This is a genomic window from Ensifer sp. Root142, from assembly GCF_001426785.1.
GTDB lineage: Bacteria > Pseudomonadota > Alphaproteobacteria > Rhizobiales > Rhizobiaceae > Ensifer > Ensifer canadensis.
Genome location: NZ_LMFK01000047.1, coordinates 113,695 through 170,617, shown reverse-complemented (window position 1 = coordinate 170,617; position 56,923 = coordinate 113,695). Strand labels below are relative to the sequence as shown.

Annotated in this window: 53 protein-coding genes and 1 tRNA gene (1 of these 54 cut by a window edge); 24 read left to right on the top strand and 30 right to left on the bottom strand. The window is 61.0% G+C overall.

Features of this window, described 5'->3' with window-relative positions; genetic code table 11:
- The 3 genes from rnd to ASD52_RS32940 form a co-directional block, all read right to left on the bottom strand.
- Positions 1-319: the 5' end (the start) of a ribonuclease D gene (gene rnd, locus ASD52_RS32950; protein ID WP_038575996.1), read on the bottom strand. Its footprint begins 833 nt before the window's first position; the window shows 319 of its 1,152 coding nt (coding positions 1-319); the start codon lies at positions 317-319; the stop codon falls past the left edge of the window.
- Between the two features lie 78 nt (positions 320-397).
- Complete coding sequence (locus ASD52_RS32945) at positions 398-1,798, bottom strand: multicopper oxidase family protein (protein ID WP_025426503.1); 1,401 nt, start codon at positions 1,796-1,798, stop codon at positions 398-400.
- A gap of 103 nt (positions 1,799-1,901) precedes the next feature.
- A complete protein-coding gene (locus tag ASD52_RS32940; RefSeq protein WP_057226524.1) occupies positions 1,902-3,140 on the bottom strand; it encodes an MFS transporter in 1,239 nt (412 codons plus the stop codon).
- Between the two features lie 316 nt (positions 3,141-3,456).
- On the opposite strand from ASD52_RS32940, the gene aspS reads away from it, so the two are divergent.
- Complete coding sequence (gene aspS / locus ASD52_RS32935) at positions 3,457-5,244, top strand: aspartate--tRNA ligase (protein ID WP_057212547.1); 1,788 nt, start codon at positions 3,457-3,459, stop codon at positions 5,242-5,244.
- A gap of 186 nt (positions 5,245-5,430) precedes the next feature.
- Here the strand turns inward: aspS and groL are convergent, their stop codons facing one another.
- The 5 genes from groL to ASD52_RS32910 all read right to left on the bottom strand — a co-directional run bounded on the left by groL (position 5,431) and on the right by ASD52_RS32910 (position 11,712).
- Positions 5,431-7,059: a chaperonin GroEL gene (groL, locus tag ASD52_RS32930; protein WP_057211442.1), complete on the bottom strand. Its 1,629-nt coding sequence runs from the start codon at positions 7,057-7,059 to the stop codon at positions 5,431-5,433.
- Positions 7,060-7,174: 115 nt separating this feature from the next.
- On the bottom strand, positions 7,175-7,393 hold the full coding sequence (locus ASD52_RS32925) for a hypothetical protein (RefSeq protein WP_025426507.1): 219 nt from the start codon (positions 7,391-7,393) through the stop codon (positions 7,175-7,177).
- A gap of 171 nt (positions 7,394-7,564) precedes the next feature.
- The gene (locus ASD52_RS32920; RefSeq protein ID WP_025426508.1) at positions 7,565-8,572 is read right to left on the bottom strand and encodes a hypothetical protein; all 1,008 of its coding nucleotides are present in this window, start codon (positions 8,570-8,572) and stop codon (positions 7,565-7,567) included.
- Entirely contained in the window at positions 8,562-9,992 is a 1,431-nt protein-coding gene (locus ASD52_RS32915; protein ID WP_025426509.1) for a cytochrome P450, read from the bottom strand. The genes ASD52_RS32920 and ASD52_RS32915 overlap by 11 nt, the downstream gene beginning before the upstream one ends.
- A 526-nt stretch (positions 9,993-10,518) precedes the next feature.
- Positions 10,519-11,712 carry a hypothetical protein gene (locus tag ASD52_RS32910; protein ID WP_057211441.1) on the bottom strand — a complete coding sequence of 398 codons (1,194 nt, stop codon included), beginning with the start codon at positions 11,710-11,712 and terminating at the stop codon, positions 10,519-10,521.
- 451 nt (positions 11,713-12,163) lie between these two features.
- Between ASD52_RS32910 and parC the strand changes: the two genes are divergently transcribed.
- Positions 12,164-14,440, top strand: coding sequence for a DNA topoisomerase IV subunit A (gene parC, locus ASD52_RS32905; RefSeq protein WP_057226522.1), 2,277 nt, complete (start codon positions 12,164-12,166; stop codon positions 14,438-14,440).
- A 136-nt stretch (positions 14,441-14,576) separates the two neighbouring features.
- On the top strand, positions 14,577-14,915 hold the full coding sequence (locus ASD52_RS32900; protein ID WP_025426512.1) for a helix-turn-helix domain-containing protein: 339 nt from the start codon (positions 14,577-14,579) through the stop codon (positions 14,913-14,915).
- Between the two features lie 50 nt (positions 14,916-14,965).
- Here ASD52_RS32900 and ASD52_RS32895 read toward each other — a convergent pair whose 3' ends face one another.
- From ASD52_RS32895 to hemB, 4 genes are all read right to left on the bottom strand, one after another.
- Positions 14,966-15,862 (bottom strand): DMT family transporter, encoded by an 897-nt coding sequence (locus tag ASD52_RS32895; protein WP_025426513.1) that lies wholly within the window; start codon positions 15,860-15,862, stop codon positions 14,966-14,968.
- Positions 15,863-15,865: 3 nt separating this feature from the next.
- Positions 15,866-16,654, bottom strand: coding sequence for an arginyltransferase (locus ASD52_RS32890; protein WP_025426514.1), 789 nt, complete (start codon positions 16,652-16,654; stop codon positions 15,866-15,868).
- A gap of 134 nt (positions 16,655-16,788) precedes the next feature.
- On the bottom strand, positions 16,789-17,253 hold the full coding sequence (locus ASD52_RS32885) for an RDD family protein (protein ID WP_025426515.1): 465 nt from the start codon (positions 17,251-17,253) through the stop codon (positions 16,789-16,791).
- Between the two features lie 103 nt (positions 17,254-17,356).
- A complete protein-coding gene (gene hemB / locus ASD52_RS32880) occupies positions 17,357-18,373 on the bottom strand; it encodes a porphobilinogen synthase (protein WP_025426516.1) in 1,017 nt (338 codons plus the stop codon).
- Positions 18,374-18,556: 183 nt separating this feature from the next.
- Between hemB and ASD52_RS32875 the strand changes: the two genes are divergently transcribed.
- From ASD52_RS32875 to ASD52_RS32845, 7 genes are all read left to right on the top strand, one after another.
- Positions 18,557-18,994 (top strand): DUF6163 family protein, encoded by a 438-nt coding sequence (locus ASD52_RS32875; RefSeq protein WP_025426517.1) that lies wholly within the window; start codon positions 18,557-18,559, stop codon positions 18,992-18,994.
- Positions 18,995-19,124: 130 nt separating this feature from the next.
- The gene (locus tag ASD52_RS32870; RefSeq protein WP_025426518.1) at positions 19,125-19,637 is read left to right on the top strand and encodes a MarR family winged helix-turn-helix transcriptional regulator; all 513 of its coding nucleotides are present in this window, start codon (positions 19,125-19,127) and stop codon (positions 19,635-19,637) included.
- Between the two features lie 389 nt (positions 19,638-20,026).
- A complete protein-coding gene (locus ASD52_RS32865; protein ID WP_025426519.1) occupies positions 20,027-21,352 on the top strand; it encodes a murein L,D-transpeptidase in 1,326 nt (441 codons plus the stop codon).
- A gap of 183 nt (positions 21,353-21,535) precedes the next feature.
- Entirely contained in the window at positions 21,536-22,831 is a 1,296-nt protein-coding gene (gene glyA / locus ASD52_RS32860) for a serine hydroxymethyltransferase (RefSeq protein WP_025426520.1), read from the top strand.
- Positions 22,832-22,841: 10 nt separating this feature from the next.
- Positions 22,842-23,315: a transcriptional regulator NrdR gene (gene nrdR, locus ASD52_RS32855; RefSeq protein ID WP_003529310.1), complete on the top strand. Its 474-nt coding sequence runs from the start codon at positions 22,842-22,844 to the stop codon at positions 23,313-23,315.
- Between the two features lie 18 nt (positions 23,316-23,333).
- Positions 23,334-24,443, top strand: coding sequence for a bifunctional diaminohydroxyphosphoribosylaminopyrimidine deaminase/5-amino-6-(5-phosphoribosylamino)uracil reductase RibD (gene ribD, locus ASD52_RS32850; RefSeq protein ID WP_025426521.1), 1,110 nt, complete (start codon positions 23,334-23,336; stop codon positions 24,441-24,443).
- Complete coding sequence (locus ASD52_RS32845) at positions 24,443-25,063, top strand: riboflavin synthase (RefSeq protein WP_025426522.1); 621 nt, start codon at positions 24,443-24,445, stop codon at positions 25,061-25,063. Before ribD ends, ASD52_RS32845 begins: the two co-directional genes overlap by 1 nt.
- Before the next feature lie 83 nt (positions 25,064-25,146).
- On the opposite strand, the gene ASD52_RS32840 is transcribed toward ASD52_RS32845, so the two are convergent.
- The 4 genes from ASD52_RS32840 to ASD52_RS32825 form a co-directional block, all read right to left on the bottom strand.
- Positions 25,147-25,497, bottom strand: coding sequence for a hypothetical protein (locus tag ASD52_RS32840; RefSeq protein WP_025426523.1), 351 nt, complete (start codon positions 25,495-25,497; stop codon positions 25,147-25,149).
- Between the two features lie 256 nt (positions 25,498-25,753).
- The gene (locus tag ASD52_RS32835) at positions 25,754-26,332 is read right to left on the bottom strand and encodes a GNAT family N-acetyltransferase (RefSeq protein WP_025426524.1); all 579 of its coding nucleotides are present in this window, start codon (positions 26,330-26,332) and stop codon (positions 25,754-25,756) included.
- A gap of 33 nt (positions 26,333-26,365) precedes the next feature.
- A complete protein-coding gene (locus tag ASD52_RS32830; protein WP_025426525.1) occupies positions 26,366-26,866 on the bottom strand; it encodes a cupin domain-containing protein in 501 nt (166 codons plus the stop codon).
- Between the two features lie 171 nt (positions 26,867-27,037).
- On the bottom strand, positions 27,038-27,751 hold the full coding sequence (locus tag ASD52_RS32825) for an HAD family phosphatase (protein WP_057211439.1): 714 nt from the start codon (positions 27,749-27,751) through the stop codon (positions 27,038-27,040).
- Positions 27,752-28,029: 278 nt separating this feature from the next.
- Between ASD52_RS32825 and ribH the strand changes: the two genes are divergently transcribed.
- The 4 genes from ribH to ASD52_RS32805 all read left to right on the top strand — a co-directional run bounded on the left by ribH (position 28,030) and on the right by ASD52_RS32805 (position 32,542).
- Positions 28,030-28,491: a 6,7-dimethyl-8-ribityllumazine synthase gene (gene ribH, locus ASD52_RS32820; protein WP_025426527.1), complete on the top strand. Its 462-nt coding sequence runs from the start codon at positions 28,030-28,032 to the stop codon at positions 28,489-28,491.
- Positions 28,488-28,970: a transcription antitermination factor NusB gene (nusB, locus tag ASD52_RS32815; protein ID WP_025426528.1), complete on the top strand. Its 483-nt coding sequence runs from the start codon at positions 28,488-28,490 to the stop codon at positions 28,968-28,970. Before ribH ends, nusB begins: the two co-directional genes overlap by 4 nt.
- Positions 28,971-29,001: 31 nt before the next feature.
- A complete protein-coding gene (locus ASD52_RS32810) occupies positions 29,002-30,207 on the top strand; it encodes an MFS transporter (protein WP_038576864.1) in 1,206 nt (401 codons plus the stop codon).
- Between the two features lie 199 nt (positions 30,208-30,406).
- Positions 30,407-32,542, top strand: a complete 2,136-nt coding sequence (locus ASD52_RS32805) for a sodium-translocating pyrophosphatase (RefSeq protein ID WP_025426530.1) — start codon at positions 30,407-30,409, stop codon at positions 32,540-32,542.
- A gap of 70 nt (positions 32,543-32,612) precedes the next feature.
- Here ASD52_RS32805 and ASD52_RS32800 read toward each other — a convergent pair whose 3' ends face one another.
- Positions 32,613-33,119 carry an outer membrane protein assembly factor BamE gene (locus tag ASD52_RS32800; protein WP_025426531.1) on the bottom strand — a complete coding sequence of 169 codons (507 nt, stop codon included), beginning with the start codon at positions 33,117-33,119 and terminating at the stop codon, positions 32,613-32,615.
- 138 nt (positions 33,120-33,257) lie between these two features.
- On the opposite strand from ASD52_RS32800, the gene ASD52_RS32795 reads away from it, so the two are divergent.
- The 6 genes from ASD52_RS32795 to ASD52_RS32770 all read left to right on the top strand — a co-directional run bounded on the left by ASD52_RS32795 (position 33,258) and on the right by ASD52_RS32770 (position 37,790).
- The gene (locus tag ASD52_RS32795; RefSeq protein ID WP_025426532.1) at positions 33,258-33,797 is read left to right on the top strand and encodes a ubiquinol-cytochrome C chaperone family protein; all 540 of its coding nucleotides are present in this window, start codon (positions 33,258-33,260) and stop codon (positions 33,795-33,797) included.
- A 98-nt stretch (positions 33,798-33,895) separates the two neighbouring features.
- Positions 33,896-34,447: a DUF177 domain-containing protein gene (locus ASD52_RS32790; protein ID WP_025426533.1), complete on the top strand. Its 552-nt coding sequence runs from the start codon at positions 33,896-33,898 to the stop codon at positions 34,445-34,447.
- A gap of 201 nt (positions 34,448-34,648) precedes the next feature.
- Positions 34,649-35,707, top strand: coding sequence for a phosphate acyltransferase PlsX (gene plsX, locus ASD52_RS32785; RefSeq protein ID WP_025426534.1), 1,059 nt, complete (start codon positions 34,649-34,651; stop codon positions 35,705-35,707).
- 4 nt (positions 35,708-35,711) lie between these two features.
- Entirely contained in the window at positions 35,712-36,683 is a 972-nt protein-coding gene (locus tag ASD52_RS32780) for a beta-ketoacyl-ACP synthase III (RefSeq protein ID WP_057211437.1), read from the top strand.
- A gap of 92 nt (positions 36,684-36,775) precedes the next feature.
- Positions 36,776-37,114, top strand: a complete 339-nt coding sequence (locus tag ASD52_RS32775) for an integration host factor subunit alpha (RefSeq protein ID WP_025426536.1) — start codon at positions 36,776-36,778, stop codon at positions 37,112-37,114.
- 139 nt (positions 37,115-37,253) lie between these two features.
- Positions 37,254-37,790 carry a MerR family transcriptional regulator gene (locus ASD52_RS32770; protein WP_025426537.1) on the top strand — a complete coding sequence of 179 codons (537 nt, stop codon included), beginning with the start codon at positions 37,254-37,256 and terminating at the stop codon, positions 37,788-37,790.
- Between the two features lie 409 nt (positions 37,791-38,199).
- Here ASD52_RS32770 and ASD52_RS32765 read toward each other — a convergent pair whose 3' ends face one another.
- Complete coding sequence (locus ASD52_RS32765) at positions 38,200-38,433, bottom strand: hypothetical protein (RefSeq protein WP_025426538.1); 234 nt, start codon at positions 38,431-38,433, stop codon at positions 38,200-38,202.
- A 344-nt stretch (positions 38,434-38,777) separates the two neighbouring features.
- On the opposite strand from ASD52_RS32765, the gene ASD52_RS32760 reads away from it, so the two are divergent.
- Positions 38,778-38,854 (top strand) — tRNA-Pro (locus ASD52_RS32760).
- A 110-nt stretch (positions 38,855-38,964) separates the two neighbouring features.
- Here ASD52_RS32760 and ASD52_RS32755 read toward each other — a convergent pair.
- From ASD52_RS32755 to ASD52_RS32725, 7 genes are all read right to left on the bottom strand, one after another.
- On the bottom strand, positions 38,965-39,807 hold the full coding sequence (locus tag ASD52_RS32755; RefSeq protein WP_025426539.1) for a glycosyltransferase family 2 protein: 843 nt from the start codon (positions 39,805-39,807) through the stop codon (positions 38,965-38,967).
- An 11-nt stretch (positions 39,808-39,818) separates the two neighbouring features.
- Positions 39,819-40,874, bottom strand: a complete 1,056-nt coding sequence (locus tag ASD52_RS32750; protein WP_081788848.1) for a glycosyltransferase family 2 protein — start codon at positions 40,872-40,874, stop codon at positions 39,819-39,821.
- Positions 40,875-40,996: 122 nt separating this feature from the next.
- Positions 40,997-42,181: a glycosyltransferase gene (locus ASD52_RS32745; RefSeq protein ID WP_057226542.1), complete on the bottom strand. Its 1,185-nt coding sequence runs from the start codon at positions 42,179-42,181 to the stop codon at positions 40,997-40,999.
- Between the two features lie 2 nt (positions 42,182-42,183).
- Positions 42,184-43,428, bottom strand: coding sequence for an O-antigen ligase family protein (locus ASD52_RS32740; RefSeq protein ID WP_025426542.1), 1,245 nt, complete (start codon positions 43,426-43,428; stop codon positions 42,184-42,186).
- Entirely contained in the window at positions 43,425-44,987 is a 1,563-nt protein-coding gene (locus tag ASD52_RS32735) for an undecaprenyl-phosphate glucose phosphotransferase (protein ID WP_057211436.1), read from the bottom strand. Before ASD52_RS32735 ends, ASD52_RS32740 begins: the two co-directional genes overlap by 4 nt.
- 56 nt (positions 44,988-45,043) lie before the next feature.
- Positions 45,044-46,216 carry a glycosyltransferase family 4 protein gene (locus ASD52_RS32730; protein WP_025426544.1) on the bottom strand — a complete coding sequence of 391 codons (1,173 nt, stop codon included), beginning with the start codon at positions 46,214-46,216 and terminating at the stop codon, positions 45,044-45,046.
- A 5-nt stretch (positions 46,217-46,221) separates the two neighbouring features.
- Positions 46,222-46,797 (bottom strand): polysaccharide biosynthesis/export family protein, encoded by a 576-nt coding sequence (locus ASD52_RS32725; protein WP_025426545.1) that lies wholly within the window; start codon positions 46,795-46,797, stop codon positions 46,222-46,224.
- Between the two features lie 206 nt (positions 46,798-47,003).
- On the opposite strand from ASD52_RS32725, the gene ASD52_RS32720 reads away from it, so the two are divergent.
- Positions 47,004-49,196 carry an exopolysaccharide transport family protein gene (locus ASD52_RS32720; protein ID WP_057211434.1) on the top strand — a complete coding sequence of 731 codons (2,193 nt, stop codon included), beginning with the start codon at positions 47,004-47,006 and terminating at the stop codon, positions 49,194-49,196.
- Between the two features lie 24 nt (positions 49,197-49,220).
- On the opposite strand, the gene ASD52_RS32715 is transcribed toward ASD52_RS32720, so the two are convergent.
- The 3 genes from ASD52_RS32715 to ASD52_RS32705 form a co-directional block, all read right to left on the bottom strand.
- Entirely contained in the window at positions 49,221-50,393 is a 1,173-nt protein-coding gene (locus tag ASD52_RS32715) for a GNAT family N-acetyltransferase (RefSeq protein WP_225906177.1), read from the bottom strand.
- Positions 50,394-50,606: 213 nt separating this feature from the next.
- Complete coding sequence (locus ASD52_RS32710; protein WP_025426548.1) at positions 50,607-51,350, bottom strand: metallophosphoesterase family protein; 744 nt, start codon at positions 51,348-51,350, stop codon at positions 50,607-50,609.
- Positions 51,351-51,366: 16 nt separating this feature from the next.
- Positions 51,367-51,579: a DUF2842 domain-containing protein gene (locus tag ASD52_RS32705; RefSeq protein ID WP_025426549.1), complete on the bottom strand. Its 213-nt coding sequence runs from the start codon at positions 51,577-51,579 to the stop codon at positions 51,367-51,369.
- Positions 51,580-51,735: 156 nt separating this feature from the next.
- Between ASD52_RS32705 and ASD52_RS32700 the strand changes: the two genes are divergently transcribed.
- Complete coding sequence (locus ASD52_RS32700) at positions 51,736-52,839, top strand: COX15/CtaA family protein (RefSeq protein WP_025426550.1); 1,104 nt, start codon at positions 51,736-51,738, stop codon at positions 52,837-52,839.
- A 71-nt stretch (positions 52,840-52,910) separates the two neighbouring features.
- On the opposite strand, the gene argC is transcribed toward ASD52_RS32700, so the two are convergent.
- Entirely contained in the window at positions 52,911-53,843 is a 933-nt protein-coding gene (argC, locus tag ASD52_RS32695; protein WP_025426551.1) for an N-acetyl-gamma-glutamyl-phosphate reductase, read from the bottom strand.
- A 300-nt stretch (positions 53,844-54,143) separates the two neighbouring features.
- Between argC and ASD52_RS32690 the strand changes: the two genes are divergently transcribed.
- Positions 54,144-55,829 (top strand): sulfatase-like hydrolase/transferase, encoded by a 1,686-nt coding sequence (locus ASD52_RS32690; protein WP_025426552.1) that lies wholly within the window; start codon positions 54,144-54,146, stop codon positions 55,827-55,829.
- A 12-nt stretch (positions 55,830-55,841) separates the two neighbouring features.
- On the opposite strand, the gene speB is transcribed toward ASD52_RS32690, so the two are convergent.
- Positions 55,842-56,804, bottom strand: coding sequence for an agmatinase (speB, locus tag ASD52_RS32685; RefSeq protein WP_057211432.1), 963 nt, complete (start codon positions 56,802-56,804; stop codon positions 55,842-55,844).
- Between the last annotated feature and the right edge of the window lie 119 nt (positions 56,805-56,923).

Here is a 56,923-nt window from a genome sequence, read left to right as displayed (position 1 = left end):
AGACCATGGCCGCAACCTGGGTGTCGAAGATCGGATGCGGAATCAGATTGCCGAGATGGAAAATGATCTCGATATCCTGGCGCGCGGCATGGAAGACCTTGATCACGTCGGGGTTGGCCATCAACGCGAAGAACGGCGTGAGATCGATGCCCTTGGCCATCGGGTCGACGATGACGGCCATATCCGGGTTTGCCATCTGGATCAGGCAAAGCTCTGGCCAGAAGGTGGTCTCACGCAGGAATTCCGTGTCTATCGTAATATAACTTGAGCGGGCCAGCTGCTGGCAGGCGGCCTCTAGATCTGCGGTTGTTTCAATCATCGGATTTAAATCACTGTGGCAAAAATGCGGCTAGGTTTTTCGTGTAGCCCTTCATGCCATCCGTCACAATCGAAAATCTCAAACCACCTTGAAATAACCGGTCATGCCGGTCTTCTGGTGCTCGATGATGTGGCAATGGAACACCCAATCGCCAAGATTGTCGGCGACGAGCGCGATTTCCGCCTGTTCGTCGGGCAAAAGCAGGATGGTGTCCGTCGGTGGTGGCAGGAAGGTCCGCTTGTTCGAATTGAGAATTCGGAAGCTCATGCCATGCAGGTGGATCGGATGGGCATGCGGCGTCCGATTGGCGATCTGCAGGACATAGCTCTTGCCGAGCTTCATCTCCTCGATCGGCGCGATCGGATCGGGCGTGTCGCCCGGCCACGGTACCTTGTTGATTGCCCAGAAGGTGTAGCCGAGCGAGCCGCAGATCGACGGCGTCGCCTTGTGTTCTGCCGTGGCCGTCAGATCGATCGGAACGCGAGTGGCAACCGACAGGTCCGCCTCGGCGATCGGATTGGCGGGAAGGGCAGCCACATCGCGGATATCGCGCTTCAAGGATTGGCCCGTTGCGCGGAAATTGGCGATCGTCCAGGGATGCGAGCCACGCAGATTGCCGAGCTTCACCGTCGCACCTTCGTTGTCGGGCATCCTGACGACGAGGTCGATGCGCTGGCCCGGGCCGACGTCGTAGCGGTCGAGCGGGAAGGGCTTGTCGACCGGATTTGCATCTAGCGCGACGACCATGGCCTCCGCCCCCTCCAGGCCGACCGTATATATCCGCGTGACATCCGTCGCCGCGATACGGACCCGCACGAGGCCGCCGGCCGGCGCGTCGTAGCTCGGCTCCTGCTGCCAGTTTGCGGTGCGAACCGTGCCGTAGGTGCCGCCGCGCGCAGCGTCCCTCGGTTTGAACGGGTCGATGAAAACGCCGCCTTTGCCGAGCCGCCAGTCGCGCAGGTTCAAGACGATCTCGGCGTCGAATACTGGATCATCCGGGTTCTCGACGACGATGACGCCGGTCAGCCCGCTTCCCATCTGCGTCAGCGTATTGCAGTGGGGGTGATACCAGAAGGTGCCGGCATCCGGCGGCGTGAAGATGTAGTCGAAGGGATCGCCCGGATAGACATAGGGCTGGGTCATCTCGGGCACGCCGTCCATGGCATTGGGTATGCGAAGTCCGTGCCAGTGGACAGTCGTCGGTTCGTCGAGCTTGTTGATCAGTCTTGCGGCATAGGGCTCGCCCATGCGCATCCGCAAGACAGGCGGCATGCCGTTAGTGGTCGCATCGCCCAGCCCGTAGGTCATCACCTTGGGTGTCACGCCATCTGAGGCGATCTGTGCCTGCGTCAGCTGTGCCGTCAGGACCTGCGGATCCGGTGCCGCACCGGCGCGTGCCGCCATGCCGGCTCCGAATGCGAAGGCGCCTCCCAAAGCGGCAGAGCCCTGGAGGAACGTACGGCGGCTGATCAGGGACATTTTGGCAATCTCGGCAACTGGATAGGACGACTGCTCGGTTTTTAAACCTGATCGCCGCAATCAGCAATTCTTTGCCGCAGGCACATCTTGCCGCAGGTTGGTATCAGTCGTCTTTGCGGGCGTGGTTGCCGCCGGCGAGCTTGTTGAAGAACGATGAGGTCCGCAGCAGGTTGCGGAAAGGCATGACGCGCGCTTCCGCGGGAACGCCGCTGCGCGCTGTCATGCGCCTGACCGTGTAGAGCATGAAGAGGAAGAGGATCGCGGCGGTATAGATGAACAGCGCCTGCGGACCGAAAATTTCGAGCAGGAAAGAGGCAAACAGCGGGCCGATGATGGCGCCGAGCGACCAGAAGAACAGCATGCCCGCCGATACCAGCGCATGCTGACCTTCCGCCGCATGGTCGTTGGCATGGGCCGAACAGAGCGAATAGAGCGGCATGGCGAAGGCGCCGAAGAGGAAGATACCGGCGAAATTGAGCCACTCATCATTGCCGGCGCCAAACGCAAGGAAAAGTCCGGCGAGCAATGATCCGAGGGTGGCGATCAGGATGATCAGGCGCCGATCGATCTGGTCCGAGTAATGGCCGAGCGGATATTGCAGCACCACGCCGCCGATGATGCCGGCGCTCATGAAAGTGGCGATTGCCGTCACCGAGAGGCCGATCCCCTGCGCGTAGATGGGGCCTAGCGAGCGGAAGGCGGCGTTGGTGAGGCCGACGACGATGCAGCCGACGGTCGCGAGCGGCGAGATGTTCCAGAGCGCCTTGACGTCGAAGCGGTTCGCTTCCGGCGCCACCGGGCTCGACCGGTCGGCAAAGGAAATCGGCACGAGCGACAAAGTCAATGCCATCGAGATGATCGCGAAGAGTTCGAAGCCGCCGATACCGACGCCGGGAATGATATATTGGGCCGCGGTGACCGAGCCGAGATCGACCAGACGATAGACGGAAAGCGTGCGCGCGCGGTTAGTATTGGTGACGCTGGCATTCAGCCAGCTTTCGACGGTCGCAAAAAGACAGGCGAAAGCGATACCGGCGACGAGCCGCATCAGGAACCACATGAACGGATTGATGATCAGCACCATGGCGATCGCCGCCGCCGACGCGATCGCTGCCATCGCCGAGAACGTGCGGATATGGCCGATCGAGCGCAGGATGCGCGTGACATAGACGCAGCCGAGCGCGAAGCCGATGTTGTAGCCGGCGCCGATGACACCGATCAGCGAGGTCGAAAAGCCTTCTTCCAGCGCCCGCAGCGAAATGAAGGTGCCTTGTAGTCCGTTGCCACCGATGAGGATGCCTGCGGTGACGAGAAGCGGAATGAGCGGACGAATTTGCGACATGGGGCAGGCGACTTCCGAATGGTGCTCGCGAGTCGGATAAGGCGGACCCATTATGTGTAGCGGCGCATTCCCGTGGCGCACAGTCGCGAATTGTGACGATATCCGTTCTTTTCGCGCCGTTTGGGCGAATGCACTTGTCTCAAGCCCATGAATAGGGTCGAACTTGTCCCGGTTGAGCGGCGCTTCCCTCGGGGAGCGCGGAGGTCTCGGCTTGACAAAGCCGGCGCATCATGCGCTTTTCCGCCCGATTTTGATCATGTTGCCGCGCGCCGTTCCGGCGAGCCTGCGCGGCGCTTTGCAATTCCGGGATAACACCATGCACCGCTACCGCAGCCACACCTGTGCCGCCCTCCGCAAGTCGGATGTCGGCTCCACCGTTCGCCTTTCCGGCTGGGTCCACCGCGTCCGCGACCATGGCGGCCTGCTCTTCATCGACCTGCGCGATCATTACGGCATCACCCAGGTCGTCGCCGATCCCGATAGCCCTGCCTTCAAGGCCGCCGAGACCGTCCGCGGCGAATGGGTTGTCCGTATTGATGGCCTCGTCAAGGCCCGTATGGACGACACCGTCAACAAGGGCATGCCAACAGGTGAAATCGAGCTCTACGCCCAGGAGATCGAGGTTCTCTCGGCCGCCAAGGAACTGCCGCTGCCGGTGTTCGGCGAGCCGGACTATCCGGAAGACGTGCGCCTGAAGTACCGCTTCCTCGACCTGCGCCGCGACACGCTGCACAAGAACATCGTCAAGCGCACCCAGATCATCTCGTCGATGCGCCGCCACATGGGCGACGTCGGCTTCACCGAATACACGACCCCGATCCTGACGGCGTCGTCGCCGGAAGGCGCACGCGACTTCCTCGTGCCGTCGCGCATCCATCCCGGCAGCTTCTACGCGCTGCCGCAGGCGCCGCAGCAGTACAAGCAGCTGCTGATGGTCGCCGGTTTCGACCGCTACTTCCAGATCGCGCCGTGCTTCCGCGATGAAGACCCGCGCGCCGACCGCCTGCCGGGCGAATTCTACCAGCTCGACCTCGAAATGAGCTTCGTCGAGCAGGAAGACGTCTGGACGACGATGGAGCCGGTGATCCGCGACATCTTCGTCGAGTTTGCCGACGGCAAGCCGGTGACGGAAAAGTTCCCGCGCATTCCTTACGACACGGCGATCCGCAAATACGGTTCCGACAAGCCGGACCTGCGCAACCCGATCGAGATGCAGGCCGTTACCGAGCACTTTGCCGGTTCAGGCTTCAAGGTCTTCGCCAACATGATCGCCTCGAACCCGAAGGTCGAAGTCTGGGCCATCCCGGCCAAGACCGGTGGTTCGCGCGCGTTTTGCGACCGCATGAACGCCTGGGCCCAGAGCCAGGGCCAGCCGGGTCTCGGCTACATCTTCTGGCGCAAGGAAGGCGAGAAGCTCGAAGGCGCCGGTCCGCTTGCCAAGAACATCGGCGAGGAGCGCACCGATGCGATCCGCACCCAACTCGGCCTCGATGATGGCGATGCCTGCTTCTTCGTCGCCGGCGACCCGTCGAAATTCTACAAGTTTGCAGGCGAAGCCCGCACGCGGGCAGGCGAGGAACTGAACCTCGTAGACCGTGACCGCTTTGAATTCTGCTGGATCGTCGACTTTCCGTTCTACGAATGGCTGGAAGACGAAAAGAAGATCGACTTCGCCCACAACCCCTTCTCGATGCCGCAGGGTGGCCTCGAGGCGCTGAACAGCGAAGATCCGCTGTCGCTCAAGGCCTACCAGTACGACATGGTCTGCAACGGCTTCGAGATCGCGTCCGGCTCGATCCGTAACCAGCTGCCGGAAGTCATGGTCAAGGCGTTCGAGCTGACCGGCAAGTCGCAGCAGGAAGTGGAAGAGCAGTTCGGTGGTCTCTACCGAGCGTTCCAGTACGGCGCGCCTCCGCATGGTGGCATGGCCTTCGGCATCGACCGCGTCGTCATGCTGCTGGTCGGCGCCAAGAACCTGCGCGAGATCTCGATCTTCCCGATGAACCAGCAGGCTGTCGATCTGCTGATGGGCGCGCCGTCCGAGGCGACATCAGCCCAACTGCGCGAACTGGCGCTTCGCCCGATCCCGCAGAAGAAGGACTAAGGTCCGAAGCGATCAAAGAAGCAACGGACCCGGCAGCGCTCGCTGCCGGGTTTTTTCATTTCGGCAATCCAAGGGCTTACGGCTGGGCATAGAGCGCGTCGCGAACGCCCCGGGTGAACTCGGTGCCGTCCGATTCCTCGGTCTGACCCACGCCAACTCGCAGCCGATGGCGCTAGCCCGTTGATCCTAGAAATCCATTCCGGGTCCGCCCGGCAGTTGCGCGGCGCCATCCTTTTTCGGCTTTTCGGCGATCATCGCCTCGGTTGTGACCAGGAGCCCGGCGACTGACGCTGCGTCCTGCAGAGCGGCGCGCACGACCTTGGCCGGATCGATGACGCCCATTTTGAACAGATCGCCGTATTCGCCGGTCTGAGCATTCCAGCCGTAAGCGAAATCGGTTTTCTCACGCAGCTTGCCGACGATGATAGAGCCTTCGGCGCCGGCATTCTCGGCAATCTGGCGCACGGGCGTCTCGATTGCACGCCTGACGATCTCGACGCCGACGCGCTGTTCCGCATTGGCAGTCTTGATATTGTCGAGCGCGTTGACGACCCGAAGCAGGGCGACGCCGCCGCCCGGCAAGATGCCTTCCTCGACGGCCGCGCGCGTCGCATGCAGCGCGTCATCGACACGGTCCTTCTTTTCCTTCACTTCGACCTCGGTCGAGCCGCCGACGCGGATCACGGCAACACCGCCCGAGAGCTTAGCAAGCCGTTCCTGCAGCTTCTCCCGGTCGTAGTCGGAGGTACTCTCCTCGATCTGCGCCTTGAGCTGGCTGATGCGGCCACCGATGTCGGCCTTGGTGCCGGCGCCATCGACGATGGTGGTGTTTTCCTTCTCGATCATCACGCGTTTGGCGCGGCCGAGCGTTTCCAGCGTGACATTCTCAAGCTTGATGCCGACGTCGTCGGAAACCACCGTCCCGCCCGTCAGCACCGCGATATCCTCAAGGATCGCCTTGCGCCGGTCGCCGAAACCCGGTGCCTTGACGGCGGCGATCTTGAGCCCGCCACGCAGCTTGTTGACGACCAGCGTCGCCAATGCCTCGCCTTCGACGTCTTCGGCGATAATGAGCAGCGGGCGGCTCGCCTGGATGACCGATTCGAGGATCGGGATCATCGCCTGCAGGTTGGAGAGCTTCTTTTCGTGGATGAGGATGTAGGGATCTTCGAACTCGACCCGCATCTTCTCCTGGTCGGTGATGAAGTAGGGCGAAAGGTAGCCCCGGTCGAATTGCATGCCCTCTACGACTTCGAGTTCGATCTCGGCGGTCTTGGCTTCCTCAACGGTGATCACGCCTTCGTTGCCGACTTTGGCCATCGCCTCGGCGAGATATCGGCCGATCTCCGTATCGCCGTTGGCGGAGATGGTGCCGACCTGGGCGATCTCCTCATTATTGGCGATCTTGCGGGCGCGGACCTTAAGTTCGGCGACGATGGCGTCGACGGCGAGATCTATGCCGCGCTTGAGGTCCATGGGGTTCATGCCGGAGGCAATCGCCTTGACGCCTTCTTTCACGATCGCCTGCGCGAGCACGGTTGCCGTCGTTGTCCCATCGCCGGCAACATCGCTGGTGCGTGACGCCACCATGCGCAGCATTTGCGCGCCCATGTTCTCGAACTTGTCTTCGAGCTCGATCTCCTTGGCGACGGACACGCCGTCCTTGGTGATGCGCGGGGCGCCAAAGGACTTTTCGATGACGACATTTCGTCCCTTTGGCCCGAGCGTCACTTTCACGGCATTGGCAAGAATATCGACACCGCGCAGCATGCGATCGCGGGCATCGCTACTGAACTTGACTTCCTTGGCTGTCATAGTCGGCCTCCCTCAACACGAAACTCGCAGTCACGTGGCCAGCCATCACGAGATGGCTCCTGACGTCTTGGTCATTACATCTGCCTCGTCGGGCGTCTCCTCAGCGCCCCAAAGTTCATTCCTCGCCGTCATCCGGCGTCAGGATGTCGATCAAAGCCGCAACGCGCCCGGCCGGCAGATGTCGTCCTTCGCCGATCAGCGCTTCGTCGTTGTTGACCCAGGCGATCGCTTCGGCGAGTTCGGCCGCACTGGCCCCGGTAGCCAGCAGCTCTGCCATCAGCGTTTCGTCGACCGGGCCAAGAATGGCGGTGATATCCGCGTGTTTCAGTCCCATGGCGTTCTCCTTCCGTGTGATCGGTCAGGAATGCGGGATGGAGTCTTGTCTTCAGACAGATGTAGATAGGCGACTGCTCGCGGGCATCAAGCAGATACGATCATAACATGGAACGCACGCGCGCGAAAAAGCCCGGCGGAAGTCGCTATACTTGCCATGGCCCGGTTCGGGTCACTCCGGTCGGAGCGAATTGTCGAGAAAGTACCACTGGTCGAGATTTGCCCGGATAACCGGCTCGATGGCGTTGTTCAGCATCAGGATATCGTCAAGCTGGCGTGCCCCGGGGCGCTCTTCGGGCGGGAGCCGGATAGGCGCCAGCGCGCGGCATTCGAAGCGGAAACCCTCGGTGCGCAGATTGTACCACGGGCAAATGGTGGCGCCGGTCATGCGTGCCAGACGAATGGCAATGGCAAAGTTTCCTTCGAGATGCGGCTTGCGGTCGAAGAATGGTCCGCGAATGAAGCCGCCAAAACCTTCGTCGCAGAACGTGCTGACGACGCCGCCATTCTTCAGGATCTTGATCGCCGGCCGAATGCCCTCAGCGCCCGGCGGCAGGAACCGCAAGCCCGCCTTGCTGCGGACGCGCTCGGCGATCCAGGCTTTGGCGCGGCCCTTGGGCGGGAGGTAGAAGGCATGGGGGTGGACATTGATGCTCTGCAGTACAGTCGGACCAACTTCCCAGTTGCCAAGATGCATACCGACGATGATGACCGGGCCGGCCTTGGCCGCTTCGCCGATAATGTCGAGGCCGTGCAATGTCAGGCGGTCACGGTTGTTTTGCAACCGGTTCACGACGGAGAATTCGGTCATCAGCCGACCCTGTGCCCGGCAGTTCTCGCGAAAGAGCGCCGCCTGCTCGGCCTCGTTGAGATCGGGTCGCAGTGCGCGGATCGTTTCTTGCGCACGCCGTGATGCCACCTTGTGGAAACGCGGCACGGCAAACAGACCAAGGGCTGCACCAAGGTTGGAGCAGGCGTCCATCGGCAGGAGTTTCATCCCGAAATGCCCGGAGAGGTGCGCGAGGTTCCAGAGATTGTCCGTCACCCAATAGCGCCAGAAGGCGCGGAAGCCTTCGCGGCCGGAAAGGGCATCCACAAAGGAGGGCCGCCCTTCGCTGGCGAATGTCCACGCCTTTCGCTTGGCGATTCTTTCGGCCTGGCTCGGCTCTTCAGTGGTCATGGGATGCTTTCTGCCGTCGATGAAGGGTCACCGGAAGCCCGCCCTTTGGCCGCAGCGTCAGGCGGCAGATGGGCTCGACCTTGTGGCCGTCGACGACGGTCACCCGGAACTGCTGTGCAATGATCGCCAGGCACAGGATTGCTTCGGTCAGGCCGAAATGCAAGCCCGGGCACACGCGTGGTCCGCTTGCAAACGGAATGTAACTATAGGGCGTCGGGCGACGTCCGCCCATGAAGCGGTCCGGGCGGAAATGGTGCGGGTCCTCAAACAGGCTTTCCGTTCGGTGGAGAAGCCACGGGACGATCAGAACGAGCGATCCGCGTTCAGCGGCGATATCGCCGATCATTTCGGCTTGGCGCGTTTGGCGCGCGAGAATGGGGACGGGCGGATAGAGGCGAAGGGTCTCTTCAATGATGGCCTTGCACCATTCGAGTTGCGGTACGTCGTCGATCGTCGGAACGCGATCGCCGCAGACACGGCCAATCTCTTCATGGAGCGCCTTTTCCACCCATTTGGCGCGAGACAGCAGATACCAGGCCCAGGTCAGCGTGGCGGCTGTCGTTTCATGGCCCGCCATGAAGATGGTCGCCGCTTCGTTGCGCAGGGCAACCAGGTCGAGTTTCAACTCCGGGTTTCGTTGTTGTCGACGGATCAGCAGCTCAACCATCGAATTGTGATCGCCGCGACCTTCCAGGTGATCCTCGACCACCTTGTCGATGATCTGATGGATACGCTTGACCGAGCGGCGAAGCGTCGGCGTTCGCAAGATCGGTAGCCCGTCGTCGAAACCGAGGAAGTAGCCGAGGTTGATCGAATCGACCAGCGATTGGTAGCTCGTGAAGCTGTCGGTGACCGCCGCAGCACTGTCGTCGCCGAGCTGGTTTCCAAAAACGCTGCGGGCAATGATTTCGGCGGTCAGTCCGGCCATTTCGTGCAGGGCGTTGACTTGCGTGCCGTCCGGCATCCCGTTCCAGCGCTCGACCAATTCGGTGGTCGTGCGCTCCATCACCGGACCGAAGGCCGGCACTCTTTTGGCATGCACGATGTCGGCGACCAGGGGACGCCGCTGTTTCCAGGTTTCGCCGTCCGAGATGAAGAGGCCGTCGCCCAAAAGGAACTCGAGCGCCCGGCGCATCTGCGGGCTCTTGCGCTCGAAGTTCTCATGACGCTTGACGACGACCTGACGGATGAGGTCGGGCGAGTTGACCAGAATGACCTGCCGGCCGATCAGCCGGATCTGGGAAACCTTCTCGGTAAAGTCGTTGTTTCGCCAGATGGATAGGAAATCTGTTCTCGCCTGAAGCAGAAGTCTGAGGGGCTTGCCTGGTGGGCCTGCATAATATTCGGCGCGCGCAGGCTCAAATTTTTCTTCCGACAGCTCTTCCCTGAACTTTACCGGTTGATGGAACCACCCAGCCATTGACGTCCGATCTGTCGAAAAAAGAGAGATGATTACTTCTGCGTTCGGCGTTCAGTTCAGCTGGTTGTTCGCAAGAAAACGGCTCTCCAAACAGGAAATCCGCCGCTTGTATTCTTAGCTGTTCTTCCTTGGATCGAAGTCGTCAGCGTGGATTTGTTTGGCTGTCGGTATCGGTATGCGGTCGAAAAAGTCGCGCAGAAAGAGGTGTCAGGCAAAGCGCCATTCAGGTCTTACGCTTGCAAGTCATGCTGAAAAAAGATGCAGTCGCCCGCGAGAGGCGCGCCAGTAATAGTGGCTGCGCGGACATGGGGAAGCAAGGCAGGCGAAATAAAACGGCGCGCGGAAATGCGGGTTTTCAACCGAAAAGCGCGGGGCAACAGCTATTCCAGTACGCGCCGGCCGGCTTGATCGTCCGTTTAACCGGCAGCGCCGGCACCGGGCGCCGATGCTAAAACGCCGGCGACTTCGATGACAACAGTGTCTTGCGAAGTCGCCGGCGGCGATTGTCAGACTATGACTTTAGCGATCAATCGTTCGCCGTCACCTTGACGCCCAGCACCGAAGGGATGGTGTTCGGCGCGCCCATTGCCGCACCCATGATCATGGGGAACGGCACCGGCTTTTCCGGTGCGGCGCTGATCGTCAGGCTCTTCGGGCCGTCGAGATAGGTGTTGACCGCGGACGATACCTGATTCTGCAGTTCCGGCACGTTGAGCTGCGCCATCATCAATGGAACGAGGCCCTTCAGCGATTGGGCCAGCTGATCGCCGGTAACGCCCTGCTGCGAACCCGCATAGTCGAGCGCCTTCTTGGTGATGGAGGCGTCGTCGAAGCGGACCTCGGCGCTGTTGAAGGTCAACTGCTGCATCAGCCCCATCATAGCAAGGCCCATGGCCTGATTGGCCTCTTCCTTGTTCGGGTTGGCTTCTGCGGTCTTCATGGCTTCCTGGAGCGACTTCATGAAGGCAAGCGTGTAGCCCGAGATGTCGACGGCGAGGTTCAGCCGCCCGACATTCTTGAAGTCGAAGGCATATTCTTCCAGCGCGACGTTGCCGCTTTCGATTTCCCAGCTGCCCTTCATGGTCACGGCGCCATCAAGCTTGGTCAGGCCGAGCTTCTCGATGGCGTCCTTGGTCTTGGGGTCTTCGACTTCGGAAAGGTCGGCCTTGAGGCCGGCAGCCGTTGCGTCGAAGTCAAAGCCGGCATCGTTTTCCTGGCGGGCGAGGTTTGCTTCGCTGCTTTCGAGCGAGAAAACTTCCTTGCCTTTGGCGCTGACCGTGATCGGGCCGGTGCTGGCGCTCTCGTAGAGCAGGATATCGTTGATCGTGCCGCCGGCCGGGTTGGCGGGGATCGACAGACCCGAAACGAGAATATCCTTGACGGCGAAGCTGCCCGCGTCCTGCGTGACATTGACGTCGGGGAAGGAGACGGTCTCGGCATAGTAGCCGCCGCCTTCGGTTTCTTCGACGCCTTCAAAAGTGATGTCGCCGATCTTCAGCGCGTCGCCGGGCTGGCCCGCGAGTTTGACCTGGACGCCCGAGGCCGTGACGGTGTCGCCGCTGACTTCGGCCTTGTCGAAGGTGAGCGTGGTGCCGTTCGAGTTCGTCGCCGCATCGAGCTTCTTCATCATGTCCGCACCATCAAGCGCGAAGGCCGGGCCGGTCAGGGTCAGGAGTGCGGCGCTGGCCATCATCAGGCGGATCTTGCGCGTATGCATCATTGTGGAGTTCCTTCGTGAAAATATTTGATTGTTTAGCTGTGTTGAAGAAGCGGTGTCGCTAATCTGGTTCATATCGGCAAGCTGCGTCAACTGAGGTGGACAGCCGTGTCGGCCGACGAAATATGCCGTGCCTATGGCTCCATCTCCCCTCAGTTCGCGTCCCGCAATGTCCCCCTCGCAAATCATCCAAATCAACAGCAGCCGAACCTAATACGAAACAGGGCGAAATTATATTCGCTTGATGAAATCACACAGCTTCCGCGCCCGGATGCTTTCCAGGGCGTTACTGGTGGCGATCGCTCATCCATGGCATAACCGTCTAAGCGTTGCATGAACATTGCAGCGCCCGGTCTGCGCCGTTCAATAGCGCGCCGGCGGCGACTTGTGGTTCTCCACAGCGCGATCCCCTGAAATCCTTGATGTTCCGGGTTTGTTGCGCTAGCAAGAACATATGGGACAAAGCCTTACTCCCCCGTCTGGCGGGGATGATCATATTCGGCCGGTTGACCTGAAGGCGGCGCTGGAAGAGCGTTACCTCGCCTATGCCTTGTCGACCATCATGCATCGCGCGCTTCCTGATGTCCGCGACGGCTTGAAGCCGGTGCATCGACGCATCGTTCATGCCATGAGCGAGATGGGGCTCAGGCCGAACACCTCGTTCAAGAAATGCGCCCGCATCGTCGGCGACGTCATGGGTAAGTTCCACCCCCATGGCGACGCCTCGATCTACGACGCACTGGTGCGCCTGTCCCAGGAATTCGCGATCCGGTATCCGCTGGTGGACGGGCAGGGCAACTTCGGCAATATCGACGGCGATAACGCCGCTGCCATGCGTTACACCGAAGCGAAGATGACCGACGTCGCCTCGCTTCTGCTTGAGGGCATCGATCAGGACGCGGTGGATTTTCGTCCCACCTACAACGAGGAAGACCAGGAGCCGGCGGTGCTTCCCGGCGCCTTCCCGAACCTGCTTGCCAATGGTGCGACCGGCATTGCCGTCGGCATGGCGACATCGATCCCGCCGCACAACGCCCATGAACTGTGCGACGCAGCGCTGCATCTGATCCGCCATCCCGAGGCGACCGTCGAGGATCTGCTCTACGATCCTGCCAATCCGCAGCGGGGCGGGATCGAAGGGCCGGATTTCCCGACCGGCGGCATCATCGTCGAAAGCCGTGCGAGCATGGCGGAGTCCTATCGCACCGGTCGCGGTGGCTTTCGCGTGCGGGCGCGCTGGGTTTCGGAAGAGCTCGGTCGCGGCGGCTACCAGATCGTCATCACCGAGATCCCCTATCAGGTCCAGAAGTCGCGGCTGATCGAGAAGATCGCCGAACTGCTCGTTGCGCGCAAACTGCCGCTGCTGGAGGATATCCGGGACGAATCGGCGGAAGATATCCGCATTGTGCTGGTGCCGAAGAGCCGTTCCGTCGATGCCGGCATCCTGATGGAATCGCTCTTCAAGCTGACAGAGCTTGAAAGCCGCATCCCGCTCAACATGAACGTGCTGTCGATGGGACGCGTGCCGCGCGTCATGGCGCTCAACGAAGTGTTGACGGAGTGGCTTGCTCACCGCCGCGACGTCCTGCAGCGTCGTTCGCGCCACCGCCTGGCTGCGATCGAGCGGCGCCTCGAGATTCTTGGCGGTTATCTCGTCGCCTATCTCAATATCGACGAGGTTATTCGCATCATCCGCGAGGAGGATGAGCCGAAGGCCGTGATGATGGAGCGGTTTTCGCTCACCGACCTCCAGGCCGAGTCGATCCTCAACATGCGGCTGCGCTCTTTGCGCAAGCTGGAAGAATTCGAGATTCGCACGGAGTTCGACGCGTTGTCGAACGAAAAGGCCGAGATCGAGGCGCTGCTCGCTTCCGAGGAGAAGCAGTGGCAGACTGTCGCCTGGGAAATCGGCGAGGTGAAGAAAAAGTTTGCCAAGGCGACCGAGATCGGCAAGCGGCGCAGCACCTTTGCGGATGCGCCGGACGCCGACATCGAAGCCATCCAGCAGGCGATGATCGAGAAGGAACCGATCACCGTCGTCATCTCTGAAAAGGGCTGGATCAGGGCGCTGAAGGGCCACATCTCCGATACCTCGACGTTGCAATTCAAGGAGGGGGATGCGCTCAAGGTGGCGTTCCCAGCGCAGACGACCGACAAGATCCTCGTCTTCACCACGGGCGGCAAGGTTTATACGCTCGGCGGCGACAAGCTGCCCGGCGGTCGCGGTCATGGCGAACCCTTGCGCATCATCGTCGATATGGAAAATGACCAGGACGTGCTGACGGCATTCGTGCACGACCCGGCGAGAAAGCTCATCGTGGCCTCTGTTGCCGGTAACGGCTTTGTCGTGACGGAAAGCGATATCGTCGCCAATACCCGCAAGGGCAAGCAGGTGATGAATGTCGCCAACAACGATGAGGCGAAGTTGGTTGTTTCCGTCAAGGGCGACCATGTCGCCGTTGTCGGCGAAAACCGCAAGATGCTCGTTTTCCCGCTGGCGCAGATTCCGGAAATGGCGCGGGGCAAGGGCGTCCGGCTGCAGCGCTACAAGGATGGCGGCATCTCCGATATCCGCTGCTTTGCAATCGCAGACGGCCTCGTCTGGGAAGACAGCGCCGGCCGCGTCTTCACCAAGGGCAAGGACGAACTGATTGAGTGGCTGGCCGATCGCGCCTCTGCCGGTCGCGTCGTGCCCAAGGGCTTCCCGCGCAGCGGCAAGTTCAGCGGCTGATCCATCGCTGCCTGCGCGGCTTGGCTGCGCAGGCCGATACCCATCTGCTTCTAAAGCAATCTGAAATTTAGTAGAATGCCCCGTTTTCGGCGCTTGAAAGCAACGTGCGGTCGTGGATCAATAATCGTCCAACAGGATGAAGACCATGCCAAATTCTGCTGCCCTTGACGACATTCTGCTCGCACTCGCGAATCCGGTTCGCCGGCGGATATTCGAGATATTGCTCGGCGGAGAAACGCGGGTTGTCGAGGTGGCCGCCGCCGTCGCCGTGACGCCGGATGCACTCGAGCAGCACCTGCGCATCCTTGAGGAAGCCAGCCTGGTTTCGCGTCTACCTGCCCGTGATGGCGAGGCCGTGTGCGGCAATCCCGCACCTCTTGATGTCGCTGCCGCCTGGATCGACATGAACCGTGCGCTTTGGTCGATGCACAGCCAAGTGGCGTACTCTTTGGAGGGCGGTAGAACGTCAGCCTGACGAACCTTCGCTGACAATCGTTATTTCGCCGCCTTGCGGACGGCCGCTACCTATTCGGGGCAGGGCAGAGCCGCGCGGACGGGGCGGCTGCGCATCTGCCAGAGAGAGTGGCCGATAAGCGCAAGGATAAGGACGGCGCCGCCGGCAAGCGTCTGCGTCGTCGGGCTTTCGGCGAAGACAAGCCAGACCCAGATCGGTGCCAGGATGGTTTCGAGCAGATAGAACATACCCACTTCCGGTGCCGACAGGAACCGCGGCCCTGTTGCCAGACAGAAGAAGGCAAGCGGGATCATCACCAGGCCGTTGAACAGGATGTATTGCGGAGCCGCGATCGCGAAGCCGCCGGCAGGCAAGAGCAGAAGCGCGACTGCGGCCGGAAAGATGGCGGTCACCAGCGGCACCAAAGCCATGTCGCGGCCGCTTGCCCGGCTGATGGTGATGGCGCTGGCGAGCAGGAAGGCGGAACTTGCCGCCATCGCGTCGCCGAAGATATGGCCACTTTCAAGCCCGTCCTGCACGATCAGCCCCACGCCGATCACCATGGCTGCCATCGTCACGAGCGTTGCGTTGGAAGGGCGTTCCTTCAGGAAGATCCAGGAAAGCAGTGCCGCGAACATCGACGTGAAGGCAAGAATGAAGACGACGTTTGCCGTTGACGTGTTGAAGACGGCCAGCAGGAACGTGCACGAGTTGATGCCGTAAAACAGACCGACGACCAGCCCGGTCTTGCCCGGAATGAGTGAGATCTTGCGGCGAAGCAGCCGATTGAGCACGAACCATGCCAGGAGGCCGATGAAGAAAGTCGAAAGGCTGCGCACCGCGAGCAGCGACCAGACCTCGCCGCCGGCGGATCGGATGAGCGGAATGTCGAAGGAGAGAGCAAGGCCGCCAAGGCCGGTGATCGCAAGTCCGCGCCGGTGCAGCGCGGCATCAGTGGAAGGGTTCAATTTTCAATCCGTTTCCGTCGAGGGCATTTCTGAAGGAGCGTCAGGACCATCGTAGCGCTCCCAGCCGCGCGGCATAAGATGCTCCTGCGGCAAAAATTTCGTCTTGTATCCCATCTTGCGCGACCCCTTGACCCAATAGCCGAGATAGACATGCGGGAGGCCGCGCTCCTTGGCGCGCCGGATATGATCGAGAATCATGAAGGTGCCGAGCGAGCGCTCCTCATGCGCAGGGTCGAAGAAGGAATAGACCATCGAAAGCCCGTCACCCATGCGGTCGGTCAGCGCTGTCGCGATCAGCGGTCCGCGCGCTCTCTCGCTGATGCCGTCGCCTTCGGTCCTTAAGCGATACTCGATGATCTTGGTGTGCACATGGGTGTCTTCGACCATCATCGCATAGTCGAGAACCGACATGTCGGACATGCCACCCTTCTGGTGTCGTCGGTCGAGATAGCGGCGGAAGAGGTTGTACTGTTCGCTCGACGGCTCGGCCGGATATTCCGATGAGATCACGTCGCTGTTGGTCGCGAGCACGCGGCGCATCGACCGGCTCGGCGAAAATTCGTTGGCGAGAATTCGAACGGAAATGCAGGCGCGACAGGTTTCGCAGGCGGGCCGATAGGCGATGTTCTGCGAGCGGCGGAAGCCGCCCTGGGTCAGGAGGTCGTTGAGCTCCGGTGCGCGCTCGCCCACCATGTGGGTAAACACCTTTCGCTCCATCTCATTCGGCAGATAAGGGCAGGCTGCCGGTGCAGTGAGATAGAATTGCGGAGACGGTGTGGTCTGTGTGTTCATCGAGTGCGGCGGTCACTCTTCGCGCGGTTGTTCATGACAGTAGCATGGCGGAAGAATGGAAAACGTCAACTCACACGTTTGGGGCGGTCGCCCCTTGCGCGCGGATTGTTCGTCGTCGATTGCTTCGGCAGGGTTCAGTAGGTGTCGCGACGGACCGTTACGGTGCCAATCAGCAGATCGTGCAGCAGGCGGCTGCGATCTGTAAACAGTCCGATCAGCAGAATCAGCGGCGTCAACAGCGCGTTGGCGATCCAGAAGATGACGAGATGCACGATCGCCGTCAGGAAGTCCATTGGTCGTCCGTCAGTGCGCGCAATCGCCAGTCCCATCATCCGCATGCCGGGCGATGCCTGCTCGCGGCCGCCCACGGTCACGCCGAAATAGAGCATCGCTACCAGCGCAAAAAGCACGGGATAGAGCAGGAAGCCGAGGCCGAGCGTCAGGATGCCGAGGAAGAACACAACGACGGCGGCCGGGATCCACAAGAGCGCGATGATGACATAGTCGAGAATGAAGGCGAACACCCGCCGCGACAGCACACCCTGATAGGCGCGCCAGTCATTGCTCGGCAGCCGCAGTTCTTCGTTGTGCATCGTCATCTCTATAGGCCCCGCATAGTTGTAAGCTCGATATGGGTTGGCATTGCGTGCAAAACAAGGATTGCCCGCCACGCGCCGCCTGCAGTTTGCAAAGGTGAGGGCGTTACCGCCCCTTGGCCAGGATCCTTGCGACCTCGATGGCGAAGTAGCTGAGGATGCCGTCGCAGCCGGCGCGCTTGAAGGCGAGCAGCGTTTCGAGCATCACCTTCTCGCCGTCGATCCAGCCATTGGCGGCCGCCGCCTTGACTTGAGAGTATTCGCCCGACACCTGGTAGGCGAAAACCGGAAGGCCGAAGGCCTCCTTCATGCGCCAGCAGATGTCGAGGTAGGGCAGGCCGGGCTTGACCATCAGCATGTCGGCGCCTTCCTCGACGTCGAGTGCGGCGTCGCGGATCGCCTCGGTGCCGTTGGCCGGGTCGATATAATAGGTCTTCTTGTCGCCCTTGAGCAGACCGCCGGTGCCGATCGCCTCGCGATAGGGACCGTAGAAGCCGGAAGCGAATTTCGTCGCATAGGCCATGATGCCGACATTCTGGTGGCCCGCCGCGTCGAGCGCCTGGCGGATCGCACCGATGCGACCGTCCATCATGTCGGAAGGCGCGATGATATCGGCGCCGGCGTCGGCCTGGCCGACAGCGGCCCTGGCGATCGTCTCCACCGTCTCGTCGTTGACGATTTCGCCATCGCGCAGGATGCCGTCGTGGCCGTGGCTGGTGAACGGGTCGAGCGCCACGTCGGTTATGACGCCGATCTCGGGCACGGCCTTCTTGAAGGCGCGCGTCGCCTGGTTGATGAGATTGTCGGCGGCAAGGCTGTTGGAGCCGGTCTCGTCGCGCAGCGACAGATCTATATTGGGAAAGGTGGCGATTGCCGGGATGCCGAGATCGGCGGCTTCTTTCACCGCTTCCACCGCCGTGTCGATGCTCATGCGGTTGACGCCAGGCATGGCATCGATCGGCTGCACGATGTTGCTGCCCGGCACGATGAAGATCGGCCAGATCAGGTCGTCGACCGTCAGGCGGTTTTCCTGCACCAGCCGGCGCGTCCAATCGGCCTTGCGGTTGCGGCGCATGCGGCGGTGTCCGGTAATCCTGTCCACAAGATTCGTCCTGTCGTTCATCGCGCCGCGCCTTTCCTTGGAAACTGTGAGGTGGCATGCGCTTTATCATGTGGGGGCCACGCTTGGAAACCGCGCCGCGCACGACCGGCCTGCGGCATTTCTTCCCCGTCGCCAATCGACAAAGGGGGGGAGGGGCTTCCTTCGTGCTGGCGGATGGCGTCGACCCGCCCTATCTTGCCGCCCATGCTTCATGATTCTGCCCATGTGCCGAAACCATCGCTGACCGAGATCCTTTTCGGTCTGTTCCTGCGGCTGGTGTCGGCCTCGTGCTTCTGGTTCGCGCTGAACTATTGGGCCATGCTGATCGGCTTCTCCCATGGCGGTGCCGGCCGTTTCGATCTATTGACGCCGGAGTGGCGGGCAGCGGCTACCGCGCTTGCCGTGGTCTACCCCGTGGCTGCCCTCGGGCTGTGGCTGCTGGTCTCCTGGGGACCGGTGGTCTGGGTGGTAGCGGCAGCGATCGAAATCGCGATGTACGAGTTCTATCCCGTCAGTTTCGGCGCCCGTCCGTTGCTGATTGCGCTGCACGGGGCCGTCGCCGTTACCTTCATCCTTTTCAGGGCCGCGCTGTTCTATCAACGCTACCGGCAGGCGAGACAGGTAAGAGTTGATTCACCCTGAGACAGACTCGCCGAATGGTAAGCTCATGTTAAGGCTGCGGTTTAAGTAGAATTTTAGACGTATTCGATAGGGTCTCACTCAAGGCGGGAAGACAAACAGACACCGCCAAACAAAACAGTGAGGCAGTCAAATGAACACGAAGATGAAGCCGCAGGTCGCTGCGCCCCGAGACCCTCAGGAAGAAACCATCCGCGGTCTCTACATGGAATCCCTCCACCTCGTCGAGCGTCTGCACCGCCGTCTGCTCGACGTTATCAAGGACGAGTTCGACCGTCAGGGTCGCGACGATGTCAACGCCGTCCAGGCTCTGTTGCTGTTCAACATCGGCAACTCCGAGCTGACCGCCGGCGAGCTTCGCTCCCGCGGCTACTACCTCGGCTCGAACGTCTCCTACAACGTCAAGAAGCTCGTCGACCTCGGTCTCATCAACCACCAGCGCTCACGGGTCGACCGTCGTTCGGTCCGCATCAGCCTGACGGAAGACGGTCAGGAAATCGCCGAAACCGTCGCCAAGCTCTACGAGCGTCACATCGGCTCGATCCAGAAGGTTGGCGGCATCGGTTCAGATGAGTTCACCCAGATGAACAAGCTGCTGCAGCGCCTCGATCGCTTCTGGAACGACTCGATCATGTACCGCCTGTAATCGGCGTCGCTTACCTCCAGTTCAATGGCCGGACGCAATCCTTGCGTGTCCGGCCTTTGCCGTTTTTCGGTCCCGGCGATGTTGCCGAAAGGCCGCAGTGGGCCCAAGCAAGAGGCGTGCCACATGCCTTCGGCCGCCGCCCGAGACACGAATTGGCCATATTGGTGTGACAGCGACGAGAGCATGCGGTAGGTGCGCCCACGTGTTTTCATCGATGTGGTTTCGTTTCGCGTACGCCTGCCGGATGAGGGACCTCGCTCGCGGTATCGTGAAATGCGAGGGCAGGGTGGCTCGTTGGTTGACCTTTGTTAACCACGATCGTGTTAGGGCTCCGGCAACATGCGTGCCTGCGCATAGGGCGCGTGCCAACGCATTGGGATGGTAGGAATATGTCGAAAAAGAATGGAATTGATGCATTCTCGCGCCGTGCATTTCTGCGCTCGGCCGCAACCTTCGGTGCCGTCGCTTGCGCGGGAGCCGCGGGCGCACAGGACGCCCTGAACGAGATCATCAATTCGCCACGCCGCGGCTCCTGGGACGACCAGTACGACGCCAAGGCATCGCGCACGGCGACCACGGTCGTGTCCAATACGCCGGTCTTCGGCCCGGAGACGATCAGCCATGTCCAGCAGGCGATCTTCGACTATCAGAACATCGTTTCGTCAGGCGGTTGGCCGATGGTGGCAACCAGCCTCAAGCTCGAGATCGGCGTTACCGATCCTTCGGTGCAGCAACTGCGCCAGCGCCTGATGGTTTCCGGCGACCTGCCGCGTTCGGCCGGCATTTCGTCGCAGTTCGATTCCTACGTCGACGGCGCCGTAAAGCGCTTCCAGGCCCGCCACGGCCTCCCGGCGGACGGCGTCATTGGCGAATACACGCTGAAGGCCATCAACGTTCCGGCGACCACCCGTCTCGGCCAGTTGCAGACCAATCTCGTGCGCCTGCAGTCGATGTCCGGTGACCTCGGCCGCCGCTACGTGATGGTCAACATCCCGGCTGCCTACATCGAAGCTGTGGAGAACGGCCGCGTCGCGCTGCGCCACACCGCCATCGTCGGCAAGATCGACCGCCAGTCGCCGATCCTCAATTCCAAGATCTACGAGGTCATTCTCAACCCCTATTGGACCGCGCCGCGCTCGATCATCCAGAAGGATATCATGCCGCTGATGCGCAAGGATCCGACCTACCTGAAGCGCAATGCCATCCGCCTGTTCGATGGCAGCGGTGGCGAAGTGTCGCCAGAAACGGTCGACTGGAATGCCGAGAAGGCGCCGAACCTGATGTTCCGTCAGGATCCGGGCAAGATCAACGCGATGTCGTCGACGAAGATCAACTTCCACAACGAGCATCAGGTCTACATGCACGATACGCCGCAGCAGGGCCTGTTCAACAAGCTGATGCGTTTCGAATCGTCCGGCTGCGTTCGCGTCCAGAACGTTCGCGACCTTTCGAGCTGGCTGTTGAAGGAAACACCCGGCTGGTCGCGCCAGCAGATGGAAGCCACGATCAAGACCGGCGTCAACACTCCGATCACGCTGGCCGAAGAAGTTCCGGTCTTTTTCACCTACATCACCGCCTGGTCGGCGACAGATGGCGTCGTCCAGTTCCGCGACGACATCTATCAGCGCGATGGCGCGACAGAACTTGCACTGCAGACGCCCTATGGCGTCGAGCAGTCCTCCGGCTCGGTCGAGCAGGACGCTCTGCCGCAATAAGCAAAGTCGGGACAATAATTTGAAAAAGCCGCGCTTGCCTTGGCAGTGCGGCTTTTTCGTTGGTCCATGGCTGCGATGTTTAGGCGCGGCAGATGGGGGAAATGACGCAAACCGCACAGCGGATATTGCTCTCGCCGTGCGAGGAAGCTAAAGAACTGCCACCTTTGAGAGGAGCCTCGCCCGATGCTTGCACAGAACAATGATGCCTTCTTCACCCGCTCTCTCGCCGACAGCGATCCGGAAATCTTCGGTGCGATCGAAAAGGAGCTGGGTCGCCAGCGCCACGAGATCGAACTGATCGCCTCCGAGAACATCGTTTCGCGCGCCGTGCTCGAGGCCCAGGGCTCGATCATGACCAACAAATATGCCGAGGGCTATCCGGGCAAGCGCTATTACGGCGGCTGCCAGTTCGTTGATATCGCCGAGGAATTGGCGATCGAGCGTGCCAAGAAGCTCTTCGGTGCCAAGTTCGTCAACGTGCAGCCGAACTCCGGCTCGCAGATGAATCAGGCCGTGTTCCTGGCACTCCTGCAGCCAGGCGACACCTTCATGGGTCTCGACCTCAATTCGGGCGGTCACCTGACGCACGGCTCGCCGGTCAACATGTCCGGCAAGTGGTTCAACGTGGTTTCCTACGGCGTTCGCGAGAGCGATCACCTGCTTGACATGGACGCCGTCGCCGAGAAAGCGCGCCAGCATAAGCCGAAGCTGATCATCGCCGGCGGCACCGCCTATTCCCGCATCTGGGACTGGAAGCGTTTCCGCGAGATCGCCGACGAAATCGGCGCCTATCTGATGGTCGACATGGCGCACATTGCCGGCCTCGTTGCCGGTGACCAGCATCCGTCGCCGGTTCCGCATTGCCACGTTGCAACGACGACCACACACAAGTCGCTGCGCGGCCCGCGCGGTGGCATGATCCTGACCAATGACGAGGATATCGCCAAGAAGATCAACTCGGCGGTCTTCCCGGGTCTCCAGGGTGGCCCGCTGATGCACGTCATCGCCGCCAAGGCCGTTGCCTTCGGCGAAGCGCTGCAGCCGTCCTTCAAGGACTATGCGGCCCAGGTCGTCAACAACGCCCGCACGCTTGCAGAGACGCTCAAGGCGAACGGCCTCGACATCGTTTCCGGCGGCACCGACAACCACCTGATGTTGGTTGACCTGCGCAAGAAGAACGCGACCGGCAAGCGCGCCGAGGCAGCCCTTGGCCGCGCCTATGTCACCTGCAACAAGAACGGCATCCCGTTCGATCCCGAAAAGCCGTTCGTCACGTCGGGTGTCCGTCTCGGCACTCCGGCCGGCACGACGCGTGGCTTCAAGGAAGCCGAATTCAAGGAAATCGGTGAACTGATCGTCGAAGTGCTCGACGGCCTCAAGGTCGCCAACTCCGACGAAGGCAATGCTGCCGTCGAAGCGGGTGTGCGCGAGAAGGTGATGAAGCTCACCGAACGCTTCCCGATGTACGGCTACATGTGATCGGCTCATCATGCGCTGCCCCTATTGCGGTTCCGAAGACAGCCAGGTGAAGGACAGCCGTCCGGCAGAGGACGGCAACGCCATTCGTCGTCGCCGTATCTGCCCGGATTGCGGTGGTCGCTTCACGACCTTCGAACGGGTGCAGCTGCGTGAGCTGATGATCATCAAGAAGACCGGTCGGAAGGTGCCTTTCGACCGGGACAAACTACTGCGGTCTTTCGAGATCGCACTGAGAAAGCGCCCTGTAGATCGCGACCGCATCGAGCGGGCAGTTTCCGGCATCGTGCGACGGCTCGAAAGCTCCGGCGAGACCGAGATCCCTTCGGAAGAGATCGGCCTGCAGGTGCTGGAAGCGCTGAAGAGCCTCGACGATGTCGCTTTCGTCCGCTACGCATCGGTCTATCGGGATTTCTCCCACGCCGAAGATTTCGAGAAGGTCATCGCCGAGATCAGCGCCAAGATTGCGCGCGACCCCGGCGAATAGGAAAGCGCCCGGATCGCCATGGCCAATCCCACCCGTGAGGACGAGAGGTTTATGGCGGCGGCGCTGCGGCTGGCACGCCATCATCTCGGACAGACATCCACAAACCCATCGGTCGCCTGCCTGATCGTGAAGGATGGCATTGTCGTCGGACGGGCGGTAACCGCCAGCAGCGGTCGTCCGCATGCGGAAGCCCAGGCGCTTGCCGAAGCCAGAGAACGGGCGCGGCGCGCGACCGCCTATGTCACCCTCGAACCGTGCTCGCATCACGGCAAGACGCCGCCCTGCGCCGATGCGCTTGTCGCCGCCGGCGTTGCCCGTGTCGTCATCTCGATCCTCGACCCCGATGAACGCGTTGCCGGCCGCGGCGTCGTGCGTTTGCGCGATGCTGGAATCACGGTCGATATCGGCCTACTGCCGGAGGAGGGGCATCGCGCGCTCGAAGCCTATCTCATGCGGCAGGTCAGCAAACGTCCGCATGTGACTCTCAAGCTTGCCATTTCTGCCGACGGCATGATCGGCCGCAAAGGGGCTGGACAGGTCCGTATTACCGGTCCGATTTCCAGGGCGCAGGTTCAGATCCTCAGGGCGCAAAGCGACGCGATCCTGGTGGGCATCGGTACGGCGACCGCCGACGATCCGGAATTGACCGTGCGTCTTCCCGGACTTGAAGACCGCTCGCCCGTCCGCATCGTTCTCGATCGACGCTTGGACCTTTCTCCCGGATCGAAGCTCGTGCGCTCAGCACGCGATGTCCCGCTGATTGTCGTCTCCGGCGAGCCGTCGGGGCAACCGGAACTGGAGCCGGCTGGCGACCGGGCTGGCCGCCGCGCGGCGTTGGAGGCCGCCGGTGTCGAGGTGCTGGAAACCGGATCGGTCGCCGATCTGCTGACAGCGCTCGGTTCTCGCGGCATTTCCTCGCTGCTCGTCGAGGGTGGTGCCGTTGCCGCTCGTGCTTTCCTGGAGAGTGGCCTCGTCGATCGCATCCAGATCTATACCGGTCCGCAACAGATTGGCGAAAACGGTATCGCGTCCCCATTTGATCGGAAGTCCGTTCCTGCCGGCTTCACGCTCGTCAATTCCGCACGATACGGCGACGACCTTTTCGAAGAATACGAAAGAGAGAACTGATGTTCACAGGCATTGTCACTGATATCGGTACCGTTGACGCCGTTACGCCGCTGAAGGAAGGCGTGAAGCTGCGCGTCGCCACCAATTACGATCCGAAGACCATCGACATGGGGGCGTCCATCGCCCATTCCGGCGTTTGCCTGACGGTCACGGCTTTGCCTGATGGTGGCAGCAACGAGCGCTGGTTCGAGGTCGAGGCATGGGAGGAGGCGTTGCGGCTGACGACCATAGCCGGCTGGAAGAAGGGCACACGCATCAATCTCGAGCGGTCACTGAAGATCGGCGATGAACTCGGCGGCCATCTCGTTTCCGGTCATATCGACGACAAGGCCGAGATTCTCTCGATCGAATCTGAAGGTGATGCTGTCCGGTTCCGGTTGCGTGCACCAGCGCATCTGGCCAAGTTCGTTGCGCCCAAGGGGTCCGTCGCACTGGACGGCACGTCGCTTACAGTCAACAAGGTCGATGGCGCCGAGTTCGACGTGCTGCTGATCCGGCATTCGCTTGAGGTGACGACCTGGGGCGAACGCCAGGCTGGCGATTTCGTCAATTTCGAAGTCGATACGATGGCGCGCTACGCCGCCCGCCTTGCGGAGTTTCCCGCGCCGAAGGCTGAATAGGCGATCGCAGCCGCCGAGACCCGACAAGGTGCACCACCTCGAATGTGGAGATGGTGCACCTTTTTAGGTTGACCGCGCGCGGTTCAACGCACGTATAGGGTGAGGCTTCCGTTGGCACTCTGCACAGCGCCCGCTATATTGCCCATTTCGACGTTCTTGGCCTTCAGCGCGGCGGCTAATCCAGCGTTGCTGTTGACCGCCGCTTGCAAGGCGGCGCGCTGTTCTGGCGTCGCATGCTCGATCCACATGCGTGTCTGATCTTGTTCGCTCAGCGTACCGACATCGACGATGGTGAAGTTGTCTCCCTTGAACTCTTGCACCGTCTTCTCGATTTCAGCCGGCCATTCCATTTTGGCGTCTTGAGCGTGGGGGATAGCTGCGAAGGCGAGGGAAGAGAAAGCAGCAATGATTGATAGCTTGGCAATGCGATTCATGGTCATGCTCCCTGGTTGTTTGCGGCGCAGTAACCGGTAACCTGATACCCGAACATATTACCCAGTGCGGGTTTCTGGCGGGCCTGCTGGGGATGCGCATGGCAGTCGCCAGCGGGCTGTATTACGGGTGACTTACCCGCAGCGAAATTTGTTGGACGTCGACTGATCAGGTGGTGTTGCCTAAGGTTATAATTCGCCTCCACCCGAGGCCCAGCAACCTTACTTGCGATCTAGGCGTTTGGCAATTCAGGATTGTTTACGTTGCCAAATTCGCAGGCATTTGCCCCAAATGGGCCGTGGCACCAGCAAGCGGTCGTTGCCGTTCAAACATGATCACATGGGTTCCGTGATAGGACGTGCGCCAGAATTCCTTAAAGCCATGCTTTTCTGCGACGCGGATCGAAGCATTGTTGCCGACATCGATGATGCAGGTCTTCCGCAACTTCGGAAACTGTCGGTCGGCCCATTCGAGCGCGGCGGTAACAGCCTCGGTTGCAAGCCCCTGGCCATGTGCCTTGGGCGAAAGCGCCCATCCGGTTTCCATGGTTCCTTCGAGCGATGGCGTGATCAGCCGATGAACGTCATGAAAACCCGCTTCTCCGAGAAAGGTGCCGGTCGCTCGATCCTGGATGGCGAAGAAGCCGAAGCCGAAATAGTGCCACATGCCGACCTGGCGCAGGAACCGCGTCCAGGACTGCTCTCGCGTGTAGGGAACGCCGCCGACGAAACGCGTTACCTCACTGTCGGCAAACAGGGCGGCATAGGCCGTGAAGTCGTCACGTCGATAGGGACGCAGGACCAGGCGTTCGGTCTCGATGATAGGAACACTGTGCATGTTTTATCCACTGCTATTGGTTTGGAAAGGGGATCAGATGCCGGGCTCGCCGTCCCAGTAGTCGACGGCACTTTCAGGCCTGCCGGTGAACTGGAACCGGCGTTCGCCGCCGGCCGTGCGCGTCCTGGCGTGAAACTTTCCGGAATCCGGGTATTCGCAGATCTCGGTTGCGGCCATCGTCGAGATGGAGAGATATTTGAGCGGCACGGTTCCGGTGTTGATCAGGTGGTGTGCCGTCTCGGGGCCGCCGGCAGGTGCGCCCAGGATGTCCCCAGGCCCGACAGCGTAGCGCTCGGCGCCGAACCGATAGGTGCCTTCGCCTTCGAGGATGACGAACAGTTCCTCTTCCACATGATGGTTGTGGAACGGGCAACCGGATTTGCCCGGTGGCACTTCGCCATAGCCGATGCCTAGGTCTTTCAGCCCCAGCCGGCCGCCGAAAGACGCGTCGCGTGACTCGAAAAACGTGCCTTCCGACCAATGGTCGAGGGCAAGATCCCTCGGGTTGATGATGGGTTTGTTGGTGTCCGCCATGTATTCCTCCCTGGCGCTATCGGCGTCGCACGGGGCGACCTTAGTGGCTCCTCCGTGTCGCGCTTGATTTTTGGTCTGCCGACAATCGGTCAGGTGTCCGGCGGCGGCCATTCGTTCTTACGGGAAAATTTGCATTCGAAACGTGAAGAAAGGCGCGTGGCAATTCTGTCTTCAGGCAGGGGCATGGGCGCCTCGCGAATGGTTGAGGAGCGCGTGGTGAACCTGGCCGAGGTGGGCGGCGACATTGACGCAAAGGCTGCGGATCTCTTCCGTTGCCGCCAGCAGATCCGGCACCATGATCGTCATCATGCCGGCCGATGATGCCGAGCGCACGCCGTTATGGCTGTCCTCAAGCGCAAGGCAAAGCTCGGGCGGGACATCGAGCCGCCGAGCAGCCGTCAGGAAAGGTTCGGGATGCGGCTTGCCCAGTTGGTAGTCGCCGTGAGCGACGACGACAGGGAAGCGGTCGAACAATCCATGAAGGCCGAGGTTTCGCTCGACATCGTGATGCTCTGACGATGTGGCGATCGCAAAGGGAATGCCGAGGTCTTCCAATAGGTCGATGAGTTCGACCACACCCGGCTTCAACCGCAGTTCGGTCGTTGTCAGGGTATGGAAGGTGGCGGACGCCTGCCGCCAAAACCCGTCGAGATCGAAGTCTGCTCCGAAATGTCTGCTGAGTGATTGTCGCGTCGCTTCGCCGGAAAGCCCTATGGTCGCGAGATAAAGCGACAGCGGCATGATCTGCCCGAGCGCCTGCGCAGTCGTAAGCATCGCGTCGCGATAGAGTGCCTCGGTATCGAAGAGCAGGCCGTCCATGTCGAAGACGACGGCCTGAGGCATACTGGGCAGACGAATAGATATCGACGGATCGACATCATGCATTAGGGACAACCTTCGCTCGACTTCCATTGTCCGGGCCGGCTTTCTCTCCGGCCAGGCGTTGTGTAAGGTTTGATTATTGTCATTGTCGGCAACGCCTGGCTACCCCCTCAAGCGTGACACAAGCGTACCGCCCCATCTGGAGCGGGCAGGGCGCTACCGGCGTGCGACGCGGCAAAAGGGCGCCGAGAGCGGAATTTGCTTGCCATTCGACGCCGGTCATGGTTTGACCGCCGCCTCAGCCGGTCGCACCGGCGCAGAAATCTCAAGACAGGTGACCCATGGCGAAGACCAAGGCTGCCCACATCCTGATTGTGGAAGCACGCTTCTATGACGATATGGCCGACGCGTTGCTCGATGGCGCCAAACATGCGCTGGATGCAGCCGGCGCGACCTATGATATCGTGACAGTTCCCGGCGCACTCGAAATCCCGCCGGCAATCGCCATGGCGCTCGATGGCGCGGACGACGGCGGCACGGGCTACGACGGCTTCGTCGCGCTCGGCATGGTCATTCGCGGCGAGACCTATCATTTCGATATCGTCGCGAACGAATCCTCGCGTGCGATCATGGACCTCGCCGTCAGCGAAAGCCTTGCCATCGGCAACGGCATCCTGACGGTCGAAAATGATGATCAGGCCTGGGCGCGGGCGCGCCGGTCGGAAGGCGACAAGGGCGGCTTTGCAGCGCGCGCTGCGTTGACGATGATTGAACTGAAGAACAAATTGGGCACGGAACAGTGACGAACACCCCCTCGGATCAGCCGTTGAAACAGGCTAACCAACGCGGCGCGGCGCGTCTCGCGGCCGTGCAGGCGCTCTACCAGATGGATATCGGCGGCACCGGCGTGCTCGAAGTCGTCGCTGAATACGAAATGCACCGCCTCGGCCAGGAACTGGACGGCGATACCTATCTGAAGGCTGATGCGTCCTGGTTCCGCTCGATCGTTGCAGGCGTCGTGCGCGATCAGCGCAAGCTCGACCCGCTGATCGGCTCGGCATTGCAGGACGACTGGGCGCTGTCGCGGCTCGATTCCACCGTTCGTGCCATCTTGCGCGCCGGGACATTCGAGATGCTGGAGCGCAAGGACGTGCCTGTTGCGGTGATCGTCACCGAATATGTCGAAATTGCCAAGGCTTTCTTCGGAGACGACGAGCCGAAGCTGGTGAACGCCGTTCTTGACCGAATTGCCCGGCAGGTTCGCGGCGAACCCAAGAAGTAGCGCGGCCATGGTTGCGGCTGCCGTCGATGATATGGGCTCTGCCCTTCGCGAAGCGCGCCGCAACGTTTTCCTTCTAACGGCGGCGCAGGCGATCCTTGGCGTCGTCGGCCCGATCTGTTTTGCCGTCGGCGGCGTTGCCGGCTATCAATTGCTGGCAGACGACAAGTCGCTGGCGACAGCACCTCTGACTGCCTACAACGTCGGCATGGCGCTCGGTGTCATTCTCGTGGCAACGCTCTCGCGCCTCATCGGCCGACGCTTCGCCTTCATGGTCGGCACCGGGATTGCGTCGGTAGGCGCCGCAATCGCCGCGGTTGCGCTGTTCCGCGAGAGCTTCTGGCTCTTTGCCTTCGGTCTTGCCATTCTCGGCTCCTCCAACGGGTTTACACAAAAGCTGCGCTTCGCGGCCGCCGATGCTGCGCCGTCCTTCTACAAACCGAAGGCGATATCGTGGATCCTGGGCGGCGGCATCGTTTCCGCGATTCTCGGCCCACAGATCGTCATTTTCGCCGGTGATCTCTTCGCGCCCGTTGCCTTTGTCGGGGCCTTCATCGCCTTGCTGCCGGTCTGCCTGCTGGCCGCATTCTTCTTCGCGCCATTGCGTCTGCCGGAGCAGGGGACCGTGGCTAGCGAGCATCATGGCCAGGCCGCCCGCTCGCTCAGTGAGATCGTTCGCAACCAACGCTTCATCACCGGCATGGTCTGCGGCATATCCAGCTACGCGCTGATGACATTCATGATGACCGGTGCACCGGTCGCCATGGTCGTCGGCTGCGGCTTTTCCACCGAGCTTGCCACGCTCGGCATCCAGTGGCACGTGCTCGCAATGTTTGCGCCCAGCTTCTTTACGGGGTGGCTGATCACACGCTTCGGCGCCGAGCGCATCGTCGCCTGCGGGCTGCTGCTGCTCATGGCCTGCGCGGCCGTCGCCCACATGGGTCTGGAACTCTGGAACTTCTGGGGCGCTCTGGTGCTTCTCGGTCTGGGCTGGAATTTCGGTTTCATCGGCTCGACCGCCATTGTTGCCGGCAGTTATCGCCCACAAGAGGCCGACAAGGTGCAGGCCTTCCACGACATCATCCTCTTTACCACCGTCGCGCTCTCGTCCTTTGCCTCTGGCAAGGTTCTCTCGGTCTATGGCTGGGATATGCTGAACGCCGTCGTCTGGCCGGTGACATCAGTCTGCCTTCTTCTGCTCTTCTTGCTGATGCGTACTCGTCCCAGCGTTGCGGCCTGAGCCACCGCTTTTCTCCAAAATCTTCCGTTCGCAAAGGTCCGCCGGTAGTTAGTTTTCCGGGGCTTGACGATCTTTCGTTGCAACCGCACTCTGGCCGCGCCGTGAGGGGTGCTGCTTGAGGAGGTGGTGCGTGATTCGCGGATTTGAGGGGCCTGCGGCCGGGAGTGAGTCCGCGGGTTGAAACGGAGGGTAATGCGAAATGACCATTTTGTTGGGCGTTATCGCATGCGGGTTGCTCGCGGTGGCTTATGCCATCTGGGCAACACGGTCGGTGCTTGCCGCCGACCAGGGGAACGCCCGCATGCAAGAAATCGCAGGCTACATTCGTGAGGGGGCGCAGGCCTATCTCACACGTCAGTACAGAACCATTGCCATCGTCGGCGTCGTCGTTTTCATCGGCGCCTGGGTTCTACTTTCTTCCGCAGCCGCGTTCGGCTTTCTCGTTGGGGCAGTGCTTTCGGGCGCTGCCGGTTTCATCGGCATGCACATTTCCGTTCGCGCAAACGTGCGCACCGCGCAGGCGGCTTCGGTCAGCCTCGCATCCGGCCTCGATATTGCCTTCAAATCCGGCGCGATCACCGGCCTTCTCGTCGCAGGCCTCGCCCTGCTCGGCGTATCGGTCTATTACCTCATCCTGACAGCAGGTCTGGGTCACGAGCCCGGTTCGCGTGAAGTGATCGACGCGCTGGTGGCGCTCGGCTTCGGCGCATCGCTGATCTCGATCTTTGCCCGTCTCGGCGGCGGCATCTTTACCAAGGGTGCTGATGTCGGCGGCGACCTCGTCGGTAAGGTGGAAGCCGGAATCCCGGAAGATGATCCGCGCAACCCTGCGACGATTGCCGACAACGTCGGCGATAATGTCGGCGACTGCGCGGGCATGGCGGCCGACCTGTTCGAAACCTACGCTGTCTCGGTGGTCGCAACCATGGTGCTGGCTTCAATCTTCTTTGCCGGCACGCCAGTGCTCTCGACCGTGATGGCTTACCCCCTGGCGATTTGCGCGACCTGCATCATCACCTCGATCATCGGCACCTTCTTCGTCAAGCTCGGCAGCAACAACTCGATCATGGGCGCTCTCTACCGCGGCCTGATCGTGACGGGTGCGCTGTCGATCGTCGGCCTGGGTGCGGCCACATCGCTGACGATCGGCTGGGGTTCGATCGGCACCGTCGCGGGCCAGGATATTACCGGCTGGAACCTGTTCCTGTGCGGTATCCTCGGCCTCGTGGTCACCGCATTAATCGTGGTCATCACCGAATACTACACTGGCACCAACAAGCGCCCGGTGAACTCCATCGCGCAGGCGTCGGTCACCGGTCACGGCACGAACGTCATCCAGGGCCTTGCAGTCTCGCTGGAATCGACGGCATTGCCGGCGATTGTCATTGTCGGGGGCATCATTTCGACCTACCAACTGGCCGGCCTGTTCGGCACCGGGATTGCCGTAACCGCGATGCTTGGCATTGCCGGTATGATCGTTGCACTCGACGCCTTCGGTCCGGTGACGGACAATGCGGGCGGCATCGCGGAGATGTCGCATCTGCCACCGGAAGTGCGCAAGTCTACCGACGCGCTCGATGCCGTCGGCAATACGACGAAGGCCGTAACCAAGGGCTATGCCATTGGCTCGGCCGGGCTCGGCGCGCTGGTTCTGTTTGCGGCCTACGCCAACGACCTCAGCTACTTTGCCGCCAATGGCGACAAATATCCGTACTTCGCTGATGTCGGTCAGATCTCCTTCGATCTCTCGAACCCCTATGTCGTTGCCGGACTGATCTTCGGCGGCCTCATTCCCTATCTCTTCGGCGGCATCGCGATGACGGCCGTCGGGCGTGCGGCAGGTTCGATCGTCGAGGAAGTGCGCCGCCAGTTCCGCGAAAAGCCGGGTATCATGGCCGGCACGGAAAAGCCGGACTATGGTCGCGCGGTCGACCTGCTCACCAAGGCGGCGATCCGCGAAATGATCGTTCCGTCGCTGCTGCCGGTTCTGGCGCCGCTCGTCGTCTATTTCGGCGTGCTGTTGCTGTCCGGCTCGAAGGCATCCGCTTTCGCGGCACTTGGCGCGTCGTTGCTTGGCGTGATCGTCAATGGCCTGTTCGTGGCGATCTCGATGACCTCGGGCGGCGGCGCCTGGGACAACGCCAAGAAGAGCTTTGAGGACGGTTTCGTCGACAAGAACGGCACTCGGCACCTCAAGGGCTCCGAAGCGCACAAGGCGTCGGTGACCGGTGATACTGTCGGCGATCCCTACAAGGATACGGCAGGCCCCGCGGTGAACCCGGCAATCAAGATCACCAACATCGTGGCGTTGCTGCTTCTGGCAGTCCTTGCCTGATCCTATCCCCAAAACGCAAAAGGCCCGCGGAACATCGTTCCGCGGGCCTTTTCTTTGCGATCGGGTGAACTTAGTTGCCGAAGTCCTTGAACAGGCTTCGCGCTGCAGCCTGTCCGGCGCCGGGGCCGGTCAGCAACTGGCCGAGGAAGCTCGTTTCCTTGCCGCCGGTCGGCGTCGTACGCGTCAGCATGTCGAAGACCTTGCCGTCCTTGAGCGTGTAGTGCGCGAGCTGGCTGACCGTGCCTTCCTTGTCGAAATAGACGGCAAGAATCGACTGGTCGACGAGCTGCGGCTTCATGAACGCGACAGGCCGTTTGCGGGTCTGCGAGATGTAGTAGAATACCTCGTTGTCGAAGGTCGCGGTCGTCGACGGTGTGCCGAGCGAAAGCATGACCTGTTCACGGCTGGAACCGACCGGAACGAGATTTAGCGTTTCCTGGTCAACCACATAACCCTGGTGGAGAACTTCACCGACATTAGCGGACTGGCAGGCGGAGAGAGCAATGGTGCTAACAGTCGCTACGGCCGCAACTCGGCCTAGGACCTTCAAATTTGTTCTGAAAAACCGCTTCGTCAACGACAGCTCCCTTTGGAGTAACGATGGCATATCCGCCATTGCAATTCGTGCATGCTTCGGTAAACCAGCTTCGGCTATCATGCAACAACGTCATGGGCGCTTGCGCGCATTTCGAGAAAGCCAAAGCTGGGCTTTGTGATGATTTTTGGACTGTTCAAAAGAAAAAGCGGCAATATTGCGATTGTCGAACGGCAATATGCATTGTTGACCGCGGCGGCACGTCAGCCGCACCTCTATACGGACCTCGACGTGCCCGACACGGTGATGGGGCGTTTCGAGATGCTGTCGGCCGTGCTGATCCTTTATTTCCGGCGCACGCGCGGGTCGGCGCGCGCCGGCCAGGAGATCGCTCAGGAGATCGTCGACGCCTTCTTCGAGGATGTCGACCATTCGATCCGCGAGCTTGGCGTCGGTGATGCCGGCGTGCCGAAGAAGATGAAGAAGCTGGCCGGAATGTTCTATGGCCGGCTCGAATCCTATGCGGCGGCACTCGAAGGTCGAGATGCGTCCTCGCTTGCTGCGGCGCTGAAGCGTAACTTCTATCCGAAGGGCGATCAGGGTGAGCCGGGGATGGATGGCCTGGCTGCCTATCTCCTCTCTGTCGAGGAGCGGCTCGCGACTGAACCGGAAGAGCGCGTCGAAACCGGCCAGTTGCGCATCCCCACCGCCGGAGAGTAAGAGACGCCATCGATGCCCGTGCGCCCTTGAACCTGGCGTGCGGCACTATCCGCGAAGAGCGTGCCGGCAACGGCGCCCGCGCGAGGAAGGATCTGATCATGAAAGACGATAGCCGACCGGCATTCTCCTACCCGGTGAAGGTCGGGCATATCTCGGCCAATGCCGTGACCGTGCGGCTCTCGGCAAACGAGAGCGAACGGCAAGCGCTTGCCGAACTCTGGGATGTGCGCGAAGTCCTGTCGCTTTCAGCGGATCTGCAGATCGCGCGCTGGAAGAAGGACGGTGTCAAGATCAAGGGTGACGTTACCGCTCGGATCGTGCAGTCCTGCGTCGTGACCCTCGAGCCAGTCGAGGCCGATATCAAGGAATCCATCGATTCTATCCTCGTACCGGAAGGATCGAGGCTCGCCCGCCAGGCCAGCAATGATGGCGGTGAGATGATCCTCAGCCCCGACGGCCCCGATATCCCCGATACCTTTACCGGCGACACGATCGATGCCGGCGTCGTCGTCAGCGAGCATGTGGCGCTGGCGATCGAACCTTATCCGCGCAAACCGGGCGTGACTTTCGGTGCGCGCATCGAAAGCACGGCGGCCGACGACGAGAAGCCGAACCCGTTTGCAGCGCTGAAGGACTGGAAAAAGGACTGAGGCCGCCAAAGCCTCCCCTACAATTCGGTTGTCACGCGGGCGAAAAGCAGTATTTTGGCCCGACTCCGGCCAAATGAGCCGCCGCAGCGACCTGCCGCGTGCCTGGCTCAAGCGTCAGAAGCAATATGTATCGTCGTTGCGTTCGAAAGCGTGCGCCACGGCAGCACGTGTTGTGTGGCAGGAAAAAAGGATAAGACACGCGTGGTCAGAATTTCTCTTGACGTGATGGGCGGCGACTATGGTCCTGAAGTCGTCATCCCGGGCGCCGCACGGGCGCTTGAACGTCATCCGGACATAAGGTTTGTCCTGTTCGGCATAGAAGCGCAATGCGCTGATATCTTGGCCAAACACCCCAAGCTCAAGGCCAATAGCACCTTCCACGATTGCGAGATCGCAGTCGCCATGGATGAGAAGCCGAGCCAGGCGCTGAGGCGCGGCCGCGGCAAGTCGAGCATGTGGCGGGCGATCGATGCGATCAACGCCGGTGAGGCCGACGTCGTCGTCTCGGCCGGCAATACCGGCGCGCTGATGGCCATGTCGGTCTTCTGCCTGCGCACGATGCGGGGCATCCAGCGCCCGGCGATCGCCGCGATCTGGCCGACGCTCAAGGGCGAGAGCATCGTGCTCGACGTCGGCGCCACCATCGGTGCCGATGCGCAGCAGCTCATGGATTTCGCGCTGATGGGCGGCGCCATGGCACGAGCGTTGTTCGAGATAGAACGCCCGACCGTCGGCCTGCTCAATGTCGGCGTCGAAGAAATCAAGGGCCAGGAAGAAGTCAAGGAAGCCGGGCGCCTCATCCGTGACGCCAATATCGAAGGCTTCGATTATTACGGTTTCGTCGAAGGCGACGATATCGGACGCGGCACCGTCGACGTAGTTGTCACCGAGGGCTTCTCCGGCAATATCGCGCTCAAGGCCGCCGAAGGAACGGCGCGACAGATCGCCGAATATCTCCGCGCGGCCATGTCGCGCACGCTGATGGCCAAGATCGGCTACATCCTGGCCAAAGGTGCCTTCGACCGCCTGCGCGAAAAAATGGACCCGCGCAAGGTTAATGGCGGCGTCTTTCTCGGCCTCAATGGTGTCGTGATCAAGAGCCATGGTGGCGCCGATGGCGAGGGCTTTGCGGCCGCTATCGACGTCGGCTATGACATGGTGAAAAATGGCCTGAAGGCGAAGATCGAGATCGATCTGGCGAAGTACCATGGCGCCGAGCCGCCGAGCGCGCTTCCCGCCGGCATGAATGATGAGGTTTGAATAAATGATCCGTTCCGTCGTTCGCGGCTTCGGTGCAGCGTTGCCGAAGCGCATTGTCACCAATCAGGAGCTGGAATCCAAGGTCGATACGTCAGACGAGTGGATCGTGCAGCGCACCGGCATCCGCCAGCGCTACATCGCCGGCGAAGGCGAAACCACGGCGTCGCTTGGCGAGGCCGCTGCACGCGCAGCACTGGACAATGCCGGGCTGACGGCGGCTGATCTCGACCTGATCATTCTGGCGACGTCAACGCCAGACAACACCTTTCCGGCAACTGCGGTCAACATTCAGAACCGGCTCGGCATGCACCATGGCGCGGCCTTCGATCTGCAGGCGGTCTGTTCGGGCTTCATCTACGCGGTAACGACGGCGGACGCCTATATCCGTGGTGGGCTGGCAAGGCGTGTTCTGGTGATCGGTGCCGAGACGTTCTCACGCATTCTCGATTGGTCCGATCGCACGACCTGCGTGCTCTTCGGCGATGGCGCTGGCGCGATCATCCTGGAAGCCCAGAAAGGCGAGGGCACGATTGCCGATCGCGGCGTGCTCACTGCCAAGTTGCGCTCCGATGGTGCGCATCGCGAAAAGCTTTATGTCGATGGCGGACCATCGACAACGGGTACCGTCGGCCATCTCAAGATGGAAGGCCGCGAAGTCTTCAAGCATGCCGTCGGCATGATCACCGACGTGATCGAGGCCGCCTTCGAGGCCACGGGAACGACGGCGGAAGACATCGATTGGCTCGTGCCGCACCAGGCCAACCGCCGTATCATCGATGGTTCGGCCAAGAAGCTCGGCATCCCGCTCGATAAGGTTGTGGTAACAGTCGATCTCCATGGCAACACCTCTGCCGCGTCCATTCCGCTGGCTCTGAACACCGCGGCGGCGGACGGCCGGATCAAGAAGGGCGATCTCGTTCTGCTTGAAGCCATGGGGGGTGGCTTCACATGGGGCTCCGTTCTGATACGCTGGTAAAAAATGCTGAGGCAACGCAGGCGCTTGACCGCAAAAGGCAAGGGCAATAGTCTTCGGTCGCTGATCGGCGTGCCAGACATCGGTGGGGGAAGATGAGCGGAAAAACAGTAACACGAGCAGACTTGGCTGAGTCGGTTTTTCGCAAGGTGGGTCTGTCTCGTACAGAGTCTGCCGAGTTGGTGGAAACCGTCATTGACGAAATATGCAACGCAATCGTGCGTGGCGAGAGTGTGAAACTATCCTCCTTCGCGACCTTTCAAGTTCGCGATAAGAACGAGCGCATCGGCCGCAACCCGAAGACCGGTGAGGAAGTGCCGATTTCGCCGCGGCGGGTGATGACCTTCAAGGCGTCTAACGTCCTGAAGCAGCGGGTGTTGAAATCGCATCTGAGCCGCAAGGCCAAGCTGAAGCCGGCCTCTCCCGTATCGTAAGCGGAGGTCGGCAACCACAATGTGGTTGAAAACCCATCCATAAGCCGTTGAAATGGAGCCGATTCGTGCGATCATCGCACGACATCGGTTCATTGCGCTTAGGCTTGCCCTGAGTCGCATGACATGGAATGGGAACGAAATGGAAAAAAGCCCCGACGCTTTTCGCACCATCAGCGAGGTCGCCGACGATCTCGATCTGCCGCAGCACGTCCTGCGCTTCTGGGAAACACGCTTCCAGCAGATCAAGCCGATGAAGCGTGGTGGCGGCCGGCGTTATTATCGCCCTGAAGATGTCGACCTGCTGAAGGGCATCCGTCACCTGCTCTATGATCATGGCTACACGATCAAAGGCGTGCAGAAGCTGCTGAAGGCCAACGGCAACAAATTCGTGGCGGCGATCGCCAGCGGCGATCTGGCGACGGTTGAGGCCCTGGCCGCCTCGAGCAACGAGGAGCCGCTACCGCCGAAGGCCGGCTTGTCCGACGAGGATCAGATCGTCGGTCGCGCCAAGGCGCCAGCCAGCCGCCGCTTTTTCTCCTTCGGCGGCGGCAATGACGACGTTCCGGAAATCTCTCTCGGCAAGTCCTCCTCCGTCGGCAAGGAAGATCGGGCGCTGCTTCAAGAGGCGCTTTACGATCTCCTGGAATGCAAGCGTTTGCTTGATCAGGCGCGGTAACTGGCGCCTGCTGATTCGGCAGCGAAGGTTGCGCGTCGGCGAGGCAGAGGCGCAGGCCGCGAAAGTAGAGGGGCTGTGCAGGTCACGCCGGAGGATTACGGCAACTACGCCGGTCCCGAGCTGATGAAGCACGCCTCGATCCTGTCGCATAGTCGAATCACTTCACCGATGCAGGTGCGCGCTAAGGGTGTTCTTTGGGTGTCCTTTGATGGACTGCACAACTCCTTAAATTGACGGTGATTCAAGGGGGCTGCGGCGGGCCTTTAGCCGTGACTCATTCGACGTACACCCGTCGGCGTTCGCCTGAGAGCGAGAGCTGATCGCAAAGGGACCCCAGGGCCTGAGCTATTTTGCGCGAGGTCCTGATGGTTCTGGAAGATCGCGGATAGGCGGAAAGCGGTCCTGCATGTCAGGCAGCGTTCAGATCCGCAATCTCGCCGAACTGGACCAATAGGCGAGGGCTACTCATGTCGCCGCTTTCTTCGTCCACCTGGACAGCATAGGCGGCGACGCCGACATGCCTCGGCGCCATAGCCGCCGCAACCTTCTCTGCCCCAGCCGCGGTCGTGGCGGCACGCATCTCGCCGGGCGCGAGCCCACCGCGAACGCGTTTAAAGGGCATGATGATAAATTTCTCTGACATGGCAAAGCCTCCAATTTGTTCTACAAATGTTCTGATGCTGGTCAGAAGTCAACGGCTTAATTCTGCGGGAGACCAATCGCTCGTTTGCGCTGCAGAAAGACGGGCCTAGCTGGGTTGCCAGCCCTGTGAAGGGAGGGGCGAAGCGGCGGTGTGGCGACAACCGTTGCCGGCAGTGACCGCCGCGTTCACATGGAGTGTATTCTAGACCGACAATCGCAAAGTTTTGACCTGTGGGACTTCTCGTCCCATTTTCCACTTATCCACGCCGTTTGTTCCTTTTTCCTGCCGGGCCCGAAATTCCCGCTTGCGCTCTAAGCGTTGAGAATATAGGGATTTCCTCGGTCCGGAGCGTAGCGCAGCCCGGTAGCGCACTTGACTGGGGGTCAAGGGGTCGTGGGTTCGAATCCCGCCGCTCCGACCATTTCAATCACCAAGCCCCCAAGGGGTGATTGATAAATTCCTTCGTTTGTTGATTTTCCGTTGTCGCCAACTAGGCGGCTATACGGCGCCGCCAACTCACCCGTCTGAGCGTCAGAGGCCGAAAATCCGATACCTGGTCTTACGCCTGGCATCGTTCCAGCACATGCGGAATAGCATCAATCGGCTGTAGAGGGATGCGGGAGGAAGCTTGTCTTTGAGCTTGTAGCAGCCGATCGTGTATTGCCAGCGAGCTCGAATTTTTGCTGTGATGGATGTCACCATGTATTTTTTGTCCGAACCGGATCCCTCGGTGAATTCGTAGACAGGGCCGTCGGTGTAGGCGACGAGGTCGCGAACGACGAACTCCGTGACGACATAGGAGCTGAGCGCCCAGACCGCGCCTTCGTGCCACCGCTTGAGAACGATCTCGTCGGCTGCAGCAGACCGGAAGACGCCGTAGATCCACTCGGACGGATACATGAGATTCCGCGGGGCTCGGCCGCGTACGTAGCGTTCCTTGAAACGGAAAATGTCCTGGTTCGGCTTGGCGTGTTTTACTTTTGTGCCGTCGACGCGCTCGACGTTGCCCACGGCCAGCATTTTACTTGGATCCGCATCCAGCGATGCGACGAGTTCCTGCAGGAAGTCGGGTGTTGACGTGTCGTCGCACGCGCGAAGGCAGAAGTATTCGCCTTCGCATGCGCCTATTCTGAACGCCTTGGCAAATTGCTCGAGCGCGCTCAGAAAATTGGCGTTCTGAATAACGGAAAATCGCGGATCCCTTGCGCAAAATGCTCTGGCGATCTCTAAGGTGTCGTCGGTCGAGCCATTTTCCAGGATAAGTGCCCTGAAATCGGACAGGGATTGGTCCGCAATGCTCTGCAGACTTCGCTCAAGCGTTTTTGCGCCGTTGTGGACCGGAAAGACGACGACGATCTTGGATTTTTCAGGCATGGCTACACGTGTTACCGTCTGGGCTCAGTTGGAGCAATTGGCGTAATGAAGCCAAGGTCGAGCAACTGCTGCGAGCCGGTAAACTTCAATGAGTCGTCGGACTGTAGCTGCAGCGTCCCTTTTTTCGCGATGACATCCGTCATCTTCGAATACGCAGCCGCATTGTCGAAATATTGCCCGTCGCGTGCAGCCTCCGTTATTTCCTTCTCGTAGTCTGAGAAAAACTTGAAGTGGAGCAGGGCGCCCATCATGCTCGCGAAGTTTCTCCGATATGGAAGCGGTTGATGTATGCTGGGGCCGAAGCGACAGTCATCGTCCCAGTATATCAGGGGGTACTTGATGAGTTCGAGGTCTGCGTCGAATTCTCGTTTGCGCGCTCCGCCCTTGATTGAAATCGCCCGTTTGGTTGTAGACAGCGTGTACCCGGAGCTATCGAGGTGGTCCGCGATTTCCCAAGGCGCGCGCGAGCTCAGCAGATTGGCGTCCGCTTTAGATAGGTCGATGGGATACATATCGAGCATGGGCGCCGGCAGTCTCAGCGCGCCTGCCTTTTCAAGACAGTGTATAACAGACCAGAGTGTCCTGGTTTCGAACCCGTCATAGACGAGGAATTCATCGGAATCGACATTGACGTACCACCTTGGGCCGCCATAGAGGCCCAAAAGTGTCTCGCGCCATGCTCGGCCGCGGCGTGCGTCCTTGTAGCGGACAGGCGAAACCCACAGGTCCACATCGTCCTGTTTGAGGAGGAATTCTCTTGTTCCGTCCGTGGAGACGTCGTCCACGCAAATGAAGCGCGTTACACCTAGCTGCCGATAGTGCGAAAGGAATGCGGGAACCAGCTTTGCGTCGTTGTGCGTCAGGAAAACAAGCGGAAGTTCGTCGGGATATAGTGACGTTTGGCCGTGATGACTGACGCAACGCAGGCTAACGGATGTCGCTTTGCGCCGTTCGCGCCGTTCGACCTTCAGCGTTTCATACCAAGTGGAGAGACGCTCCAGTACCCCCCTGTCAGCGATCGAAGTCGCGTCGGCTTGAGCCCTGAAGGGATAGTTGATTTCGGCCATTCCCGCCCCAGTATAGCTTCCAGATATTATTTCGACTTAGATGAAAAGCTACGGTTTCGCAATGTTTGCGGTATGCCTACATGTCGTCATGCAGGTCGTCGTCCCAAAACCGTGTTATGTAATCAGGCGGTTACCCTGATACGTCGTCGTTCCGCCAGCTTCCAATAGAGCATCTCGGTTTGGTCGAGCATCGCGTCGAGCGTGAAGCGCTCCTTGACGCTGTCGGCTGCCGCCGCGAGCTTCCTGAAGGTGGCTGGCGTAGCGGACGCAGCCATAGTCTTGGCAAGCTCCGAGATATCGTCGGTATTCTGCACGATGAAGCCGTTGTGACCATCCTCGATCACGGTTCGTGCGCCGCCGATATCGCTGGCAATGATCGGCTTTCCGGCCGCCGCCCCCTCCAGCATGACGTAGGACATCGCCTCGTAGCGGCTCGGCATGACCAGCACATCGAAGGCAGGGGCCGCTTGCGGACCTGTGAATGCGGATGTCAGATGCATCCGGTTCTGTAGGCCGCTCTCGGAAATGGCGGTGCGAACCGTGCCTTCGAGCTCGCCGGCGCCAACCATGACGAGATGACTGTCTTTCACCGTCGCGGCGATGTTCTTAAAGGCGGCAACGAGCCGTTCGGGTGCCTTCTGCGCGGTCAGCCGGCCGATGAACCCGAAGACAAATGCGTTCGGCGCAATGCCGAAACTAGCCCTTATGGTCGTTGCCATATCCCGTGAGGGCGGAGCAACGCCATTGACGATCACCGACATCCGCTCCTCCGGCATGTATAGCGAAACGGCGTGGGAGCGCTCGTCGTCGGACACACAGATGAGATGGTCGGTATAGAACCAGGCGAGACCCCATTCGATCGCGCCATAGATCAGCCTGCCGCCGCGTCCCAGTGTCGGATCCAGCGTACGGAAAGCGTGCGGCGTGTAGATGCGCGGCAAATGGCGACCGGGCAAGCGCAGGCGCGTCAACGCTCCGGCCTTGGAGCTGTGGCCGTGAACGATATCGAAAGGGCCATGATCGCGCATAATACGACGCAGCGTCAGGAAGGCTGGGATGTCGGTGGGCCCTGGGGCACGCTTCATGTCGACGGCGTGAACAGCGGGAAGGCCAATAGCCTTCAGCTCGCGCACGAAACTTTCCTCGGCTCGCACCGGTGAGTAGACCGCCTCGACGTGATGCCCGCGGAGATGCATGCCGCGGCAGAGATCGATGAAATGCCGGCCCGATCCGCCACCGCTCGGCTCGAGGACTTCGAGCAGGCGCAGCGGCGCGGCGGCGGTGCGATTTGGCAAAGGATATTCCATGTTCATTGCTGCCATCCGGCCCGCATTGTTCGACGATGGCGGTATTCGAGGGCGGCACATCCCCAGATGATGCCGAGAAGCATGTAGAAATGACGCCAGTGATCGGTATCGATGACATTGCCGACGCCCACATGACCGATCAGCGCGACCCAGGCGATCATCAGATAAACCTGCCAGGGGCGCTCGAGCAGCAGGAAGCGGAAACCGAGCGACAGCGTCCAGATGATAAGCGTGACGTAGCTGACGAAACCGAGCCAGCCGTAGGATGTCAGCGACTTCAGCCAGACGTTATGTTCGTCCTCGGGAAAGATCGTGCTGAAGACCATCGGACCGATGCCGAGCGGTTTCTCCATCGACATCAGGAAACCGATGCGGTGACGGTCGAAGCGGCCGAGGTGGCCGCCGTCATAGTCCTGCACGAGCTGCGAGCGGCTGGAAAAGAGCGTTGCCACCTGCTCCGATTGCAGCGCGGCCAGCAGGGCGCCGACAACAAAGACACCGCCGACCAGGGCGACGACGAGGATGCGCAGGCGGAAGAGGCCGTTGCGCTCCTTGAGCAGCATCACGAAGACGAAGGCAACCACGCAGAAAAGGTTGAGCGCCCATGCAGCACGCGAGAACGACAGGAACACGCCGAGCGCCAGCACCAGAAGCGCGGCGATCTTGGGCGGGGCCTTGTGGATCGGCTGCGTCAACAACCCGTGGATTAGATAGAGTGCGGGAACCGACAGGAATGGGCCGAACACGTTCGGGTCCTGGAAGGCGCCTTTGGCCCGGTCGTAGAGTGTGAAGTTTTCAGCGCCCGGGATTGCGCCGAAGTAGCCGAGAATACCAAGCAGGGCGGTCAGGACGGCAGCCGTGACCCAGGCGTTGAAGATCAGCCGGAGCCGCTGATAGCGATCCTCGATGATGGCGGCGTAAAAGACCGCCGACAGCGCCAGAAATCCGGAGACCGCCATGTACATCGGCCCCTTGGTCAGGTCGACCATCGTCATCAGCGACAGGATCCCGCCGATCATGAACAGGGTGAGCAGAGTAAGAAGCGGCGCGACATAGCGCGAGATTTTCAGGCCGAAGAGCGCCCAGAGCCCAATGAGGACCACCAGGAATAGCTCGTAGGGCGCTGGTTCGGCAATCACGAAACCCGACAGAAACACCACAAGCGCAACCAGCCATGAGCCGAAGAGCGAAAGCGCGGCAAGCTGGGGTCTAAAGACGATCGGCGGTGGTGTGTCGACGGTGCTCAATAGGCATTTTCCGTGTTGAGCAGCCGGAACGGTGTCAGGAACAGGATCTTCAGGTCGAAGAGCAGCGACCAGTTCTCGATGTAGTGGAGGTCGAAGGCCGTGCGCAGGCGGATCTTGTCGTCACTGTCGATCTCGCCGCGCCAGCCGTTGATCTGCGCCCAGCCGGTGACCCCGGGCTTGACGCGGTGACGGGCGAAATAGCCTTCGACGACGTCGGAATAGGTGCGGTTCTGCGTCTGCGCTAGCACGGCATGCGGGCGCGGGCCGACGAGCGAGAGCTCGCCCTTGAGCACGTTGAAGATCTGCGGCAGTTCGTCGATCGAGGACTTGCGGATGAAACGCCCAACCGGCGTGACGCGGGGGTCGCCCTTCGTCACAGCGTTGCGGGCGCTCGGGTCGCTCAAATGCGTGTACATCGAGCGGAACTTGTAGACCTCGATGGTCTCGTTGTTGAAACCGTGGCGCTTCTGCTTGAAGATGATGGGGCCGGGCGAGGTGGCTTTGACCGCGATCGCAGCCCCCAGCATCACCGGCCACAACAACACCAGGGCGACGATGCTGAAGAAGATGTCGAAGCCACGCTTGGCGACGGAATCCCAGTCTGCGATGGGTTTGTCGAAGATATCCAGCATCGGCACTTCACCGACGTGGGAATAACTGCGCGGCCGGAAGCGCAGGTTGTTGGCGTGCGCTGCAAGACGGATGTCGACCGGCAGTATCCAGAGCTTCTTCAGGAGCTGCAGGATGCGTTTCTCCGCCGTCAACGGCAGCGAGATGATCAACATGTCGATGCGCGCCAGGCGCGCGAATTCCACCAGCTCGTCGACCGTTCCGAGCTTGGGGTAGCCGGCGATGACATTCGGAGACCGACGTTCGTCGCGATCGTCGAAGATGCCACAGATCCTGATGTCGTTGTCGGTCTGATGTTCGAGTGTGCGGATCAGATCCTTGGCCGGCTGGCCGCCGCCGACGACGACGGCACGACGCTCCATCGTTCCGTTGCGGGCCCAATGCCGGATGGAATAGGCAATGAATGCGCGTTCTGCCACGAGGAAGAGCGCACCGGCGACGAACCAGCCGCCGAACCACACACGCGAATATTGATGACCGGACTTTAGAAAGAAAAGCGCGATGGCAATGCCGCCGAATGCGATCGCCCAAGAGGCGAGGATACGCGGAGTAAAGCGCAACCAGGCGCGAAGAGCAGGGACCTGGTAGGTGTCGGCGATCTGCATCGCGGCAACGGCTAGTGCGGAGCCACCAACGAGGATCGTCAGGTAAAGCGGCAGCTGATCGAAGCCGGGCTGCACATAAAGCGCATTGATGGCATAGCCGATGGCGAACAGTGCGCAGAACTCGAAAAGACGCATCAGGCCCATGATCATGGCGGGCGAATAGGTGTCTGCGCGGAATTGTTCGGCAATCTGTCGGGCGAGGGGGTTGAGTTCCGTCGACGGTTCGTCACCGGCTTTTTCGTCCGGCGCACGGGTACGGATCTCCGAAATCTTCTTGCGAAGCGCTTCGGGGTCGAAGGCTTCCGACCGCTTAAACTCGTTCATGGCTTCCTTCCGGCACTGAAGTCCGCACGGGATAGCAGAAAGCCACTAAGAAACGCTTACGTTGCAACCTGAGGCCTTATCGGAGCCGATTGGTCCCGGCACAAATCCCGGTAGAGCCGCAGCACCTCCGCCGTCATGACCGAGGCCGCGAAGCGGGACTTGAATGTCTTCGGGTCGGGCATCACGCGCGCGGACCAGTCCTTCTCGACGATTGCAGAAGCCATGATCGTGGCAAGTGACTGCGCGTCTGCCGCTTCGGCAAGAGCTGCGCTGTGCTTGCCGAGGATTTCCGGTATGCCGCCGACGCGGCTGGCAATCACCGGCTTTTGCGCCGCGAGCGCCTCGAGCACGATATAGGGCATGGATTCTGCCCGGGATGGAATGACGATGTTTCGTGCCAGCGCAAAGGCTTCGCGGGCGTTCATGGCAGGGCGCATGGTGATCCGTCGCCCGAGGCCCTGCTCGAACGTGAGGTCGCGGTATTCTTGCTGCTGTGGGCCGTCGCCGACCATCAACGCCGAGAGCGGCCGCCCGACAAGCCGTTCCGTGCGGGCAAAGGCATCCACAAAAAGATCGGGACCCTTCAGGTCCCGCATCATGCCGATATAGAGGAAGTCGACCGCATCCGGCCGCGCCTCTACGGCCTCGAACTCGCGATCGTCGATGCCGTTGTAGATCAGCTCGTAGTGCTCGCGCGGCTCGCCGACCTTGGAAAAATAAGTCTGGCGCTCGAAGTCGCAGACGAAGACGAGCGCGTCGGTCAGGCGTTCCTGAAGCCGCTCCAGCGGGAAGACGATCCGCCCGACAAACGACTTCGGGCTGTAGTGGAGACTGCCACCGTGCGGGGAATAGAGGCGGGCTACGCGATACCTGTTGACCCGCAAGGCTGAACCGATGAGGCGGGCTATGGCGCCACCTTTGGCGCCGTGCCCATGCAGCACATCCGGTTGCAAACTTCTGATTTCCTTGTAACAGCGCCAGAGCGCGGCAAAATCCCTTGGGCCGATCGAGCGATGGATCGGCATGCGGACGAGGCCCAGCGCCAGATAGGGCCGGATTCCGTCGAAGAGCGAATCCTCATAGGATCCGCCAGTGGTACTGTCGCAGAGGATGCCGACCTCATGACCCGCCGCCGCGTGCGCCTCCGCCAGCTCGCGCACATGGCGGAAAATACCACCGACGGGCGATCTGAAGCAGTGAATGATGCGCAAGGGACGCTGCGGCTGCATCGAGATCAGAACAGCCGTTCGCGAATGTAAATCGTATCGCCAGCCAGTACGGCATCGGTAATCGGCACGCGACCGGTGATGATCCGGCCGTTGATTTTACGCGTGACGTCGGCGCTGGCCTGGTTGGCCCGCGGCGAGAAGCCGCCGGCAACCGCAATCGCGTTCTGTATCGTCATTCCCGGCACATAGGCATATTGTCCTGCCTGGCCGACTTCGCCCATGATGAAGACCGAGCGATAGCGATCGACTTCGATGGTGACATCCGGATCGCGCAGATAGCCCTGTTTCAACTTTGCGGCGATCATGCCTTCGAGTTCGGGCAGCGTGTGGCCGCGCGAGGCGACGGTGCCGATCAGCGGAAAGGCAACATAGCCTGCCTGATCGACCGTGTAGGTACCACTTAGGCCTGCCTGCTCGAATACGTTGATGCGCAGCCGGTCGCCGCTGTCCAGCCGATAGGGCTGGATCGTTGCTTCGCTGAACGCTTTGGGTGCCGGCTGATAGCTTGTGCAGCCGCCGAGCAACATCGACAGTGCTGCCACCGTAATAGCGAGACCCGTCTTCATACCTGCGGTTGACATGCTGCTCTTCGGCTCCGGAAACGACCACCTCTCTCGCCGTTATCGATCCGTTAGGGTTAATAGCTGGTAAACTCGCGGTAGAATTTTCAACGGGGGACCTGCGGCAGAGGAGGGGCGAAATCGCCCAGAGGTTGAGCAGCCATTAACCCTTGCGTTACCATGTTCATTTACCTTCCAGCGAGATTTTAAGGTTCGGAGCCAGAAGCATGTCGGGAAACGGCAGCGGACAACAGGATGTGGATATCGATCTCGGCGGGCTGTTCCGCGCCGTGTGGGATCGACGCGTCAAGGTATTGCTCGCCACTGCGTGTGTTGCAGCGCTCGCTTTCGGCGCCGCGAAGATGATCGCACCGGACTATCAGAGCGAGACGCGCGTCCTCATCGAATCGCGGGAGCCTGAATTCAGCGGCTCCAACCAGAACGCGCAGACAGGGTCCGACCGCGTCTTCGACGAATCCGGCATTCTGAGCCAGGTTCAGGTGCTGCGTTCGGCCGACCTGATCAAGCAGGTCGCGCGCAACATGAAGCTACACGAGCAGAAGGAGTTTGATCCTTCGGCCGCACCTTCGGCGGTTTCCGACCTGATGGTCATGCTGGGCCTGAAGAAGAACCCACTGGAAATGCCGCCCGAAGAGCGGGTGCTGAAGGAGTTCACATCGAAACTGCAGGTCTATCAGGTCGAGAAGTCGCGCGTGATCGCGATCGCCTTTACCTCGAAGGATCGACAGTTGGCGGCTGCGATCCCGAACGAGATGGCAAAGGTATTCCTTTCGCTGCAAAGCGGCGCGAAGCTCGACACCAATTCTGAAGCCAGCCGTTGGCTTGAGCCGGAGATCGCCAATCTGCGCGAGAAGGTGCGGGATGCCGAAGCCAAGGTGGCGGCCTATCGTTCGTCGTCCGATCTGTTGCCAACCGGCGAGACCACGAATTTCGCAACCCGGCAACTCACGGATATCTCGACCGAGCTGACCCGCGTGCGTGGCGAGCGGGCTAATGCCGAGGCGCGCGCCGAAGGTGTGCGGGCGGCGCTGGCGAGCGGCCGCGAGGCTGATACCATCGCCGACGTCGTTGGTTCGCCGATGATACAGCGCCTCAAGGAGACGGAAGCAAACCTGCAAGGGCAGGTGGCTGACCTTTCGACCACGCTTCTGGACGGCCATCCGCGGCTGAAGGCCCTGAAATCGCAGGTCGAAGGTATCAGGGCGCAGATCCGCTCAGAAACCCGCAAGATCCTCAGCAGTCTGGAAAACGAGGCGAAGGTCGGCGAGTTGCGCGAGCAACAGCTGACGCAGCAGCTCAACGCGCTCAAGGCCAAATCGGCCCAGGCCGGCGAGGAAGAGGTGGGCCTGCGTGCACTCGAGCGCGAGGCGACCGCCCAACGGCAACTGCTCGAGACCTATCTGGCGCGCTATCGCGAAGCGACGTCGCGCACGGTCGAGAATGCAACGCCCGCCGATGCGCGTGTCATTTCAAGCGCGGTCGTCCCCACCGGCGCCAGCTTCCCGAAGGTGATGCCGATCACCATCGTTGCGGCACTTGCGACCTTTCTTCTGAGCTGCATCATCATCATGCTCGGGGAGTTGTTCAGCGGTCGTGCACTGCGGCCGGTGTCAGTCGGTGCCGAGCGGCCGCCGGCACGTTCGCGGCCGGCCATTGCCGCCGTCGCTGCTGCTGATGGTTTCGATGAGAAGAAGCTCAACATCTCGCCTGCATTGAACGACGCCATCGATCTGCCACCGTTGGCGCCACTGGCCGAGGACGAGACGGACGATGTTGTCGACGACCCGAGCGGCGAGACGGCCGAACCGGATTTCTCGATCGAGGCGGTTGCCGATCACCTGCGTGAAAACGCAGTGCGGATCGCAATCTCTGTTTCGCCCGGTGGCGACGAGGGGTCGACGGCGACGGTGATGCTGGCGCGTCTGATCGCGGAGGAAGATCGCAAGGTCGTGTTGATCGACCTCACAGGTTCGGCCTGCCCGACCCGCCTGATGGCGCGTTCGGCGCAACTGCCTGGCATCACCAACTTGCTGGCCGGCGAGGTGGCGTTCACCGAAACCATTCATGCCGATCGGTTCTCCGACGCGCACATCATTCCGCAAGGCGATGCCGATCCGCGGCTCGCAATGCGCGGCATCGAGCGCCTGCAGATGATCATCGATGCGTTGACCAATGCCTATGATCTGGTGCTGGTCGAATGCGGACCGGCCGACGAGGGAGCCGTCGACAAGATTGCCCGCCGCGACGGCGCGGAAATCATCCTGTCGGCGCCGGCGGTTAGCGAAGAGAGAATCATTGAAGTCCTGACCGGCTTCGGCGAGGCCGGCTACCGGGACATCGTGTTGATGACTGGGCGGGGTGAACCCGGCCCGGATTATCCCGACCGCCACGCGGCCTGAGCCGAGGCGCGCTAACGGCGCTGCTTATTCGCTATCGATCTCGCCGGTCTGTCGATCGGTCTTCCGCTTGCGGCTCCGCACCCGCTGGAAGAATGAATAGGCGGCCCTGTTGGCCTTGATCGCCACTTTCGCCTGCACCAATGCCCGGTGGTAGCCGGCTGCAAACCGGCCGCGCACCGTCAGCGGCAGGACGATGTCCCTGAGCGGCGTCTCGACTGTACACCACGAGCGTTTGTAGGGCTGGTCTCCGACGCCGAAGTCGAAGAGCGCCGCGCCCTCGCCGCAAAGCCTTTGGATCATTCTGTAGAACAAGAGCTCGCCCGGGCTGGCGTCGCCTGCCAATTCCTCGTCGATGGAGCCGAATTGACAGATGACATGATCGGCCTTTCGCGACAGACTGGCGACGGCCACAATCCGCCCGCCATGTTCGCCTTTAAGGCGGATGGCATTGAGTTCGAGCAGTCGTTCGTCAGCTGCGCCGCAACTGCCCGCGACTGCGTGAAAGAACGTTCTGGTCGGGGCGCCCTGAAAGACATCGGGAAGTCCGAGAGCTGCAAAACGAGTGGCCTTCTGGCGAAAAAAGACGTCGAGCAACGACCGCGCTTCGCAGGGATCCTGCGCAATGACGTAGTCGTACCCCCCGAGAGCCTCGAGCCGCCGCTCGGAGATCCGCATCTTCTTGCGCCGCCGTTTGGCATTGACCTGTGCCAGCGTGCGTTCGAAGCTCGAAAACAGCGGCAGCTGAAACGAGGAATTCTGGTTCTTGATGCCGGGTAGGTTCGCAAACGGGCTTGCGGTTCCGCGCCAGGCAAGCGGCGTCTTTTCGAGCGCCACGAGATCGACTTTATGGCGCAGCCGATGAGTGAGTTCGCGCGCCAGTCGGTCAGCGAAGTCGTTTCGGGGAAGGGTCAGCGCATCTGCCGCGAAAAGTCCGGTATTGAGATTGCTGTGGGGCGCACCGACAAACCGCGCCGTGTTGAACAGGCGACCGGGCACGAATTCAAGAGGCAGGATGAACAGCAATTCGCCATCAAGGGCGCCGCGAACGACCTGCAACTCGCTGTCATGAGCCTGCGCCCATGCCGCGCACCAGTCGTAGCCTTGATGCAGGGAGTTGAAAGACAGCGCTTCCAGCGACCGCCATTCCTGCTCCAGCGGCGCCATCGTATCATGGATGGAGATCTCGAATCGGCTCATGGCGGCATCAGACCGGGACGCAGCGTGTGCGTCTCGATGGCCCGGCCGGCCGATGGTCAGATCTGTGTTCGTCATCGGCAAGGCCGTCCGGATGCTGGTTGCGGCTGCCATTCAACGGCAACTCCGCTACAATCCGTTTAATTCCTGAAATATGACTGCGACCTCCGGGCAACAACCGGCGAATGCAGTTAGCAAAGCATGAAGCCCGGATTGCTACCCACCGAGAAAACCTGTTGCAAGAGCTTGCGCCCATTGCAGGCGGTTTCGCTGCGCGGCAAGCCTTGCCATCGTCTCGTGCTGGTAGGGAACTGTGCGGAACGTGACACTCCAATCATTGCCAACGCTTTCGACGATGGCGTAGCGCGCATCCGGCGAGCCGACTTCAACCTTGTGGGCGACCGGGCTGTCGGCGTCATATCCAGGGCAACCAACGCTGCCGGGGTTGACTACGAGCCGGCCGTCCGCAAGGCGGATCGCTCGGGGAGTGTGCGTGTGTCCGCAGAGAATGACTGGTTGCTTGATGCCTGTAGCGAGGACTTCGATGGCGCTGCGCGCTGCCAGATGGACCACGCCCTCCGCCGTCAATGCTTCGAGCCAGTACGCCTCGTCGCTCGCAGGCGTGCCATGGCAAAGAAAGAATGCATCGCGATAGACGAGGGTGGCCGGCAGGGTCGCTAGCCATTCAAGATGCCGAGGCTGCAATTCCGCATGGGCCGCGCGGTCGGACAACCCCATGCCGGTGGGATCGAGCGTCAGCAGGTATCGGTCATGATTGCCAGAGATCGAGGGGATGTTGCGCGCCATCAGGATATCGGCGGTGCGCGCCGCATTGAGCGGACCGCTGACATGGTCGCCGAGATTGACAATATCGGCGATCCCCAGCGCGTCGATATCGGCAAGCACCGCCTCGAGTGCAAGGTCGTTGCCATGGATATCGGAAATGATCGCAACCTTCATCGAGGTCCCCCTTGGCTCAGCGGTCTTTCGCCGGCTTTTCCATCCACTTGATGATCAGCATCGCCGGCAGCACCCAGAGCAGGCCGGTAAAGAAGAAGTACATCAGATGCACCCACCACGGCGCAGCGCCGAGCAGCAGTGACGCGAAGGTGACGGCGGCGAGCGCATAGACGATGACGAGGATGATGATCAGGATCGTACCGATCAGCTTTCTGAGACGTACGGGCATTTCAATTCTTTCAAATGGCGCGAGATCCGGCCGCGACGGCATGCCGCAAAGGGTTCGGCCTTGTTTTGCATGCCGCTCTGGTGCAAATCAACGGCTTTCCGGCAGGCGCGGCGATGAACCGCTCGCCGCCAACCCCGCGATACCAGAGGGAAAGCCATGGCAGGCGTCGAATTGGCGACAGAACAGATGCTCCGAAGCGAGATTGGCAGGACCGATCGCAACCGCCGGCAGATCCGCGGCTGGCTCGTCGTCGTTCTCTTTACGCTTTTTGCGCTGGTGCTTGTCGGCGGCGCGACGCGCCTGACCGAATCCGGCCTTTCGATCACGGAGTGGAAACCTATCCACGGTGTGATCCCGCCGCTGACGGCCGAGGAGTGGGAGGAGGAGTTCCAGCTCTACCAGCGCATTCCGCAATACCAACAGCTCAACAACGGCATGACCGTCGGCGAGTTCAAGACGATCTTCTGGTGGGAATGGGCGCACCGGCTGCTGGCGCGCACCATCGGCATCATCTTCGCCGTGCCGCTCGCCTTCTTCTGGCTGACGGGTCGGGTCGAACGCCGGCTGCGCTGGCCGCTGCTCGGCATTCTGGCGCTCGGTGGCTTCCAGGGTTTTATCGGCTGGTGGATGGTTTCGTCCGGTCTGGTGGAGCGGACCGAAGTCAGTCAATACAGGCTGGCGACCCACCTCGTCATCGCCTGTTTGATCTTCGCCGCCTGCATGTGGATCCAGCGCGGCCTTTGTCCGCATTCCGATGATGCGGCGCCGACGGATCGTTCGCGTCGGATGGCCGCCATCATCGCAATCATGAGCCTGTTCCAGATCTATCTCGGCGCGCTGGTTGCCGGGCTCGATGCGGGCTTCAGCTACAATACCTGGCCGCTGATGGATGGCGCGTGGATCCCGTCCGATCTTTTCCTGCAGCACCCCTGGTGGATCAATGTCTTCGAGAACCCGAAGACCGTGCAGTTCATCCACCGGATCGGCGCCTACGTGCTGTTTGCGCTGGCGTTGATGCACGTGATCGCCTCGGTGCGGGCGGCGCCGGAATCGACCCATGCGCGCCGCTCGGTATTGCTGTTCGTGCTCGTCTGCGTCCAGGCGATCATCGGCATCACGACGCTCCTGCTGCAGGTGCCGGTCGGCTGGGGCGTCCTGCATCAGGGCGGTGCGCTGGTGGTGCTCGGCTTTGCCATCGCCCATTGGCGCGGCTTCATCGGCGAATATCCGAAGCCGACTGCAATCGAGTTGCGCAACTAAAACCCACAATCGCAAAGAAAAACCCGGCGAACGTCTCGCCGGGTTTTTTCGTTTGCAATTGCTGTAACCGATCAGGCGGACAGCATCAAATCCATGTTCTGGACAGCGGCCCCCGAGGCCCCTTTGCCGAGATTGTCGAGCAGAGCGACGAGGTTCACGTGAGTTCCGCCAGGCGTGCCGAACACGAACAGCTTCATCGTGTCTGCTCCTGCAAGTTCCGTGGCGTCGATGCGGCCGAGCTTTTCGCTGACGGCCAGCGGGACAACGTCGACGATCGATTGGCCGGCATAGTGCTCGACGAGCGCCGCATGAATGTTCTCGATCGTCGCGCCGGAGGCGAGATCGTCGAGATAGAGCGGAACCTGAACGATCATGCCCTGCGGGAATTTGCCGACGGATGGCGCAAATACCGGTGCGCGGTCGAGCAGGCCATGCATCTTCATCTCCGGCACGTGCTTGTGCTTGAGCGTCAGCCCATAGAGGAAATGTGGCGCGCTGATGTGATCCGGGTTCGCCTCGTCTTCCATCTGCGCGATCATCTGCTTGCCGCCGCCGGTATAGCCGGAAACGGCATTGACCGTGACCGGGTATCCATCGGGCAGGATGCCGGCCTGACGCAGCGGCCGGATCACGCCGATTGCACCCGTCGGGTAGCAGCCGGGATTGGCGACGTGGCGGGCGTCACGGATCTTGGCGGGCTGTGTCTTGTCCATCTCCGCAAAGCCGTAGGCCCAGTCGGGAGTGATGCGATGCGCGGTCGACGTGTCGATGATGCGTACCCGGTTGTTGCCGGCAACCATGGAGACGGCCTCGCGCGATGCGTCGTCCGGCAGGCAGAGGATTGCGATGTCGGCATTGTTCAGAAGATCTTCGCGCATCGCGGCATTGCGTCGCTCGGCTTCCGGTATCGACAGGAGTTCGAGATCGCTGCGGCCGGCCATGCGGGTGCGGATCTGCAGCCCGGTGGTGCCGTGTTCGCCATCGATGAAGATCTTCGGTTTCATGATTTTCCCGTTCGTCCAGAAGGTTACGAGTCATTCCGGAATCAATCTGACACAGATTTGATTCAGTTTCTCAACGCCCCGTTCGCGCGTGAAGCGCCCGCCCGGTGGCGCGGTGGTGTTCATATATAAGCAGCGGCCGGAGCCCGCAACTGGGCGGCCCGCGCAAGCAACGGGCCGGCGACGCCGCGCCGCGCATTCCACGCTTAACCATGAATTGTGATTTACAACCCAGAGGTTGCCTTGTCGTCGGTAATTCTGCATCTGAGGCGCTGTCATAAAACTGTCATATGGGAGCAGAGGGTGAAATACGTGATCGAGCAGGCCGGGCGCGTGCTCAGGCATCCGCTGCCTATCTCGCTGGCGTTCCTGACGCTGCTCCAGGCCTTACACTATTTCGATACGCGGTGGCGGTTCGTGCCCTTCCTCGTCGCCGTGACGCTGGCGATCGCCGCACTGCTGTTCCTCTTGTCGCGCCGGCCGACTTTTTCGCTCTGGGCAGCGGGATTGACGGTATTGCTCATTGCGGCGATGTCGGAGGTCAAGTTCCGCCTCAAGGGTTTTTCCCTGCACGTTTTCGATTTCGCCTTTACCGGCCTTGATCGATCTGCGCTTTCCTTTCTGGTCGGCTCCTACTTCAATTTGTTGATTGCCGGACTGGCTGCGCTGGCCGCAGCATTCGTGTTCCTGGTCGTGGCATTCAGGAGCGACCGCCGGTCGGCTCGCTCTTTTGTCGTGCGCGCTTGCCTGTTTGTCATAGCGGCAGTCGGTGTTGTCGCTCTTTATCCGCAGAAGAACGGCGAGCCAGACTACGTCCATTACATCTCCGGTTATGACGCCTCGTCCTTCTTCGTGTCGATCGGCGATCTTGAGTTTCCGCTCGGGCGGATCGTCCTTGCCGGTCGACTGGAAAATGTCGAAGCGGAGGGGAAGCTCAGCGATGACATCAGCTGCGGCGTGGCGGCCAGCCAGCCCGACCTGTTTCTCGTTCTCAGCGAGAGCCAGACCAGCCCCAGCTATTTCCCGCAGGTAACGGTCCCTGAATGGATGAGTGCGTCGTTCCAATCACAGGACGGCCGGGTGCATCCGATGCAGGTCGAGACGTTCGGCGGCGGCACATGGGTCACGAATTTCTCCGTGATGACGGGGCTCTCCGGAGCAGATTTCGGCTGGCAGAGCCCCTATGTGACGCAGATCCTGGAAGGCCGGGTCAAGGCGAGCCTGCCGAGCCTCATGGCACGCTGCGGCTATCGCACCATCGCCGTGATGCCGATGCAGGCGAGCTTCGTCAATGAAGGGCCGTTCCTGACCTCGATCGGATTCCAGGAAATCGTCGATTTCGACGCAATGAAACCGGAGTCGCACTTCGTGCGCGATCGTTTCTATTTCGATGTCGTAGAACGAATTGTGCGCGAGCACCGCGAAAAGGATCGGCGACCACTGTTCATTGCCATGCAGACCCTTTTCCCGCACGGCCCTTACGACATGACGCTGGTGCCGCAAGACGCCTTGCCGGACAAGGCTTTCGCTCCGGATGCCCAGGTTGACGAATACCTGCGGCGTGTTGCATTGTCCAAACAGGACCTGCAGGATTTTCGGCGCGAGCGTGAACGGATGCCAGGCCCCAATGGCACGATCGTGCTCGATTTCGGCGATCACCAGGCGGTTGCCACCAAGGACTACCTTGCCGCCGGTACCCCGGGAAACAATGTCTTTTCCGACCTGGGATCGATTGCCTACAAGACCTATTACACTGTGCACGGCTACGGGCGCGATATCGATATGCGGCCTTTCGCCATACCGTTGGACGTCGGTTTCCTTGCCGCAAGCCTGATCGAGGCTGCGGGCTTGCCGACATCGCCGACGTTCGAGGCGTTGGCACGACTACGCGATGCTTGCGAGGGGCGCTATCACGCGTGTCCTGATCGAGCGCTCGTCGATCAGCATCTCCGTCAGCGTCAGGACGCCGGTCTGCTCAATCTCGATTGACGGAGCAGGAAATCAGCGAAGCGTCGAACGCTCCGCCAGCTTTTCGGCGTGCAGGCCGAGCATGTACATGGCGACCGTCGCGCCGGCGATGGCGGTGATGTCCGCGTGGTCATAGGCAGGCGCGACTTCGACGACATCGCTTCCGACGACAGTCAGGGCTCCGAGCTTGCGTAGAACCGAGAGTATCTTGGCGCTGGATGGGCCGCCGGCGACCGGAGTGCCGGTGCCGGGCGCATAGGCAGGGTCGAGGCAATCGATGTCGAAGGTCAGATAGGCTTTGCGTTCCCCGACCTGCTGAATGATGGCGTCGGCAATGTCTGAAACACTCATTTCCTCGATGTCGTAGCCATAGAGAATGCGGATGCCGCAGTCTTCGGGCGCATGGGTGCGGATGCCGATCTGGATCGATGCGTCGGTATCGATCAGGCCCGCCCGCGCCGCACGGCCGACAAACGAGCCATGATCAATACGACCGCGTTCATCCGGCCAAGTGTCCTGGTGCGCGTCGAACTGGACGAGGGCGAGGGGGCCATGGATGGCCGCATGGGCTTTCAGGATCGGATAGGTGATGAAGTGGTCGCCGCCAAGCGTCTGCAGATAGGCGCCGCTCTTCAGGATCTTTGCCGCTTCGCGCTCGATCGTCGCCGGCGTTTTCGAGTGGTTGCCGTAGTCGAGCAGGCAGTCACCGTAATCGATGGTTGCCATTTCAGCAAAGAGGTCACGTTCGAACGGGTATTGCGGATCGTTGTCGAAGATCGCCGAGGCGCGGCGGATGGCCTGCGGCCCGAAGCGGGCGCCGGGACGATTGGAGGTTGCGGCGTCGAACGGGATGCCCCAGACGACGGCATCGACGTCCTTCAGCTGCTTTGAGTATTTGCGCCGCATGAAGGAGAGAATGCCGGCATGCGTCGGGTCCGATGCCGCCGATGTGAGTGAGCGCGCCGTTAGCGCGTGATCGATCGTCCTGTTCGCCATATCCCGTCTCCCGTGTATGGCGGAACGTTGGACAATCGTCGCCGGCAAGGCAAGTCCCTGCCGGCGAATTCTACTGCATAGTTCCTTAAATCGATTCCGATTTAAGGATAAAAATATGT

Bases quoted from the DNA above. Each gene is read 5' to 3' on its own strand.
- ASD52_RS32945 (WP_025426503.1), bottom strand. From the start codon at position 1,798: ATGTCCCTGATCAGCCGCCGTACGTTCCTCCAGGGCTCTGCCGCTTTG.
- ASD52_RS32940 (WP_057226524.1), bottom strand. From the start codon at position 3,140: ATGTCGCAAATTCGTCCGCTCATTCCGCTTCTCGTCACCGCAGGCATC.
- aspS (WP_057212547.1), top strand. From the start codon at position 3,457: ATGCACCGCTACCGCAGCCACACCTGTGCCGCCCTCCGCAAGTCGGAT.
- groL (WP_057211442.1), bottom strand. From the start codon at position 7,059: ATGACAGCCAAGGAAGTCAAGTTCAGTAGCGATGCCCGCGATCGCATG.
- ASD52_RS32925 (WP_025426507.1), bottom strand. From the start codon at position 7,393: ATGGGACTGAAACACGCGGATATCACCGCCATTCTTGGCCCGGTCGAC.
- ASD52_RS32920 (WP_025426508.1), bottom strand. From the start codon at position 8,572: ATGACCACTGAAGAGCCGAGCCAGGCCGAAAGAATCGCCAAGCGAAAG.
- ASD52_RS32915 (WP_025426509.1), bottom strand. From the start codon at position 9,992: ATGGCTGGGTGGTTCCATCAACCGGTAAAGTTCAGGGAAGAGCTGTCG.
- ASD52_RS32910 (WP_057211441.1), bottom strand. From the start codon at position 11,712: ATGATGCATACGCGCAAGATCCGCCTGATGATGGCCAGCGCCGCACTC.
- parC (WP_057226522.1), top strand. From the start codon at position 12,164: ATGGGACAAAGCCTTACTCCCCCGTCTGGCGGGGATGATCATATTCGG.
- ASD52_RS32900 (WP_025426512.1), top strand. From the start codon at position 14,577: ATGAAGACCATGCCAAATTCTGCTGCCCTTGACGACATTCTGCTCGCA.
- ASD52_RS32890 (WP_025426514.1), bottom strand. From the start codon at position 16,654: ATGAACACACAGACCACACCGTCTCCGCAATTCTATCTCACTGCACCG.
- ASD52_RS32885 (WP_025426515.1), bottom strand. From the start codon at position 17,253: ATGACGATGCACAACGAAGAACTGCGGCTGCCGAGCAATGACTGGCGC.
- hemB (WP_025426516.1), bottom strand. From the start codon at position 18,373: ATGAACGACAGGACGAATCTTGTGGACAGGATTACCGGACACCGCCGC.
- ASD52_RS32875 (WP_025426517.1), top strand. From the start codon at position 18,557: ATGCTTCATGATTCTGCCCATGTGCCGAAACCATCGCTGACCGAGATC.
- ASD52_RS32870 (WP_025426518.1), top strand. From the start codon at position 19,125: ATGAACACGAAGATGAAGCCGCAGGTCGCTGCGCCCCGAGACCCTCAG.
- ASD52_RS32865 (WP_025426519.1), top strand. From the start codon at position 20,027: ATGTCGAAAAAGAATGGAATTGATGCATTCTCGCGCCGTGCATTTCTG.
- glyA (WP_025426520.1), top strand. From the start codon at position 21,536: ATGCTTGCACAGAACAATGATGCCTTCTTCACCCGCTCTCTCGCCGAC.
- nrdR (WP_003529310.1), top strand. From the start codon at position 22,842: ATGCGCTGCCCCTATTGCGGTTCCGAAGACAGCCAGGTGAAGGACAGC.
- ribD (WP_025426521.1), top strand. From the start codon at position 23,334: ATGGCCAATCCCACCCGTGAGGACGAGAGGTTTATGGCGGCGGCGCTG.
- ASD52_RS32845 (WP_025426522.1), top strand. From the start codon at position 24,443: ATGTTCACAGGCATTGTCACTGATATCGGTACCGTTGACGCCGTTACG.
- ASD52_RS32840 (WP_025426523.1), bottom strand. From the start codon at position 25,497: ATGAATCGCATTGCCAAGCTATCAATCATTGCTGCTTTCTCTTCCCTC.
- ASD52_RS32835 (WP_025426524.1), bottom strand. From the start codon at position 26,332: ATGCACAGTGTTCCTATCATCGAGACCGAACGCCTGGTCCTGCGTCCC.
- ASD52_RS32830 (WP_025426525.1), bottom strand. From the start codon at position 26,866: ATGGCGGACACCAACAAACCCATCATCAACCCGAGGGATCTTGCCCTC.
- ASD52_RS32825 (WP_057211439.1), bottom strand. From the start codon at position 27,751: ATGCATGATGTCGATCCGTCGATATCTATTCGTCTGCCCAGTATGCCT.
- ribH (WP_025426527.1), top strand. From the start codon at position 28,030: ATGGCGAAGACCAAGGCTGCCCACATCCTGATTGTGGAAGCACGCTTC.
- ASD52_RS32810 (WP_038576864.1), top strand. From the start codon at position 29,002: ATGGGCTCTGCCCTTCGCGAAGCGCGCCGCAACGTTTTCCTTCTAACG.
- ASD52_RS32805 (WP_025426530.1), top strand. From the start codon at position 30,407: ATGACCATTTTGTTGGGCGTTATCGCATGCGGGTTGCTCGCGGTGGCT.
- ASD52_RS32795 (WP_025426532.1), top strand. From the start codon at position 33,258: ATGATTTTTGGACTGTTCAAAAGAAAAAGCGGCAATATTGCGATTGTC.
- ASD52_RS32790 (WP_025426533.1), top strand. From the start codon at position 33,896: ATGAAAGACGATAGCCGACCGGCATTCTCCTACCCGGTGAAGGTCGGG.
- ASD52_RS32780 (WP_057211437.1), top strand. From the start codon at position 35,712: ATGATCCGTTCCGTCGTTCGCGGCTTCGGTGCAGCGTTGCCGAAGCGC.
- ASD52_RS32775 (WP_025426536.1), top strand. From the start codon at position 36,776: ATGAGCGGAAAAACAGTAACACGAGCAGACTTGGCTGAGTCGGTTTTT.
- ASD52_RS32770 (WP_025426537.1), top strand. From the start codon at position 37,254: ATGGAAAAAAGCCCCGACGCTTTTCGCACCATCAGCGAGGTCGCCGAC.
- ASD52_RS32765 (WP_025426538.1), bottom strand. From the start codon at position 38,433: ATGTCAGAGAAATTTATCATCATGCCCTTTAAACGCGTTCGCGGTGGG.
- ASD52_RS32755 (WP_025426539.1), bottom strand. From the start codon at position 39,807: ATGCCTGAAAAATCCAAGATCGTCGTCGTCTTTCCGGTCCACAACGGC.
- ASD52_RS32750 (WP_081788848.1), bottom strand. From the start codon at position 40,874: ATGGCCGAAATCAACTATCCCTTCAGGGCTCAAGCCGACGCGACTTCG.
- ASD52_RS32745 (WP_057226542.1), bottom strand. From the start codon at position 42,181: ATGGAATATCCTTTGCCAAATCGCACCGCCGCCGCGCCGCTGCGCCTG.
- ASD52_RS32735 (WP_057211436.1), bottom strand. From the start codon at position 44,987: ATGAACGAGTTTAAGCGGTCGGAAGCCTTCGACCCCGAAGCGCTTCGC.
- ASD52_RS32730 (WP_025426544.1), bottom strand. From the start codon at position 46,216: ATGCAGCCGCAGCGTCCCTTGCGCATCATTCACTGCTTCAGATCGCCC.
- ASD52_RS32725 (WP_025426545.1), bottom strand. From the start codon at position 46,797: ATGTCAACCGCAGGTATGAAGACGGGTCTCGCTATTACGGTGGCAGCA.
- ASD52_RS32720 (WP_057211434.1), top strand. From the start codon at position 47,004: ATGTCGGGAAACGGCAGCGGACAACAGGATGTGGATATCGATCTCGGC.
- ASD52_RS32715 (WP_225906177.1), bottom strand. From the start codon at position 50,393: ATGAGCCGATTCGAGATCTCCATCCATGATACGATGGCGCCGCTGGAG.
- ASD52_RS32710 (WP_025426548.1), bottom strand. From the start codon at position 51,350: ATGAAGGTTGCGATCATTTCCGATATCCATGGCAACGACCTTGCACTC.
- ASD52_RS32705 (WP_025426549.1), bottom strand. From the start codon at position 51,579: ATGCCCGTACGTCTCAGAAAGCTGATCGGTACGATCCTGATCATCATC.
- ASD52_RS32700 (WP_025426550.1), top strand. From the start codon at position 51,736: ATGGCAGGCGTCGAATTGGCGACAGAACAGATGCTCCGAAGCGAGATT.
- argC (WP_025426551.1), bottom strand. From the start codon at position 53,843: ATGAAACCGAAGATCTTCATCGATGGCGAACACGGCACCACCGGGCTG.
- speB (WP_057211432.1), bottom strand. From the start codon at position 56,804: ATGGCGAACAGGACGATCGATCACGCGCTAACGGCGCGCTCACTCACA.